The organism is Mucilaginibacter rubeus (genome assembly GCF_014643835.1).
Taxonomy (GTDB): domain Bacteria; phylum Bacteroidota; class Bacteroidia; order Sphingobacteriales; family Sphingobacteriaceae; genus Mucilaginibacter; species Mucilaginibacter rubeus.
Genome location: NZ_BMKD01000001.1, coordinates 1 through 57,671 on the forward strand (window position 1 = coordinate 1; position 57,671 = coordinate 57,671).

Annotated in this window: 56 protein-coding genes (1 of these 56 running past the window's edge); 39 read left to right on the forward strand and 17 right to left on the reverse strand. The window is 43.0% G+C overall.

Annotated features, from left to right (window positions below; all coding sequences use genetic code 11):
• Positions 1-466 precede the first annotated feature (466 nt).
• Positions 467-3,307 (forward strand): TolB family protein, encoded by a 2,841-nt coding sequence (locus IEX80_RS00005; RefSeq protein WP_188831545.1) that lies wholly within the window; start codon positions 467-469, stop codon positions 3,305-3,307.
• 2 nt (positions 3,308-3,309) lie between these two features.
• On the opposite strand, the gene IEX80_RS00010 is transcribed toward IEX80_RS00005, so the two are convergent.
• From IEX80_RS00010 to IEX80_RS00025, 4 genes are all read right to left on the reverse strand, one after another.
• Positions 3,310-4,107, reverse strand: coding sequence for a hypothetical protein (locus IEX80_RS00010; RefSeq protein WP_090524341.1), 798 nt, complete (start codon positions 4,105-4,107; stop codon positions 3,310-3,312).
• Between the two features lie 71 nt (positions 4,108-4,178).
• The gene (locus tag IEX80_RS00015) at positions 4,179-4,925 is read right to left on the reverse strand and encodes a copper homeostasis protein CutC (protein WP_090524343.1); all 747 of its coding nucleotides are present in this window, start codon (positions 4,923-4,925) and stop codon (positions 4,179-4,181) included.
• Positions 4,926-5,073: 148 nt separating this feature from the next.
• Entirely contained in the window at positions 5,074-6,084 is a 1,011-nt protein-coding gene (locus IEX80_RS00020) for a glycosylasparaginase (protein WP_090524345.1), read from the reverse strand.
• 151 nt (positions 6,085-6,235) lie between these two features.
• The gene (locus tag IEX80_RS00025) at positions 6,236-6,676 is read right to left on the reverse strand and encodes a putative signal transducing protein (protein ID WP_090524347.1); all 441 of its coding nucleotides are present in this window, start codon (positions 6,674-6,676) and stop codon (positions 6,236-6,238) included.
• Between the two features lie 53 nt (positions 6,677-6,729).
• Here IEX80_RS00025 and IEX80_RS00030 point away from each other — a divergent pair, with 53 nt between their 5' ends.
• From IEX80_RS00030 to IEX80_RS27890, 5 genes are all read left to right on the forward strand, one after another.
• The gene (locus IEX80_RS00030) at positions 6,730-7,677 is read left to right on the forward strand and encodes a helix-turn-helix transcriptional regulator (RefSeq protein ID WP_188831546.1); all 948 of its coding nucleotides are present in this window, start codon (positions 6,730-6,732) and stop codon (positions 7,675-7,677) included.
• Positions 7,678-7,798: 121 nt separating this feature from the next.
• The gene (locus IEX80_RS00035) at positions 7,799-8,254 is read left to right on the forward strand and encodes an EVE domain-containing protein (RefSeq protein WP_090524351.1); all 456 of its coding nucleotides are present in this window, start codon (positions 7,799-7,801) and stop codon (positions 8,252-8,254) included.
• A complete protein-coding gene (locus tag IEX80_RS00040; RefSeq protein ID WP_188831547.1) occupies positions 8,242-8,664 on the forward strand; it encodes an SRPBCC family protein in 423 nt (140 codons plus the stop codon). The genes IEX80_RS00035 and IEX80_RS00040 overlap by 13 nt, the downstream gene beginning before the upstream one ends.
• Before the next feature lie 94 nt (positions 8,665-8,758).
• Positions 8,759-9,016 (forward strand): GyrI-like domain-containing protein, encoded by a 258-nt coding sequence (locus IEX80_RS27885; RefSeq protein ID WP_188831548.1) that lies wholly within the window; start codon positions 8,759-8,761, stop codon positions 9,014-9,016.
• An 11-nt stretch (positions 9,017-9,027) separates the two neighbouring features.
• On the forward strand, positions 9,028-9,216 hold the full coding sequence (locus tag IEX80_RS27890; protein ID WP_188831549.1) for a GyrI-like domain-containing protein: 189 nt from the start codon (positions 9,028-9,030) through the stop codon (positions 9,214-9,216).
• 166 nt (positions 9,217-9,382) lie between these two features.
• Here IEX80_RS27890 and IEX80_RS00055 read toward each other — a convergent pair whose 3' ends face one another.
• Together IEX80_RS00055 and IEX80_RS00060 are read right to left on the reverse strand one after the other, a co-directional pair.
• Positions 9,383-10,717 carry a dihydroorotase gene (locus IEX80_RS00055; protein ID WP_188831550.1) on the reverse strand — a complete coding sequence of 445 codons (1,335 nt, stop codon included), beginning with the start codon at positions 10,715-10,717 and terminating at the stop codon, positions 9,383-9,385.
• A gap of 60 nt (positions 10,718-10,777) precedes the next feature.
• Positions 10,778-11,224, reverse strand: a complete 447-nt coding sequence (locus IEX80_RS00060) for a winged helix-turn-helix transcriptional regulator (protein ID WP_188831551.1) — start codon at positions 11,222-11,224, stop codon at positions 10,778-10,780.
• A gap of 80 nt (positions 11,225-11,304) precedes the next feature.
• Here IEX80_RS00060 and IEX80_RS00065 point away from each other — a divergent pair, with 80 nt between their 5' ends.
• From IEX80_RS00065 to IEX80_RS00105, 9 genes are all read left to right on the forward strand, one after another.
• A complete protein-coding gene (locus IEX80_RS00065; protein WP_090524361.1) occupies positions 11,305-12,189 on the forward strand; it encodes an NmrA family NAD(P)-binding protein in 885 nt (294 codons plus the stop codon).
• Between the two features lie 246 nt (positions 12,190-12,435).
• Positions 12,436-13,788, forward strand: a complete 1,353-nt coding sequence (locus IEX80_RS00070) for a DEAD/DEAH box helicase (RefSeq protein ID WP_188831552.1) — start codon at positions 12,436-12,438, stop codon at positions 13,786-13,788.
• A gap of 9 nt (positions 13,789-13,797) precedes the next feature.
• On the forward strand, positions 13,798-14,064 hold the full coding sequence (locus tag IEX80_RS00075; protein WP_090524369.1) for a hypothetical protein: 267 nt from the start codon (positions 13,798-13,800) through the stop codon (positions 14,062-14,064).
• An 8-nt stretch (positions 14,065-14,072) separates the two neighbouring features.
• Positions 14,073-14,405, forward strand: coding sequence for a gliding motility protein GldC (gldC, locus tag IEX80_RS00080; RefSeq protein ID WP_090524371.1), 333 nt, complete (start codon positions 14,073-14,075; stop codon positions 14,403-14,405).
• 9 nt (positions 14,406-14,414) lie between these two features.
• Positions 14,415-14,849 (forward strand): hypothetical protein, encoded by a 435-nt coding sequence (locus IEX80_RS00085; RefSeq protein WP_176623693.1) that lies wholly within the window; start codon positions 14,415-14,417, stop codon positions 14,847-14,849.
• Between the two features lie 88 nt (positions 14,850-14,937).
• Positions 14,938-18,396: a response regulator gene (locus IEX80_RS00090; protein ID WP_188831553.1), complete on the forward strand. Its 3,459-nt coding sequence runs from the start codon at positions 14,938-14,940 to the stop codon at positions 18,394-18,396.
• A gap of 2 nt (positions 18,397-18,398) precedes the next feature.
• Positions 18,399-19,229 (forward strand): CheR family methyltransferase, encoded by an 831-nt coding sequence (locus IEX80_RS00095; RefSeq protein ID WP_175489898.1) that lies wholly within the window; start codon positions 18,399-18,401, stop codon positions 19,227-19,229.
• Positions 19,219-19,806 (forward strand): chemotaxis protein CheB, encoded by a 588-nt coding sequence (locus IEX80_RS00100; protein ID WP_188831554.1) that lies wholly within the window; start codon positions 19,219-19,221, stop codon positions 19,804-19,806. The genes IEX80_RS00095 and IEX80_RS00100 overlap by 11 nt, the downstream gene beginning before the upstream one ends.
• A gap of 28 nt (positions 19,807-19,834) precedes the next feature.
• On the forward strand, positions 19,835-21,763 hold the full coding sequence (locus IEX80_RS00105; RefSeq protein WP_188831555.1) for a hybrid sensor histidine kinase/response regulator: 1,929 nt from the start codon (positions 19,835-19,837) through the stop codon (positions 21,761-21,763).
• Here IEX80_RS00105 and IEX80_RS00110 read toward each other — a convergent pair.
• Positions 21,760-22,245, reverse strand: a complete 486-nt coding sequence (locus tag IEX80_RS00110) for a methylated-DNA--[protein]-cysteine S-methyltransferase (RefSeq protein ID WP_090524381.1) — start codon at positions 22,243-22,245, stop codon at positions 21,760-21,762. The two genes, IEX80_RS00105 and IEX80_RS00110, sit on opposite strands and share 4 nt — an antisense overlap.
• A gap of 92 nt (positions 22,246-22,337) precedes the next feature.
• Here IEX80_RS00110 and IEX80_RS00115 point away from each other — a divergent pair, with 92 nt between their 5' ends.
• The 13 genes from IEX80_RS00115 to IEX80_RS00175 all read left to right on the forward strand — a co-directional run bounded on the left by IEX80_RS00115 (position 22,338) and on the right by IEX80_RS00175 (position 36,264).
• On the forward strand, positions 22,338-23,021 hold the full coding sequence (locus IEX80_RS00115) for a heme exporter protein CcmB (RefSeq protein ID WP_188831556.1): 684 nt from the start codon (positions 22,338-22,340) through the stop codon (positions 23,019-23,021).
• Between the two features lie 199 nt (positions 23,022-23,220).
• Positions 23,221-24,462 (forward strand): hypothetical protein, encoded by a 1,242-nt coding sequence (locus IEX80_RS00120; protein ID WP_090524384.1) that lies wholly within the window; start codon positions 23,221-23,223, stop codon positions 24,460-24,462.
• A gap of 11 nt (positions 24,463-24,473) precedes the next feature.
• On the forward strand, positions 24,474-24,899 hold the full coding sequence (locus tag IEX80_RS00125) for a QcrA and Rieske domain-containing protein (RefSeq protein ID WP_090524386.1): 426 nt from the start codon (positions 24,474-24,476) through the stop codon (positions 24,897-24,899).
• 9 nt (positions 24,900-24,908) lie between these two features.
• Positions 24,909-25,979 (forward strand): imelysin family protein, encoded by a 1,071-nt coding sequence (locus tag IEX80_RS00130; RefSeq protein ID WP_188831557.1) that lies wholly within the window; start codon positions 24,909-24,911, stop codon positions 25,977-25,979.
• 8 nt (positions 25,980-25,987) lie between these two features.
• A complete protein-coding gene (locus IEX80_RS00135; protein WP_188831558.1) occupies positions 25,988-27,361 on the forward strand; it encodes a di-heme oxidoreductase family protein in 1,374 nt (457 codons plus the stop codon).
• Between the two features lie 375 nt (positions 27,362-27,736).
• Complete coding sequence (locus tag IEX80_RS00140) at positions 27,737-28,921, forward strand: carboxypeptidase-like regulatory domain-containing protein (protein WP_176623706.1); 1,185 nt, start codon at positions 27,737-27,739, stop codon at positions 28,919-28,921.
• Between the two features lie 79 nt (positions 28,922-29,000).
• Positions 29,001-29,711: a leucine-rich repeat domain-containing protein gene (locus IEX80_RS00145; protein ID WP_176623708.1), complete on the forward strand. Its 711-nt coding sequence runs from the start codon at positions 29,001-29,003 to the stop codon at positions 29,709-29,711.
• An 82-nt stretch (positions 29,712-29,793) separates the two neighbouring features.
• Positions 29,794-30,468 carry a cytochrome c biogenesis protein CcsA gene (gene ccsA / locus IEX80_RS00150; RefSeq protein WP_175489901.1) on the forward strand — a complete coding sequence of 225 codons (675 nt, stop codon included), beginning with the start codon at positions 29,794-29,796 and terminating at the stop codon, positions 30,466-30,468.
• Position 30,469: 1 nt separating this feature from the next.
• Positions 30,470-30,679, forward strand: a complete 210-nt coding sequence (locus IEX80_RS00155; RefSeq protein WP_090524403.1) for a CcmD family protein — start codon at positions 30,470-30,472, stop codon at positions 30,677-30,679.
• Positions 30,680-30,831: 152 nt separating this feature from the next.
• Positions 30,832-32,268 (forward strand): Glu/Leu/Phe/Val family dehydrogenase, encoded by a 1,437-nt coding sequence (locus tag IEX80_RS00160; RefSeq protein ID WP_188831559.1) that lies wholly within the window; start codon positions 30,832-30,834, stop codon positions 32,266-32,268.
• Between the two features lie 392 nt (positions 32,269-32,660).
• On the forward strand, positions 32,661-33,071 hold the full coding sequence (locus tag IEX80_RS00165) for a cytochrome c maturation protein CcmE domain-containing protein (protein ID WP_090524409.1): 411 nt from the start codon (positions 32,661-32,663) through the stop codon (positions 33,069-33,071).
• Between the two features lie 9 nt (positions 33,072-33,080).
• On the forward strand, positions 33,081-35,543 hold the full coding sequence (gene ccsA, locus IEX80_RS00170; RefSeq protein ID WP_188831560.1) for a cytochrome c biogenesis protein CcsA: 2,463 nt from the start codon (positions 33,081-33,083) through the stop codon (positions 35,541-35,543).
• Between the two features lie 10 nt (positions 35,544-35,553).
• A complete protein-coding gene (locus IEX80_RS00175) occupies positions 35,554-36,264 on the forward strand; it encodes a phytanoyl-CoA dioxygenase family protein (protein WP_188831561.1) in 711 nt (236 codons plus the stop codon).
• Here the strand turns inward: IEX80_RS00175 and IEX80_RS00180 are convergent.
• Entirely contained in the window at positions 36,261-37,004 is a 744-nt protein-coding gene (locus tag IEX80_RS00180) for a hypothetical protein (RefSeq protein WP_188831562.1), read from the reverse strand. The two genes, IEX80_RS00175 and IEX80_RS00180, sit on opposite strands and share 4 nt — an antisense overlap.
• Before the next feature lie 30 nt (positions 37,005-37,034).
• Entirely contained in the window at positions 37,035-37,955 is a 921-nt protein-coding gene (locus IEX80_RS00185) for an alpha/beta fold hydrolase (RefSeq protein WP_188831563.1), read from the reverse strand.
• 82 nt (positions 37,956-38,037) lie between these two features.
• Here IEX80_RS00185 and IEX80_RS00190 point away from each other — a divergent pair, with 82 nt between their 5' ends.
• The 6 genes from IEX80_RS00190 to IEX80_RS00215 all read left to right on the forward strand — a co-directional run bounded on the left by IEX80_RS00190 (position 38,038) and on the right by IEX80_RS00215 (position 41,798).
• A complete protein-coding gene (locus IEX80_RS00190) occupies positions 38,038-38,820 on the forward strand; it encodes a Rossmann-like and DUF2520 domain-containing protein (RefSeq protein ID WP_188831564.1) in 783 nt (260 codons plus the stop codon).
• Positions 38,821-38,839: 19 nt separating this feature from the next.
• On the forward strand, positions 38,840-39,172 hold the full coding sequence (locus IEX80_RS00195; RefSeq protein WP_090524420.1) for a 2Fe-2S iron-sulfur cluster-binding protein: 333 nt from the start codon (positions 38,840-38,842) through the stop codon (positions 39,170-39,172).
• Between the two features lie 90 nt (positions 39,173-39,262).
• Positions 39,263-39,505, forward strand: coding sequence for a Fe-S cluster assembly protein IscX (gene iscX / locus IEX80_RS00200; protein WP_090524422.1), 243 nt, complete (start codon positions 39,263-39,265; stop codon positions 39,503-39,505).
• Between the two features lie 149 nt (positions 39,506-39,654).
• Complete coding sequence (locus IEX80_RS00205) at positions 39,655-40,176, forward strand: KdsC family phosphatase (protein WP_090524424.1); 522 nt, start codon at positions 39,655-39,657, stop codon at positions 40,174-40,176.
• A 171-nt stretch (positions 40,177-40,347) separates the two neighbouring features.
• Positions 40,348-40,920: a Maf family protein gene (locus IEX80_RS00210; protein ID WP_176623720.1), complete on the forward strand. Its 573-nt coding sequence runs from the start codon at positions 40,348-40,350 to the stop codon at positions 40,918-40,920.
• A 212-nt stretch (positions 40,921-41,132) separates the two neighbouring features.
• Positions 41,133-41,798, forward strand: a complete 666-nt coding sequence (locus IEX80_RS00215) for a DUF4136 domain-containing protein (protein ID WP_090524427.1) — start codon at positions 41,133-41,135, stop codon at positions 41,796-41,798.
• Positions 41,799-41,846: 48 nt separating this feature from the next.
• Here IEX80_RS00215 and IEX80_RS00220 read toward each other — a convergent pair whose 3' ends face one another.
• The 3 genes from IEX80_RS00220 to IEX80_RS00230 form a co-directional block, all read right to left on the reverse strand.
• Positions 41,847-42,047, reverse strand: coding sequence for an Fjoh_0651 family PID-CTERM protein (locus tag IEX80_RS00220; RefSeq protein WP_090524429.1), 201 nt, complete (start codon positions 42,045-42,047; stop codon positions 41,847-41,849).
• Between the two features lie 16 nt (positions 42,048-42,063).
• Positions 42,064-46,761: a T9SS type A sorting domain-containing protein gene (locus IEX80_RS00225; RefSeq protein WP_188831565.1), complete on the reverse strand. Its 4,698-nt coding sequence runs from the start codon at positions 46,759-46,761 to the stop codon at positions 42,064-42,066.
• 630 nt (positions 46,762-47,391) lie between these two features.
• Positions 47,392-49,377 carry a M1 family metallopeptidase gene (locus IEX80_RS00230; RefSeq protein ID WP_188831566.1) on the reverse strand — a complete coding sequence of 662 codons (1,986 nt, stop codon included), beginning with the start codon at positions 49,375-49,377 and terminating at the stop codon, positions 47,392-47,394.
• Positions 49,378-49,537: 160 nt separating this feature from the next.
• On the opposite strand from IEX80_RS00230, the gene IEX80_RS00235 reads away from it, so the two are divergent.
• From IEX80_RS00235 to IEX80_RS00255, 5 genes are read left to right on the forward strand one after another with little or no spacing between them, the layout of a single operon-like run.
• Positions 49,538-50,245: a carboxypeptidase-like regulatory domain-containing protein gene (locus tag IEX80_RS00235; RefSeq protein ID WP_188831567.1), complete on the forward strand. Its 708-nt coding sequence runs from the start codon at positions 49,538-49,540 to the stop codon at positions 50,243-50,245.
• 22 nt (positions 50,246-50,267) lie between these two features.
• Positions 50,268-51,020, forward strand: coding sequence for a prolipoprotein diacylglyceryl transferase (locus tag IEX80_RS00240; protein ID WP_188831568.1), 753 nt, complete (start codon positions 50,268-50,270; stop codon positions 51,018-51,020).
• On the forward strand, positions 51,013-52,410 hold the full coding sequence (locus IEX80_RS00245) for a radical SAM protein (protein ID WP_188831569.1): 1,398 nt from the start codon (positions 51,013-51,015) through the stop codon (positions 52,408-52,410). The genes IEX80_RS00240 and IEX80_RS00245 overlap by 8 nt, the downstream gene beginning before the upstream one ends.
• The gene (locus IEX80_RS00250) at positions 52,407-52,685 is read left to right on the forward strand and encodes a hypothetical protein (protein WP_188831570.1); all 279 of its coding nucleotides are present in this window, start codon (positions 52,407-52,409) and stop codon (positions 52,683-52,685) included. Before IEX80_RS00245 ends, IEX80_RS00250 begins: the two co-directional genes overlap by 4 nt.
• 19 nt (positions 52,686-52,704) lie before the next feature.
• Positions 52,705-52,968: a hypothetical protein gene (locus IEX80_RS00255; protein WP_188831571.1), complete on the forward strand. Its 264-nt coding sequence runs from the start codon at positions 52,705-52,707 to the stop codon at positions 52,966-52,968.
• Here the strand turns inward: IEX80_RS00255 and IEX80_RS00260 are convergent.
• The 5 genes from IEX80_RS00260 to IEX80_RS00280 form a co-directional block, all read right to left on the reverse strand.
• Positions 52,965-53,891: a Ppx/GppA phosphatase family protein gene (locus IEX80_RS00260; RefSeq protein ID WP_188831572.1), complete on the reverse strand. Its 927-nt coding sequence runs from the start codon at positions 53,889-53,891 to the stop codon at positions 52,965-52,967. The genes IEX80_RS00255 and IEX80_RS00260 overlap by 4 nt on opposite strands.
• A gap of 97 nt (positions 53,892-53,988) precedes the next feature.
• Entirely contained in the window at positions 53,989-55,242 is a 1,254-nt protein-coding gene (locus IEX80_RS00265; protein WP_188831573.1) for an ABC transporter permease, read from the reverse strand.
• Positions 55,235-56,155 (reverse strand): ABC transporter ATP-binding protein, encoded by a 921-nt coding sequence (locus IEX80_RS00270; RefSeq protein ID WP_188831574.1) that lies wholly within the window; start codon positions 56,153-56,155, stop codon positions 55,235-55,237. The genes IEX80_RS00265 and IEX80_RS00270 overlap by 8 nt, the downstream gene beginning before the upstream one ends.
• 54 nt (positions 56,156-56,209) lie before the next feature.
• On the reverse strand, positions 56,210-56,866 hold the full coding sequence (locus IEX80_RS00275) for a hypothetical protein (protein WP_188831575.1): 657 nt from the start codon (positions 56,864-56,866) through the stop codon (positions 56,210-56,212).
• A gap of 145 nt (positions 56,867-57,011) precedes the next feature.
• Positions 57,012-57,671, reverse strand: the 3' portion of a protein-coding gene (locus tag IEX80_RS00280) for an exo-alpha-sialidase (RefSeq protein ID WP_188831576.1). Its footprint extends 489 nt past the window's final position; only the last 660 of its 1,149 coding nucleotides appear in the window; its start codon lies beyond the right edge, outside the window; its stop codon occupies positions 57,012-57,014.

Below are 57,671 nucleotides of genomic sequence, written 5' to 3' on the forward strand. Positions count from 1 at the left end.
GTTTATTGAAGATAGCAAACATATTAACTGCTTTCAGCATTGCCTGTAAAAGCAAATGGCCGAATAATCTTTTGCTTTGCAATTTAATTATTCAGCCATTTTAAGCCCTGTTGCGCAACGGCCACATTCATATCGGGCTTTTTTGTAATCCAGTACTGGTTATCTACCGTTATTAAACGGAATAAAATACCGTGTTTTCACGGGTTGCGGGACCGTTTTTAAATGGCGAGATTTAAGCGTTGATTAAATCATGCAAAACAAGAACTGCCATTACCTATCACGGGTTGCTAATATTGCCTTCAATAATAATTGATATAATATTTAAAACCTAAACCTTAACTTTAACCTTGTCTTTACACCCGTCAGTTTGATGGGTGTTTTTTGTTTTATACCAGTTCAAATTCATGAGCGTTCAGTAAGCGGGCATTGTTGTTTAAATTACAATTTGTACTTACTTTCACCCTCAATGAATCATCTGTTTACAGGTTACAAAACGCTTCAAAAATTAATACTTCCGGCGCTGTTACTTTCTGCTACATTATCAAAAGCGCAGGTGTTTGGCGGTAATCCGCCTTCTATAAAGTGGAAACAGGTAAACACACCGCCCGCGCGGGTAATATTCCCGGCCGGATTGGATTCGGCGGGATTAAGGGTTGCCAATATCGTGCAGCAAATGAACGGCCCGATCCGGTCAACAATCGGCTTTAAGCAAAAACAAATCAGTATTGTATTGCAAAACCAAACCACCGTAGCCAACGGCTATGTAGGATTGGCCCCCTTCAGGAGCGAGTTTTTTTTAACCCCAGAGCAAAATAGCTTTGATATAGGCAGCCTGCCATGGCCGCAGCAACTGGCTATTCACGAGTACAGGCATGTGCAGCAGTACAATAATTTTAATGTAGGCCTGTCGCATTTACTCCGCATAATTTTTGGCGAGGGCGGGCAGGCGCTGGGTAATGATTTGGCTGTACCTAACTGGTTTTTTGAGGGCGACGCTGTATTTAACGAAACCCTGGTAAGCGAACAGGGCAGGGGCCGGCTGCCTTATTTTTTTACAGGTTACCGTGCGTTGTGGGCTGCGGATAAGAACTACAGCTATATGAAGCTTCGCAATGGCTCGTACCGCGATTATGTGCCCGATCATTACCCGCTCGGCTATATGATGGTAGCCTACGGTCGCGAAAAATATGGCAGCGAACTATGGAAAAACGTAACACATGACGCCGCGGCCTATCGCGGTGGCTTTTATCCTTTTCAATGGGCTGTTAAAAAATACACCGGCGAAAGTTTCAAAACCTTTTCAAATAACGGGTTTGCTTATTTCAAACAGCAATTTGCCGAAGATAACACCCAACCGGTTGCAGAACGAAGGACACATTTTGACGCCAACCGGCAATACCCGGCTTTTGTGAATGATAGTACGCTCATCTATGCCAAAAATACTTACGATCACTTGCCCGCCTTTGTCATTAAAAACGGTAGTAAAGAAGTGAAAATCAGCACCCGTTCCTATTCATTGGATAGTTATTTTGATTATCACAACGGTAAAATAATTTATACATCCTATCGGCCGGATTTACGCTGGGGCTACCGTAATTATAGTGAATTGATGCTGCTTGATGCAAAAACAGGCCAGGAACACCGGATCACCTCAAAAGCAAAATACTTTTCGCCTGCTTTTAGTGCCGATGGTCAAAGTATTGTTGCTGTACGGGTTGATCCATCAGGTGCAAGCCGGCTACATATTTTGGATACTGCAGGGAAACTGCAACAGGAAATTCCAAATCCCCGGGGGCTGTTTTATACTTACCCTAAGTTTTATGGCGATGGCAAACTGCTGTCGGCAGCGCGCAATAAGGAAGGCAAAATGGGGATAGCCCTTACCGAGATTGCTACCGGTAAAACGGATTATTTAACGCCACTGAGTTATCGCCCGATAGGTTTTATCGCCCTGAAAAAGGATACGCTTTATTTTACCCAAACCGATGGTAAAAACGACCGCCTGTTTGTAATGATGCTTAACGATAAAAGTGTTTATGAGATGCTGCCTACCGGTAACGACAGTGGCATAGGTTATTATCAACCTGCTGTAAGCGACAATAAACTGGCCTGGGTAGGTTTTACAGCTGATGGTTACCGGATTAGCCAGGCTAACAAAAAAGATTTAAAATGGATAGCCGCCGGGGGGGATTATGCACGCTACCTGCCCGACCTGGGGATCACCGCGCTCAAAAAAGATTCGGCTGCCAATTTAGTTGCCGAAATAACTAATAAGCCTTTGCAGGTTACCAACTATTCCAAAGCGCATGGATTGTTTAATTTTCACAGTATCATCCCCAACATCAGCGACCCTAATTATTCATTCGCTATCACAGGCGAGAACGTGTTGAATACTTTTCAGTCCGAGTTGTCTTTTGATTATAATACTAACGAAGGCTACAAGCAGTTTGGTTTCGATGCCATTTATGGGGCCTTATTCCCCTATATTTCGGCCGGGGCCGATTATACACTCGACAGGCGGAGCTTTTATAAAGGCCAATACGTTTACTGGAACGAGACTGCTGTACATAGTGGCTTGCGGGTCCCCCTGAATTTTAGTGAAGGCAAGCGTTTAACCAGTATTACCCTTGGCAGCGACCTGTATTTTAACAGCATCAACTTTCAACAAGCCTACAAAAGCAGTTTTGCAGATAGATCGTACAGTTATCTGAATAACTATATCAGTTTTAGCAATCAAACGCAACAGGCACAGAAAAATATTTATCCCCGGTTTGCGCAAAGCATAGGCGTCAATTATAAATCGGCAGTTTCGGGCTCAGGAGCAACACAACTGTTAACAACCGGGTCGTTTTACTTCCCTGGCTTGTTTGTGAACCACAACTTTGTCATCAGCCTGGCGCGCCAGCAAAAAGGAAAAGATAATGTAATCAGTTTCTCTAATGATTTCCCTTTCTCCAAAGGTTATACCGCCGAAAACCTGGATAATATGAATAAGATTGGCTTAACCTATCATATGCCAATAGCGTATCCTGATGCAGGTTTCGGTAACCTGTTTTACCTGTTACGCTTACGTACTGCATTGTTTTTTGATTATACCCATGCCAGCGCATCAAACTTTTTTACCGATGGCAGCAGCTTTAAACAAAACTTCAGGTCAGTGGGCGGTACCTTGTATTTCGATACCAAGTTCTTTAATCAAAACAGTATCACATTCGGTGTCAGGTATAGCAGGCTGCTGGACGAAGATTTTTTTGGCGGAGTAGGGAGAAACAGGATAGAGCTGGTTTTGCCGGTTACATTTTTTTGACGTTAATAAGCTTTGTTTCTGATGTAACCATCTCTTGGAAACACACCGGCTATATCACCATGACATTCATATAGAAAAGTTTTTCGGTTAATAAGGTAATCGAAAATTCGCTGATCTTTATTTGAGATTTTAAAGCCATATTTTTTTAATCGCATATACCCATAAATACCATAAGCTTGCGTTTCACTACATATATTAACAAGCATTGCACGTAATTTAGTAACCTGTTTGTGCTTTGCAAGGCTATCTATTAACTTTGCTTCGTCGGTTTCATATGCGCCATCACCGCAGTATAATCCGAACATTTCATGCTCGTTTAATTCTTTTTTTAGGTCGTCGATAGTTTTTGCAGAGTCATAAAATGCATTTCTTAATTTTAGATACTGCATAGCCTTTAAAGTATCTATTTTAGGGTGATTTCTGAGTATGTTGGATTTTCTATCGTAATCATTATAGCGTATTGATGTCCCCTGGCCGTATAGAACCGAACTTAAACAAATAGTGTCATCATGCACCAATAAATTTATATGATAGTCATAAGTACCGTTAAGTGTTATATTTATTAAACGGTGAGTATACCCGAAATCAACGTCTCTGTCATATACAAGTTTTACGTCGCTATTAACAGGTTCGCGGGTTTTCTTGATGCTATCAGCACGCTGATAAAGTCGGTTGGCAGATTTTTCCTGGTTCGCCAATGCTTCAAATTTGAGATAGAATGTTCTATCCAGATTTTGGCAGTAACCGTCACAAGTGGTTAGCAAAAGTAAAATGAACAATATCTTTTTTGCGATCTTCATTTAATGTTGCTTAACGGAATTTACAAGATATCAGTTTTATGTCCTGATATCTTGTATCTTGAATCTTTTCTCTAACTATTCGCCAGCCTGATCAATTCCCTAACCCGGTCAACGCCGGTAACATCAATGCTGTATTCATCGCCGGCTTCGTTGCTCATGAGAATATGATCGTTATGAAATTTCATTTTACTGGCAATTTTTATCCTTGCCGATGAGTGTACTTCGGTAGCGCCGGTAAAATGGATCAGGTCGGCTACGTTAACTTCACTTACGCCGCTCCCGGGCATGATACTGATACGGCCTGCCGCCTGCTCAATAAGTCGGTTTAAGTTACTGGCGCCTTCAATAGCCGTGCTTTTACCACCCGAGGTCAGGATCCGCTCGCAGCCCATTTCTATAATTTCTTCAAGGGCTTTATGCTGATCGGCACACATGTCGAAGGCCCGGTGGAACGTTACGCCCAGGCCCCATTGCCGGGCAAGGCGCACCATTTCGGTACAGCGTTCTATATCTATGGTGCCGTCTTCCCGGAGTATGCCTATCACAATGCCATCGCATCCGGCGTCAATGCAATACCTGATATCGGCCATCATGAGCTTGTACTCCATATCATTGTACAAAAAATCGCCGCCGCGCGGGCGGATGAGCACATACAGCTTGATATGGAGCAGGCTGCGGGCCATTAATATCGTACCGTGAGATGGGGTGGTGCCGCCATCCTTCAAATTTTCGCAAAGTTCAACACGCACAGCGCCGCCCTCCTGGGCCGCCAGGGCCGATGTAACCGAATTAGCACAAACTTCGAGCGATACTTGCATGTTTTTTTAAGTCCATAGTCCATGGTCGATAGTCCATAGCCTTTTTTGTTCATAGTCTATAGTCGATAGTTCATAGACTACTACTGTTAAGTTAACTATATTCTGCAATATTAAGCCATGGACTATCGACTATGGTCCATGGCCTAAATTATTTATAATAACTCTTGCCAGGTATTAACAGATCCTGCTGCTGCGCATTGCAAACAGCGTATGAAAAACCGCTTTGTATGGCATATGCGCCATATTCACCCTTTTTATTGATAGCTAAAAAGCCAACCTGGATCTTTTTTGCTATTTCCGGCTTCTTTTTGATAATGCGGTTTACGGCTTCCTTACAGGCATCCTCGGGCGATAAACCCTGGCGCATTAATTCAACCACCAAGAAGCTGCCCACATTGCGGATCACCTCTTCGCCAACACCGGTTGATGTAGCACCGCCAACTTCATTATCTACGTAAAGGCCCGCGCCTATAATAGGACTGTCGCCAACACGGCCATGCAGTTTGAAGGCCATACCGCTGGTAGTGCATCCGCCCGAGATATTGCCTTTGGCGTCAATAGCCAGCATACCAATAGTATCATGGTTATATTTATTGCCAGGTTTGCCGCCGTTTTCGATATTCATAACGGGGCTGTACTGGGCCTTTTTAAGCCACTCCTTCCAGATCTTTTCTGTTTCGGGGGTTAACAGTTTTTCTTTTTTCATACCCTGCTCAACGGCAAACTGGGTAGCACCTTCGCCAACCAGCATTACGTGAGGGGTTTTCTCCATCACCAAGCGGGCCACCGAAATAGGGTGGGCTATATTCTCCATGGCTGCTACCGAGCCGCAGTTGCCAAACTCGTCCATGATACATGAGTCGAGGGTTACATGTCCGTCACGATCCGGCAAGCCGGTGCGGCCTACGGTATGGTTGGTAATATCTTCGGCTTCGGGAATGCGGGCGCCGGCTTCAATGGCGTCGAGCGCACGGCCCCCGGCTGATAATACTTTCCAGGCTCCTTTGTTGGCTATAATGCCAAAATCCCAGGTTGAAATTACGATAGGATAACCGCCTTCGGGCTTTGATATGACAGTTTTTGCGATGGCAGATTTAGAAAGCGCTGCAAATGAAGCACCTGCAGCAGATAATTTAATGAACTTACGGCGGTTGTACATACCGCTAATATATGAAAAACAGTTTTAAGTCGTAAGTTCTAAGTCTTCAGTCTGAAGTCGTAACTCTTGAGTTTTAAGTTAAGACCCTGTCAGGTTATAAAAATGAAGGTTTTTGACCCGCGACTTAAGACTTTCGACTTTGAAAAAAAAGCTATTCGAAATCCCGCTGGCAATTAAAACAATGCCAGGCTTTACGGCTATAAAACGGGAATATCATCAATAAAAATGAGATGATGGCAGTGAGCCAATGAACCCTTTTTTCGGTTGCAGAACCGTAGCGTACATTGGTTGAGCCACAATAAGGGCAAATCACCGCATTAAGCGTTTCGTCGTCAATTTCAATATGGTCCTGGTCGTGCAGGTCACCTTCGGCAGCTAAGATTTCACGGCAACGCTCCAGGTCGCGCTCAAATATTTTTAGTTTAATACCGCCTACAGCCTGGTTGTAAAGCGGGTTTGAACCTATGGTGTTTTCATCGGCAATAAAGCAGGGAATGCCATAACCCTCCAGTTTGGTGCGGATGATATGTGCAAGCATCACATCATAATAAGTTTCAAATGTTATGATCTTTTCTTCGGGTTGAACGGCCATATGTAGATAAATATTAATCAAAGGTAAATTGTTTTTTATTTAATTTGGACGCCATGAACCGCATCGACCGAATATCAGCCATTTTGATCCAACTACAATCGCGCAGGGTAGTAAAGGCCGGTGATATTGCCGATAGGTTCAACATTAGCCTGCGTACAGTTTATCGCGACATAAAAACGCTTGAAGAAGCAGGCATTCCCCTTATAGGCGAAGCCGGGGTTGGCTACTCTATTATGGATGGTTATCGCCTGCCCCCGGTAATGTTTACCCGCGAGGAAGCCACCGCTTTTTTAACCGCCGAAAAATTTGTTGAAAAGCTTACAGATACCTCTACGATGGCGCAGTACCAATCGGCCATGTATAAGGTGAGGGCCATTCTTAAATCATCAGAAAAAGATGCTTTGGAAAATCTTGACGGCAGCATCGAAGTACTGAAAAGCCATAGCCAAAAACGCGCCGGAAGTACTGATCATATTCAAACCATACTGGATTGTATCATTTGTAAGAAGATCATGTGCATTGACTATTTCGCCGCCCACTCGCAGGAAAATACCAAACGCGATGTAGAGCCGGTCGGCGTTTTTTTCCTTGATAGTTTCTGGCACCTGATAGCTTACTGCCGCCTGCGCAGTGATTACCGCGATTTCAGGATCGACCGTATCAAAAAGCTGATGGTAACAGATAAAAGTTATATCAACAGCAAGCACCCTACGCTAAAGGATTATATTGATAAGATGGCCAGCGAAAAGCAGCTTGAACAGGTGGTGATCAAAGTTGACAAGGAGATTCACAGCTACCTTGATCATCAAAAATACTATGGTGGTTTTGTATCTGAGAAAACTGTAGGCAATAAGATTGAAATGACTTTTTTGACCATCTCATTAGAAGGTTTCGCCCGATGGTATATGACCTTTGGCGACCGTGCTGAAATCATTAAACCAGATACACTGCTGCAGCGTGTACGGGAGATCACCGCGACCATAGCCCAAAAAATAAATTAATTTCTTTTCTTTTTTCCTGCTGACATAAGGCTGTCACCAGTGCGTTGTTACTTTGTTTCATAATGGCAGGGGCAGGGCTTTTATTGGTCGTGTTTTTGCGGGTAATTTAAACCATACACTTATGAAACATTGGATAATAGTAGTATCAAAAGATCACATTGGCCGTGGCATTTCCGGGGGATTTATTCAGGCCAATCATGGTAAACTGGCGCCGCTTAAACGTATGGAGGTTGGCGACTGGGTAGCGGTGTATTCGCCTAAACAAAAGATGAACGGCAATGAGCCTTTGCAGGCTTTTACAGCCATTGGTCAGGTGCGTGACGAGGATATTTATCAGAAGCAAATGGCTATCGATTTTATCCCATACCGCCGCAATGTAAATTACTACGAATGTGCCGAAGTACCGATAGCCCCGATGATTGACGAACTCGATTTTATCACCAACAAAAAAGCGTGGGGTTACAACTTCAGGTTTGGGTTTTTTGAAGTTCCCGGCGCAGATTTTAAGAAGATAAAGGAACAAATGATCACTGCAAAACAACCACTATTAAATAAAGCTACGTTATGGAAAAATTAACAGTAAATGTGCAGGTAAAATTTAAAGCCCCGATGGCTAAAGTTTGGCAAGGCCTGACTGACCCTGCTATGGTGAAAAAATATTTTTTTGGTACCGATCTTGAATCGAGCTGGAGGGTAGGGGAGCCCATAAAATTCAGTGGGGAGTGGGATGGTAAAAAGTATGAAGACCATGGAACTATCCTGGACATTGATCCCGGTACATTTGTAAAATATAATTACTGGAGCAGCATGAGCGGTACCGAAGACAGGCCCGAAAACTATGCTAACATTACCTATAGCCTAACCGAGAATAATGGCGAAACCGAGCTTACCATTACCCAGGATAATGTAAAAAATGAGGAAGCCAAAACGCATTCAGAGCAAAATTGGAAAGGGATTTTTGAGGGACTGAAGAAGTTGGTTGAATAATAATAATTATAAACTAATAATTTATATAATCATTATAATTAACTGTATAAAAATTAATTATATATCAATATAACAAATAGTAATAGCTCCAGGTATGGATAAAGTAACAATAAAAGGTTTCTTTTTGGTCGGCATTTCGGTGCGCACCACAAATCAGGGCGGCCAGGCGATGAAGGATATTGCCGGGCTCTGGAACTGGTTTATGAGTGAGCATGTTTTACAGCAGGTGGTGAACCGCGTCAGCGATGATATTTATTGTGTGTACACTGATTATGAAAGCGATAAGGATGGCTTTTATACCGCAGTACTGGGTTGTAAGGTAGCTACTAAAGACAATTCCCTGAAGGGCTGATCTGCATTACTGTGCCTCCCGGAAACTATAACCGTTATATTGCCAAAGGTGCACTGCCGCAATCAGTAGGGGAAACCTGGCACCAGATCTGGACAAGCGACATTGACAGGAGGTACATGGCTGATTTTGATGTATACGGAGACAGATCACGTCATTCGGAGGACGCAGAGGTGGAGGTTTTTGTGGGAGTGAATAACTAACTATCGTCATGCTGAACTTGTTTCAGCACCCCATCAGAAGAGCCGCCTGGAATCTTGCTTGTGAGGTGCCGGAATAAATTCGGCATGACTTTTTAGCTAAAAGAATATAGCGTTTAGACTACAGAAAACTCTGTAATTTCTAAAATTCTATAAATTGTAATTGGTATTACCTACTAAAAGTCAATCGTTTACCGGCTTTACCTTCAATAAGACTTCCATTCGCATATGCCAGGTTTCCCGATATCAAAGTATAAGCTACCTGCGAGCGGAAGGTATTGCCTTCAAATGGGCTCCAGTTACATTTATACAGGATATTACTTTTATTTACGTTCCAGGGTTTGTTTAAATCTACAAGTACAAGGTCGGCCCAGTAACCCTCGCGGATGAAGCCACGTTTTTCTATTTGAAAAAGGGTAGCTACGTTATGCGCCATTTTTTCTGCAATTTGCTCGAGGCTTATTTTGCCGTGATGATATAGCTCAAGCATGGCGGGCAAAGCATGCTGAACCAACGGTCCGCCGGATGGCGCCTGCAGGTAAGGCTGCTCTTTTTCTTCTATAGTATGCGGGGCGTGGTCGGTAGCAATAACGTCAATCCTTCCATCAAGTACAGCACGTAAAATACCATCACGGTCTGCCTCTGTTTTTACTGCCGGGTTCCACTTAATATAGTTGCCTTTTGTGTCATAATCTGCATCGGTAAACCACAGGTGATGGATGCAGGCTTCGGCGGTAATTCGTTTATCTTTTAATGGAATTGTGTTGTCAAAAAGATGTGTCTCACGCTCGGTAGAAATGTGCAAAATATGCAAACGGGTGTTGTGTTTTTTTGCCAGCTCAACCGCCATTGATGACGACAAATAGCAGGCCTCTGCGCTCCTGATTTTTGGATGCATCCGCACCGGAATATTTTCGCCAAGCAGCTGTTTGTAATGAGCAAGATTGCTCTTGATTGTAGCCTCATCTTCGCAGTGAGTTGCAATCAACATTGGTGACTGAGCGAACAGTTTTTCGAGCGTGTGAGGGTCGTCAACCAACATGTTGCCCGTAGATGAACCCATGAACACTTTGATACCGCAAACATTGCTGGTATCTGTGCGCAAAACCTCATCTAAATTGTTGTTGGAGGCACCCATAAAAAACGAATAATTAGCCAGCGAATTGCGCGACGCAATCTGGTATTTATCCTCCAAAAGTTCCTGCGTTAAAGTGTTGGGAACAGTGTTGGGCATCTCCATAAATGAAGTGATACCTCCGGCAACAGCAGCGCGCGATTCGGTATAAATATCGGCCTTATAAGTTAGGCCCGGCTCGCGGAAATGTACCTGGTCGTCGATGCACCCGGGCAACAAATGCAGGCCTTCTGCGTTGATAATTTCATCGGCTTGCGTGTCAATTACTGAATCGATACGGTCTATCAAACCATCTTTAATCAATACATCGGCAATGTATTGCTTATGCTCGTTAACTATAGTGGCAGCTTTTATCAGAATTGTAGACATGGTTTTTGATTTCGGATGTTCGATTTCGAATTTATTTATGATGCTTATAACAGGTCAAACTTACAAAGTTTTTGAAACTTCGTAAGTTTCAATAGCGGTGGCTATTTCTTGCTCTATCGGAAACTGCCCCAAACTTTTATAAATGGCAGTACCATTGGCGTCGCTATCCTTTACGGCCCATGTTGCCATTGCATACATTACCGGCCGCAATTCCATGCCCGAATCACTGAGCCGATAGCTTACGTGGGGCGGTACAACCGGTTTGGATTCCCTGATCAGCAGGCCGTCGGCTTCCAGTTGTTTCAGGTGCTGGATCAACATTTTTTCGGTGATGGTCGGGATGGATTTTTTTAGCTCACTGTAGCGTTTGCTCCCGGTTAAAAGATGGAATAAAATGATCGGTTTCCAGTACCCGCCTATGCGTTCCATAACATAAGTTACCGGGCATTCTTTAAATGCGGCTTGTTTGTTTTCCTGTATGGTCGAGCTTTCTTTTATTGCTGTCATGGTGATACATACTTTAGGGTAAGTACTTGTAAAAAAGTAAGTACAAAAATAACTTTGCTTTCAATAAAAACAAAAACATTATGAAAATTATAGTAACAGGTTCAACAGGCAATATAAGCAAACCTTTAACACAAACTTTAACAGCCGCAGGGCATAACGTAACCGTAATCAGCAGTAACGCCGATAAGATAGCAGAGATAGAATCATTAGGGGCTAAAGCTGCAATTGGCTCGCTAACAGATGCCGATTTTTTGACCGAAACATTTACCGGAGCCGACGCGCTTTACGCCATGGTGCCGCCAAACTTTGGTGCAGAAAGCTTAAGGGCATACCAAAACGAAACAGGTAAAAGCTATGCCGAAGCCATTAAACGGTCGGGTATAAAAAAAGTAGTTGCGTTAAGCAGCATCGGGGCGCATTTGGATAACGGTGTAGGCCCTATAAAAGGCATCCATGATGTTGAGGGGATTTTGAACGGATTAGATGGTGTGGCCGTTAAGTTTATCCGTGCACCGTTCTTCTATATCAATTTTTTCAGTAACATCCCGCTTATCAAGCACCAGGGGATCCTTGGATCAAATTATCCCGCAAATACAAGGCTGATCATGGTACACCCTAAAGATATTGCGGCAGCAGTTGCTGAAGAGTTGCAAAAAGATTTTGCAGGTAAAAGCATACGCTACATTGTAAGCGATGAGTCAACATCCGGCGGGGTTGCAGCGGTTTTAGGTGAGGCAATAGGTAATCCTAACTTGCCATGGATTGAGTTTACTGATGAACAGCTTGCAGAAGGCTTATCTCAGGCAGGTGTTCCACTTGAAATGACCCGCAATTTTGTTGAAATGGGCACTGCGGTAAAAAGCGGAAAGATCTGGGAGGATTATGATAAGCATAAGCCTGTATCGTCCGGTAAGGTGAGTTTGCAGGATTTTGCCAGGGAGTTTGCTGCGGTATATAACGGCTAAATTTTCTCATGTAAAAGTCATTATTGCTGAAAAAGCAGTAGTTGGCCTCATCCAACCCCCACCTCAGGCGAGGGTTGGATGCTTTTTTGAAGGCTCCACTTTTGGGAAATTTAGAGATGTTCCACTGATTTGTACCCCGCAACGATCACTTGTGAACGATACGCTCTTCTTGTTTCCTGGTTCTTACTTTCCTGACTCGCACTTTCCGCATTGTTCCTACTTCAACAAAAAGCCTATCTTTGCGGCATGGCAGTAACCTTTGAAGATTTTAAATTTAACCGGCAAATTTTGAACGCGATAGCCGATGCCGGTTATACCGAAGCTACGCCTATCCAGCAAAAAGCCATTCCACCGATATTGAACGGGCAGGATGTAATGGGCATAGCGCAAACGGGTACCGGTAAAACAGCGGCCTATGTGTTACCTATTATCATGAAGCTGAAATATGCTCAGGGTGAGCATGCACGCGCGCTCATCATTTCGCCTACCCGTGAGCTGGCCATGCAGATAGAAGAGAACGTGAAAATTTTCGCCGCCAATACCGATTTACGTGTGGTGGTGCTTTATGGCGGTATCGGCCCTAAAACACAAATTGAACAGATCAACAAAGGGGTTGATATTATTGTTGCTTCTCCGGGCCGTTTCATGGATATTTACCTTGCCGGGCATATCGTAACCAAAACATTGCAGGTGCTGGTTTTGGATGAAGCTGATAAAATGATGGATATGGGCTTTATGCCCCAGATAAACCGCATATTGGAAGTGGTACCTGTGAAAAGGCAAAACCTGCTTTTTTCGGCTACGATGAGCGAGAAGGTGCACCAATTGTCGGCTAACTTCCTGGAGTTCCCTACGGTTATTGAGGTTACCCCGCAGGCAACGCCCGCGCAAACGGTTAACCAGCATTTATACCATGTGCCTAATATCAAAACCAAAATCAACCTGCTTAAAAGGTTGCTTGATAATGAAGGCGATATTACTAAGCTGATTGTATTTTGTAAAACCCGTGCGGTGGCCGAAGACGTATTTAAATTTCTGACCCGTAAATTTGGCGAAGAAGAAGTGAAAGTGCTGCACGCCAATAAAGGGCAAAATACGAGGATCAACTCTATCAATTCATTTAAAAACGATGATGTGAAGATCCTTGTGGCTACCGATGTGGCATCGCGTGGTATTGATGTGAGCGATGTAAGCCATGTCATTAATTTTGATGTACCGGTGGTGTATGAGGATTATGTACACAGGATTGGCCGCACAGGCAGGGCATTACAATCAGGCGAGGCCATTACTTTTGCTACGCCGTCTGAAGAGTATTATATCCGCAAGATTGAGAAACTCATCAAGCAAACCATTCCCGTTGAGCGTATCCCCGACGATGTGTTTATTGAAGAAACCCTATATGAGGAAAGGCAGGACCAGGCGCGGGAAATAGATATGCAAAAGCGCAAAGAAGATCCCGATTTTAAAGGCGCTTTCCACGAAAAGAAATCCCTTAACCAGCGCAAAAAGTTTGATGCCAATAAGGATAAAGCTAAATACGGTTCAAAAGCAGCAAGGCAGGGTACAGGCCGATCATCCAAAAGCAAAAAAAGACACTAAGCCCCATCAATGAAATTCAGATTTACCCCTTTAAACTTTTTTACCGCGTTTTTGGTGGCGGTAGCAGCCTATGTTTTTATTTATGGAGCTGGTATGGCCGGACGCCCGCTTGAACATTGGGGTGGTACCATAGGTTGGATCTTTTTGCTGTTTGCCTTTGTGGTTTTTGTGATTGATATCATGTTCCGCAACTTTTTTATCGAAACCAAAAAAATATGGATGGTGGAGACCTTCTTCATCGTTCTGGTTATAATTATATTCTTACTTGTTAAATAAATTTTGAAATGAAAACCGCTGAAATAAAGCTTACCGTTACGCTTGATGATAATAATGTTCCTGAGCACATTCTTTGGGAATCGACCGACTCAACCAACAAGGAGGCGTTGCCTGTAAAATCAATGATGCTTGCCCTGTGGGATCAAAGCTATAAAAATACCCTGCGCATTGACCTTTGGACAAAGGATATGCCGGTTGACGAAATGAAGCGCTTTTTTTATGAAACCCTGCAAACCATGGGCGATAGCTTTTTACGCGCTACCGGCGAGAAAAATATTGTTGAAGACCTGCGCGATTATTGCGCCCACTTTGCCGATAAGATGGAGATAACTCAAAAATAACAACCTAATATGCGCCTTAGCTCAATTTTATCATTCGCAGGGTTTGCCCTGTTATTTGTTGCAACCTATTGCCCGTTGCTGCGGGTATTCCATGTAACCAGCTGGAATATTTATAAGCTTAACCAACCTTATGGGCTGGTGCTTTTACTGGTAGCTGTTGTCGGGATCATAGTATCGTTCCTTAACCAGGCTAAAATTATGCGTGTGACTGCCTGGCTTTCGGTGGCTCTTGTAGTATTGCTGCTGGTTGCCGCTATTATGAAGGTTAATTCGGCATTTAGCTTTATTCCGTTTAAAGGTATTAACAGATTTTTAACCAGCCAGCTTAAATTTCAATGGGGGTGGTACGTAATGTTTGCCGGCCCGGTTTTGGCTTTAATTGGTGCATTAAGCGGTAAGCCAAAAACTTTTATGCCAACTACTGCAGATCCTGCTGCAAATTAATACTCCCCGGGTGTTTAAAAAAAGCTGTAACGTTTACTTTACAGCTTTTTTTAAACATATTTGTAATTCAGATTAATACGGATACCTAATGTCAAAGTTTTCCTTCCGCCAGCAGGTTTTAGCTGGCTTTGTAGTATCAATCATTCTTGTTTTTGTGGTGGGCGTTTTGTCTTTTAACAGCCTGCGCCAATTTGAAGAGGATAATGCCTGGGTTGATCATACTCAAAAGGTTATTCATACGTCAACAAGTTTATTGCAGGACCTGGTAGATGCCGAAACAGGCATGCGTGGCTATGGTGCTACCAATAACAAGGCATTCCTTGAACCCTATAACGCCTCTTTGCCTAAAATAGCCGATGGCCTTGCCACTTTGAAGGATTTAGTGAAGGACAATCCTGTACAGGTAAAACGTATTGATTCGATAAATAAACTGGTAAAGGAGCAATTGCTGATACTCAAAACAAACGTTGAAACACGCGGAAGCCAGGGGCTTGACTACATGGTGCAACGGGGCATGTTTTTAAATGGCAAAGAGAATATGGATCAGGTCCGTATGCTTATTGACCATATGACCAACGCTGAAGAGCGATTGCTTACCAACAGGGAGGAAAGCTCGCAGGAAGCATCTACATTTGCTAAGATCGTAATTGCATGCGGATCATTGGTCTTCCTGTTCATTATCCTGATGTTGTTCTTCTATATTCAAAAAACATTTGATCAGCAAAGGAAGACGGAAGAGGAGGTGCGTGTTGCCAATATTGAACTTGGTAAGGTACTTGCCGATAACGAAGCTAAAAACTGGCTGCTTACAGGTACCGGCCAATTGAATGAGAAGATGCAGGGCCAACAGGTTGAAAAGGAACTGTCAAATAATATTCTGTCTGAAGTTTGTACTTACACCAATGCCGCAGCAGGTACATTTTACCTGTATAACGAAGCAAACAACAGGCTTGAGCTTTATGCTTCATACGCCTTCCACAATCCTGATTTTGTTAAGAAGTCGGTACAAATGACCGAGGGCTGGCTTGGCCAGGTAGCCAAAGATGGCAAAGCTGCGGTTGTAAAAGGTAAACTGAACGATAAGCTTGAGCTTTCATCATCGGTATTAAAAACTGAACTGGCCGAATCATTTATCATACCTTTCTTTTTTGATAAAAAGCTAAAAGGCGTAATGGAGGTTGCTTTTAATGAAGGGATCTCGAAAAATAAATCGGAATACATCTTAGCAATCGCTAATGATATAGGTATAGCTATTAATACATCGCAGGCACGTACTATTATGAACGACCTGTACGAGGAAACCCAGCAGCAGGCCGAAGAGCTGGAAGCACAACAGGAAGAGTTGCGGGTTACCAACGAGGAGCTTGTTCAAAAAACTGAAGAGCTGCAGGCCTCAGAAGAAGAGCTCCGGGTACAGCAGGAAGAACTGCGTACCACCAATGCCGAACTGGAAGAAAAAGCCAGTTTGCTTGAAGAAAAAAACCAGGCCATTGAACAGGCCCGCCAGGCTATTAACCTTAAGGTTGAAGAACTGGAAACCACGGGTAAATACAAATCGGAGTTTTTGGCCAACATGAGCCATGAGCTGCGCACACCGCTTAACAGTATCCTGGTACTGGCGCGGATCCTTAAAGATAACAAGCCTGCCAATCTTTCTGAAGACCAGATCAAATATGCCAGCGTTATCTTCAACGCCGGTAATGACCTGCTTACTTTGATCAATGATATCCTCGACCTTTCAAAAATTGAATCGGGCAAGCTGGATATGCAAAATGAAGATATTAAGGTAAGCGATATTGTTGGCGATATGGAAATGCTGTTTGCCGAAGTAGCCAGCAACAAAAAAATTAATTATACAACAAGTATAGACAGGCAACTGCCGCAAACCATATTTACCGATAAGGTACGTATAGAGCAGGTGATCAAAAACCTATTAAGCAACGCGTTTAAGTTTACTTCTGAAAATGGTTCTATCGCCATTATTGTAAAGTCGGGTATTAAAGATAAAACCATCAGCTTTGCTATCAAAGATTCGGGGATCGGGATCCCTGCGGATAAGCAAAAAGTAATATTTGAGGCATTTCAGCAGGCCGATGGTTCAACGAGCCGTAAATATGGCGGTACCGGTTTAGGTTTATCTATAAGCCGCGAACTTGCTTTCCTTTTGGGCGGCAGCATAACCCTGAGCAGTGAGCCGGGCATAGGCAGCGAATTTGTACTTACTGTGCCTTTTGAAGCTAAATTAACACCCGCCGCCTTAATTGAAGAGGCTTTGCCAACTGCCGAAACTTTTAAGCCTGTAACAGAGTTCCTGAGCCCGGTTAAAGCTGCCCCGCGCGACCCCGGTAAAGAGCCTTTGGTTGTAATTGTTGAGGATGATAAAAACTTTGCAAACATATTGCAGGATTATGCCCGCGATCATGGTTATAAATCAATCATGGTGTATGAGGGTACCCGGGCGGTTGAAATTGTGAAGGAAGCCAAACCTGATGCCGTGATCCTGGATATTATGCTGCCTGGTAAAGACGGCTGGCAGATTTTGAAGGAGTTAAAAAATGATGAGGATACGATGCACATTCCGGTCCACCTGATGTCGGCCGGGGATGCTGCCGCAAACCGTGTACGTCGCGAAGGTGCCATCAACTTCATGAAAAAACCTATCAATACCGAAACGCTGGATAAGCTTTTCGCCGATATCATGGTACAAAGCGGCACCAGGTTTAAACAGATCCTGCTGGTTGAAGATCACAAGGCCCAAAGCCAGGCCTTGAAAGACCTTATGCAGGGCCAGGGGATTACCGTCGACCAGGCTTTTGACGGCGAATCGGCATTCAGGTTGTTGCATGAAAACGAGTACCAGTGTGTGATCCTTGACCTTAACCTGCCTGATATTTCAGGGTTGGATTTGCTGGATAAGATCAAAGAGGTTGATCGCTTTGCTTCATTGCCTGTTATCATAAATACAGCAATGGAACTTGATAAAACATCGGTTAACAGACTAATGCACTATGCCAACGCCATGGTGGTTAAAACCAATAAATCATCCGACAGGCTGATTGATGAGGTTAACCTGTTCCTGAACAAGATCAGCGAAACGGCAAATGGACAGCCACAACAGGTGTCACCTGCAGTTCCTGCAAAGCCTAAATCATTAACTAAAGGCAAAGATGCTATTAAGGGCAAAAAAGTGCTCATTGTTGATGACGATATGCGCAACATTTTTGCGCTGAGCAGCGCCCTGCAAAGCTATGACCTCAATGTAGAGATAGCTAATGACGGTGAAGAAGCCATAGCTAAACTTGAGGATATAAAGGATATTGATATAGTGCTTATGGACATCATGATGCCAAAAATGGATGGCTATGAAGCTACCAGGCATATCCGTAAGCAAAACAAATGGGCTAAATTACCCGTAATAGCATTAACTGCAAAAGCAATGAAAGACGACCGCGAAAAATGTATAGCGGCCGGCGCCAATGATTATATCACCAAGCCCGTTGATATGGACAGGCTGATTTCGCTGATGCAGCTTTGGCTTGAAAATTAGTTATGGATACAGAGCAGGGAATTATATCACATGCGCAGGTTCATGAGCTTATTGATATTGTAAGAAAGGTTCATGGCTTTGATTTTTCGGGTTATACCAAAGCTTCATTAAAACGGAGGTTAACCCGTATTATGCTGCTCAACAAGTTTGAGTTTTATGACCTTAAACATGTGCTTATTAATGACGCAGACTTTTTTCAGGGCTTTTTGGAAGAAATTACGGTTAACGTAACCGAAATGTTCCGCGATCCTTCATTCTATCGTGCGGTTAACTCACAGGTTGTTCCGTATCTTTCAACTTATCAGCACGTCAAAATCTGGAGTGCAGGCTGCTCAACGGGCGAAGAGGTTTACTCTATGGCCATATTGCTGAACGAAGCTGGTTTGGGAAAAAAGTCGTTCATATACGGCACGGATATCAATACCGAGGTTTTAAAGGAGGCCCGTAAAGGGATCTACAGTTTGCGTAATATAAAAAGCTATGCGGAAAATTATCAATACACTGATTTAAAAGGTTCAATTACAGATCATTTTACCATTTTGTACGATGCCGCGTCGATACACAATGAGTTAAAACAAAATACACTGTTTTCGGTACATAATTTAATATCTGATACCGTATTTAATGAGTTTCAGATGATAAGTTGCCGGAATGTTTTTATTTATTTTGAAACTTACCTGCAGGAACGGATTCTTGACCTGTTTTATAAAAGCCTTTGCCCTTTGGGTTATTTATGCCTTGGCAGTAAAGAAACCATTCGGTCAGATACGTTTAAGAGTAAGTTTAAGGTGATCAACCAAAAAGAAAACATTTACCAAAAAGTTGGGACCTGATAAAAAGTTACTGGAAAGATGGCATGCCGCCCAGATCGTATTATTGGGCGGATCGGCAGGCTCGTTCAAAATTTTATTCCGGATCATAAAAGATCTTCCCGAAAAACTGGGGAAAACCGTAATTCTTATCATACACAGGAAAAAAAATTTTTTCAGCGAAATAGAAAAACTATTTGCCGAGAACAGTCGTATGTACATGCGCGAAATTGAGGACAAGGATATTCTTAAAACGGATACTATGTATATTGCGCCGGCAAACTATCATACCTTAATTGAACGCGGCGGTTATTTTAGCCTGGATGTTTCGGAACCGGTATGGTATTCAAAACCATCAATTGATGTTACCTTTGAAAGCGCTGCCGAGGTTTATGGTGACAAGTGCATGGCGATATTACTTTCAGGTGCCAACCAGGATGGCGCCAAAGGCTTATTAAAATTAAAGAAAAGCGGCAGCCTTACCATAGCGCAGGAGCCCGGCGACGCGGAAATGGCCGAAATGCCAAAGGCAGCTATAAATTTAGGTGCTGCCGATTATGTTTTAACACAGGATGAGATTTTTAAACTTTTACTTTCATGACAATCACCAACCCCCTAATTAATATTAAATGACCCCTGTTAATATTCTTATAGTTGATGACAGAGAAGAGAACATCATTGCTCTGGAGGCATTGCTTAAGCGCGATGATATCAAAATATTTTCTACTACCTCGCCAAATGAAGCCCTTAAAATTGCCTGGGAAACCAATATTGCCATTGCTTTAGTTGATGTTCAGATGCCCGAAATGGACGGCTTTGAACTGGTGGAAATGCTTAAATCAAACCCACGTACCAAAGATATCCTGGTTATTTTTGTCACAGCCATTTCAAAAGAAGCCAAGTATGCTGTTAAAGGCCTCGGTACCGGCGCTGTAGATTATCTTTACAAACCGCTCGATCCTTATATTACTTCGGCCAAGGTTGATTCATTTGTGCAGCTGGCCCGCACCCAGGCCGAAATAAAACAAAAGAACGATGAGCTGCAGAACTATGCCATAGTTGTCAAAAACTCGGCCGATATTATCACATCGGTCGACGCGCAAAGTCTCCGCATTGACAATATCAACCCCACCGTCGAAAAGATAATGGGTTTCAGGCCTGATGAACTTATTGGTAAAAGTATTGTTGACCTGGCCATCGACGATCATAAGGCGCCGTTTCGCAAAAAACTGGGCGAGATCATTAAAGACAACCTCAGTTATGCCATTTTTGAATTTAAGTTTGAAACCTTTGATAAAAGGGTAATTTGGGTGGAGTGCCGGGCTGCATACCGCAACAAAACCATATTTATTAATATCAGCGATATTTCTCCCCAAAAAAGTTACCAGGAGCAGCTCATCAAATCGAAAGAAAACGCGGAGTACAGCAAAAAGGTGAAAGAAACCTTTTTGGCCAATATGAGCCATGAGCTGCGTACACCGGTTAATGGCATTATAGGTATCACTTCGCTTTTGCGTAAAACAGATCTTACCGATCAGCAAGTGGGGATGCTTGATTTGCTTGATACCTCCTCAAAATCGTTATTGGGTGTGATCAATGATGTGCTTGATATCTCAAAAATTGAGGCCGGTAAGTTCAGTATCATCCGCACCGCCAATAATGTTTATGAGATTGTAAATTCGGTTTTTAACCTGCTTAAGTTTAAAGCCGATGAGAATAACATTGAGTTTTTGCTGGATATTGAAGATGAAGTACCTGAATACCTTATGGTGGATTCATTACGCCTGAACCAGATCTTGATGAACCTGCTGAGCAACGCCCTTAAGTTTACCGAAAGGGGCTATGTAAAACTTAAGATTACCGTACTTCAAAAACACAATGATAAGGTAAAGCTGAAATTCAGTGTTGAGGATACGGGCATCGGGATCCCGGCCGACAGGCTTAACAGGATCTTTGATTCATTTGAACAGGCCGAAGAAGATACCGTAAGCAAATACGGTGGTACCGGGCTTGGTTTAACGATAGTGAAAAAGTTGGCTGAGCTAAAGGGAGGCGAACTTACTGTAAGCAGCCAGGTAGGCAGGGGCAGTACTTTCAACTTTGTATGCTGGTATACCATCAGTATTAAACCCAAAACTAAGGTAACTGCCAAAACTGATAAAATATTGCCGCCGTTTAATAATGTACGGGTGCTGGTAGCTGAAGATAACATGGTTAACCAGTTTATGCTCTCCAAAATATTAAAGGACTGGAATGTAGAGGTGGAAATGGTTGATAATGGCCGTAAGGTTATTGAGAGGCTTACCAATAAAGACTATGACATTGTTTTAATGGATACCCATATGCCCGAAATGAACGGTTACCAGGCAGCCAAAACCATCCGTGTTGATTTTGAGGAGCCTAAACGGAGTATTCCAATCATATCGCTATCGGCGGCAAGTTATGACCATGAGCAGCAGGAAGCACTATCGGCAGGGATGAACGATGTGCTTTCAAAGCCGTTCCTGCCTTATCAGCTGCATGAAAAAATGTCGAGGTTATTGAAGGTGGGAGTTTAAAACTCCAGCCTGGTTTGCCCAACGCCCATTACCTTTGCCTCATGCTCAAGCAGCCATTTTTTGCGCCATATGCCGCCCGCGTAGCCGGTTAAGCTGCCATTTGACCCTATTACCCGGTGGCAGGGCACTACAACCCATAGGTTGTTACGGCCGTTGGCAGATGCTATTGCCCTTATAGCCAAAGGATTGTTCATTTGGTTTGACTGCTGGGCGTAAGTAATGGTTGTTCCATAAGGGATCTGGATCAACTCGTCCCAAACCTGTTGTTGAAACTCGCTGCCTTCCTGCTTTATAGGAAAGGTAAATTGCTTCCTTGTACCAGCAAAGTACTCATTTAACTCATCAATAGCAGCTTGCAGCAACGGGGTAGGAGCAGGTTCAATGTCATATTCCTCATCCCTTATCGATACTGATGCTATAAAGCCATCTTCTTCAGTAATGCGGGCAATGCCAACAGGCGTGCGGAAATAAGCTACAGACATGGTAATTGGTATGTTATATTCAAAATTAAGCTAATTTTTTTAGCTTGTCAAATGCCCTTACTCACTCGCAGGTAATTATTACATTTGCGGTGATGAAACTTGTTAATGAAACCTGGTGCCTGCTAAAAAAGGAAGTTTTGCTGGAGTGGCGGTCTAAATATGCTTTTAATGGCGTTTTGCTGTACGTGGTTTCAACGGTTTTTGTTTGTTATATCTCCCTCAACTTAAACCCAGGCTTTTCTAACAGCAGCGGTTACCCCATAGTTTGGAACGTGTTGTTCTGGATCATTATGCTGTTTGCATCGGTAAATGCCATAGCCAAAAGCTTTATGCAGGAAAGTAAAAGCAGGTTGCTATATTATTACTCCATTGCCAGTCCGCAGGCAATCATCCTGTCAAAAACAATCTATAATATTTTGCTGATGGCTTTGTTAAGCACATTGGCTTTAGTGGTATTTAAAGTGTTTTTCCCTAATACCCTCGGTGACCCGCTGTATTACTTTCTTGCCGTATTGCTGGGGAGCGTCAGTTTTTCTACCGTTTTTACCATGATCTCGGCCATCGCGTCAAAGGCCGGTAATAACGGTACCCTAATGGCTATATTAAGCTTCCCGGTTATTATCCCTGTTATACTGGTGCTTATTAAGTTAAGTAAAAGTGCAATGGACGGGGTAGACCGGAGTTTCTTTTACGGCAATATAGGGGTTTTGTGTGCTATCAATGCGATTGTAATTGCTACTGCCTTACTGCTTTTCCCTTATCTGTGGCGCGATTAATTGCCCCATTATCATCTGACCGGTATTCATTCTGAATTTTTTCCGATCCCGTTTCATGCTGACATTTTTGGACGAGCATGCTTTGCATGGCCGCCAACGGTAAATTTTTGCCCTCTTATCGGCATTTTTTTCTAATGTTATTTTAATTTGGATTAAGTCTAAATGAATATTACTTTGTTGCCAACTTAACCAAACAACAATGCATGCTAAAACCCTTACTTTAGTCATTTTCTCCTTTCTTGTTTCGGACACGGTACTGGCACAGCAGCCCAATACCTCAACTGCCGAAGATTCACTTAATAACAATACCGTTAAGAGTTCGCTTTTATCAAATACTACCATTGGTGGTTACGGTAACGCTTTTTACCAGTACAATAACAATCAAAAAACTGCCAAAGTTGATTTGGAGCGCTTTGTGTTGTTTGTTGGCCACAAGTTCAGCGATAAGATCTCTTTCTTTTCCGAAACCGAACTGGAAGACGCTAAAGTAAACGGCGGCGAACCCGGAGGGGAGATCACCATTGAGCAGGCCTACCTGAAATTTAACTTAAATCCTAACCAATACATAGTTGCCGGTTTGTTTTTGCCGAGGATAGGTATCCTTAACGAAAACCACCTGCCAACCACCTTTAACGGTAACGAGCGTAACTATGTAGAAATCCTGGTGATTCCTGCCACATGGCGCGAATTGGGTGTTGGCTTTTATGGTCGCTTAAATAACTTACCTATCAATTATTCGGTTGGGTTGATGAATGGTTTAAGCGCCGGCGGCTTTACCCATGGTACAGGTATTGTTGATGGCAGATTTGAAGGTCGTAATGCAACCGGTACAAACCTTGCAGTTACCGGTGCGCTTCAGTATTACCAAAGCGGGTTTAAGGCCCAATTATCCGGTTATTACGGTGGCACCGTAGGTATCCGTAAAACAGAGGCTGATAGTCTTGGTTTAAACTCTGGCGTTTTTGGTACTCCGGTTGCTATGGGCGAGGGGGATATCCAGTATAACGGGCAAGGCTTTTCGGTAAAAGTATTGGGTACTATACTTTCTATTAAAGATGCCGATAAGATCAACAAGGCATACGCCAGCAACACACCCAAAACAGCTTACGGTGCTTATGCCGAAATAGGTTACGATTTGCTTTATCGCAGCAATTACGGCAAAGCAAACGCACCACAGCTGATTGTTTTTGTGCGCGATGAAAAACTCGACCTGAATGCCAGCATCCCTTCAAACGGAATAACCGATCAAACGCTGAATAAAAACTTTATTGTGGCCGGCCTTACTTACCTGCCGCTCCGTAACGTAGTGGTTAAAGGCGATATCAGGCTGGCACATTCAGGCGTGCAAAACCCGGAGCTGATCATTAACCCAAGTCCGGTTGCGTTGCCATACCAAACCAATAATACTTTGATAAACCTGGGTGTTGGATATTCATTTTAAACTTAAACAACATGGATAGAAGAGAATTTGTAAGGCAGTCATGCTCATTATGCCTTGCTGCTGGTGCCGGTATGCTGGTGGGCTCCTTATCGGGCTGTGCTACCTTGCCTGTTTATAAAGCAGCAGTAGCCAATAACACCGTAACTGTACCCGAAACGTTGTTCGGCACAACCAATTTTCAATTGATCCAGCCCAAAAACCAGTATTACAATATCGGTTTAAAAAAAGAGGCTAACGGCACTTATACCGCTTTGCTGTTAAAATGTACCCATGCCGATAACCAGCTTACTCCTGTTGGTAATAACGGTTACAAGTGCGATTTGCATGGCAGCACTTTTAATAACGAAGGCCAGGTAACTGCGGGTCCTGCTGAGCGTCCGCTTAAGAAATACACAACAGAAGTACTATCGAATCAAATTATAATTCATTTAACTTAATCTTTTACCATGAAAAACACTTTACTTGGCCTGTCATGCATAGCTGCTGTTGCCCTTAGCAGCTGCGGAAAAGACAAAACATCAGTTCAAAACACAACGGTTGATGAGCAGGAAGTAATAAACCAGTTTGTTAATGTTGTAGGTAATCCTAACTATGTTGATATTCAGGCAAAGGCAACTTTGTTAAATACATCAATAACTACGTTTTTAACAACGCCCACTGATGCTAATTTGACTGCTGCCCGTACAGCCTGGAAAAATACCCGTCAACCATGGGAACAGGCTGAAGGCTTTTTGTTTGGTCCGGTTGAGGACGATAATTATGACCCAACTATGGACAGCTGGCCTTTGAACAGGACTGACGTTGACGCTTTAATAGGAAGTTCAGATGTTATAACATTGTCTTATGTAGATGGGCTGGATGGTTTCTCAAAAGGCTTCCATGGCATTGAGTATATTATTTTTGGCCCGGGTGGTACAAGAAAAGCCGCCGATATCACAGCCCGCCAAAAAGATTATCTGAAGTTTACTTCTCAAAGTTTATTAAATACTACTACTGCGCTTATGAATAGCTGGGCAGCTTCGGGTGATAACTATGCAGCCAAAATCACTACAGCCGGAAATGGAAGTACAGCCTTTAAAACGCGCAAAGAACTGTTTACTACCATTGCTACTCAAATGGCCGCCATTTGTGAAGAAGTGGGTACAGGTAAAATGGCCGAGCCCTTCACCGAAAGGGATTCGACTAAAGATGAGTCATCATACTCGCATAATACCACTACCGATTTCATAAATAATATACAAGGCGTACTTAATGTATATACTGCCACTTATAATGGTGCCAAAGGCACAACAAGCTTAAGCGCTTTGGTTGCTTCAAAAAACCTGGCTTTAGATACTAAGATCAAAACACAAATACAAACTGCACTATCAGCGATGGCTTTGATAACCCCAACTTTTGAAAAAGCTATTTATGATAACCGTGACAAAATTTCAAATAGCCAAACTGCCCTGGCAACCCTGCAAGCCACACTTGAAGGCGATTTGGTCACTTTTATACAAACTAATATTAAGGACTAATTTTTAAAGTGAAGAAATTAAGCGTAATAGGCGCGTTGGTGCTTTTGGTGTTGCTGCTGGCAAAATGCCAGAAAGCAGCCCAGTTCCCTGCAGATAAATATGACGAGCGTTTATCAGGAGGCGATGCCACTGTGTTTGATATTACCTCGCACTCGTTTGGCAATATGTTTCCCGGACTTTCGGGCTATGATGCAGAGGTTCACGGCTTAGGTGATGCAGCATTCAGCAAGATCTTTGTTACTGCGCCTGCACCTATTAACCCGGGGTTAGGAACTATTTTCAATAACAATTCCTGCATTTCGTGCCACCATAATGATGGGATCGGCCTGCCAACTGCCGGCGAATCAAATTCGTCGCTGTTAATGCGGATCAGCATTCCCGGTACTGACGAACATGGTGGACCGCTTGCCGCGCCGGGTTACGGTTTACAATTGCAGGATAAAGCCGTTTTTGGAAAAACGCCTGAGTGTAAGGTTAATATTACATACAACGATGTGACATATAACTTTCCTGATGGCGAAGCGTATGCCTTACGTACGCCTACTTATACACTAAGTAATTTGTATACGGCTCTGTCGGCCGGATATATGTTGTCACCGCGCCTGGCACCGCCAATGTATGGTTTAGGATTGCTGGAAGCAATACCTGAAAGTACCATTGTTGCCATGGCCGATCCTAACGATGCCAACGGCGATGGCATAAAGGGGCATGCAAACTATGTTTGGGATGTGGCAACGCAATCGCGCAAATTAGGCCGTTTTGGATGGAAAGCCAATACTGCATCTATACTTACCCAGGTAGCAGCTGCTTATAACCAGGATATTGGTATCACTAATAAGATATTCCCGGTTGAAAACTCTTTTGGCCAGGTGCAGTATGATAACTTGAAGGATGATCCGGAATTGGCAGATAGTACACTAAATGCCGTGAGGTTTTATGTGGCTACGCTTGCAGTGCCGGCGCGTCGTGATGTTACGGATGCTACTAATAAAAGGGGGGAGCTGTTATTTAAACAAGGGAAATGTGAAAGCTGTCATCGCCAAACCCTTACAACCGGGGTAAATGTAGCTTTTAAACCTTTGTCAAACCAGGTTATCCATCCTTATACCGACATGCTGGTGCATGACATGGGCACTGGCCTTGCCGATAACCGCCCCGACTTTTTAGCCGGAGGGCAGGAGTGGCGTACAGCTCCGCTTTGGGGCCTGGGATTGTTTGAAAAGGTCAATTATCCGGGCTATTACCTTCATGATGGCCGTGCACGGAGTATTACCGAAGCCATTATGTGGCATGGCGGTGAAGCGGAATCATCAAAAGTTTTCTTCAGTACGTTATCTAAAGTTGATAGGGACGCGATGCTAAGCTTTTTAAAGAGCTTATAATTTATTTCCTGATGAAATTGAAAGCGATATGGAGTAATTCATGCCGCTTTTTTGTTTGATAAAGCCCTATTTAAATCCATGTCATTGCGAGTGCAGCGTGGCAATCGCATGCTATACAGGGCGGACATGCTTCCGTGCGGTTGCCACGCTGCGCTCGCGAAATGACATGGTTTTTGTTTGTTTTTCCATGCAGCTTTTATCTTCCCAACACCTGTGGTTAAAAACAATCGCAATAAAAGTTCTATAAATTCTCTAATTCAATAAATTCGAGTTCAGACAAACCCACCGCAACAAAAATTATACACCGGCAATTCATTAACCGTTCATAAAAAATGCGTTTTTTAGCAGATTGAAAAAATATCCTAATTTTATTTAATGCGTTTTTATTGGTTTTTGCTTATCGCGTTTATATGTCCGCTCATAGTTTCGGCACAAACCGGTACTATTACAGGTAAGGTAGTGCGGGCTGATACCAAAAGCCCGGTAGCCAATGCCAGCGTGTTTTTAAACAATGCCACTTATGGCACTTCCACTGCCGAGGATGGGACCTTTACTTTGGCTGGTGTTAAGCCAGGCCAATACCAGCTGGTGGTTACCGGAGTAAGTATTGAAGAATATTCCACAACTGTATTAGTTGGTAAAGAGCCTGCAAAGCTAAATATCGAGGTTAATCAAAAAGTGCTGATGCTGCGCGAAGTAGTGATCAGCAGCAGCGCCGACTGGAAAAAGAATTACGAACTGTTCCGCAAGGAATTTGTTGGCGATACCGAAAACGGCAAGGAGTGTAAAGTTACCAACCCACATATTTTAAATATTATCTACCACAGGGGAAAGCAGCAGTTGGAAGCCTCTGGCGATGAGTTTTTGGTGGTAGAGAACCTGGCCTTAGGCTATCGTACCAAATTTTTGCTCAAAAACTTTTTGTATGATGCTATTGAGCATACCATATCCTATTCGGGAAGTGCGCTTTTTGAAAACCTGCCCGGCAGTGCAGCACAAAAGAAACTCTGGAAGCAGAAACGCGAACAAGCCTATTACGGATCGGCCCAGCATTTTTACCGTTCGCTTTATAAAGGAACGTTAAAACAAGAAGGGTTTGAAGCGCATGATTTTACAAGGCAAATTAATCCCGAACGCCCTGAAGAAGCTGTGTTGATGCAAAAGATGAAAAAATACCGGGAAGGCCCGCGCGATTCGGCCATGCGTTATTATAACCTGTCGAAGATGACCAAATGGTACCGGGAAAACCTCGCTAAGCTGCCTTACCAGGAGTTTGAGATTTTGCGTAAAACACCACAGGATGGCATTTATGCACTTACCTTTCCGCATTTTTTATATGTAGTATATACGAAACGCGAAGAGACTACCGAGTTTAAGGACGTTTATCATCCGTTGGATATGCCCAATTATGAAACCAGTATCATGACCAAATATTCGGGCTATATTGCATTTGATATGAATGGCATTGTGGTATCAAGCCCGAGCCCGCTTTATGAGGGCTCATGGTCGAAGGCTAAGCTTGGCGATCTGCTGCCGGTTGATTATGAGCCGGGGGATTGATTAATTTCAGGAAGACTTTGCTTATTTCGAATTATATTTGCCGCCACCATCGCAGATATAATTCTTGTTACCATCCTTTATGAAATATATAAGCTATTTAGTGTTAGCTGTTGTTTTTGTTGCGCAGGGAGTTTCAGCACAACAAATAGTATTTAAAGACCAAAATTTAAAATCGGCTTTACTTAAAAGAGGCTATGATTTTAATAAAAACGGCGAAATAGAAGTATCCGAAATTGACACTGTGGCGAATTTAAACATTGCCAAAAGTGATATTAGGCTGTTAGATGATTTAAAATATTTTAAAAGTTTAGAAAGGGTTTATGCAATGTCTAACCAGATTGCGAACCTGGATGTGTTTTTTGACAATAATACGATTAAGGAAATTTATATCGGAGGCAATGTTCTCGGAAAAAAGTTGACGCTAAAGAATCTCAGAAATTTGACCGTTTTGGCGGCGGCCCATAATGACTTGGAAACAGTCGAATTAAATGGCACTGATAGCATCAGGCAACTTTATTTACAGAGCAATGCGTTTAAAAACATCAAATTGGAAAACCTGACTAATCTCAGCGTATTAGAATTAATAGATAATAAGGCGTTAAAGACTATTGACATCAGACTAAACGTTGCTCTCACTTACATTGGACTGCTTTCAACGGCTGTATCCCAATTAGATATTTCCAATAACAAATTGCTGTCAACGTTTTATGTAAGTAATACTGTGAAAGTAATAAAGAGTGCCGGTCAGGAGAATTTTAAGTCCGCACCAGTTATAAGAGAGATTCACTAAAATGTGTAATACTTTATGTTTGCCTAAACTTAGTGTCGAATCAATGAGCAAATAATTAGTTACATTTGCCTGCATAAATCATATGAAGTTTATTTATCAAACATGGTGGAAGGTTGCGGCTGTTTTGCTGGTGCTGTCTACCTTTTACACCGGCCTGGTTTTCAAAGCGCCGAGACTGCCAATTATTCACGAAACCATCCGTAATTTGTATTTTCACGTACCCATGTGGATGGGCATGCTGACTGTTTTTGTGGTATCGGTTTATTTTAGTATCAAATACCTGCAAACGGGTAAAGAAGAGCACGACCTTGCCGCCGTTGAGAGTGTTAATACCGGCTTGCTGTTTTACACCTTGGGCCTTTTAACCGGTATGCTGTGGGCAAAATTTACCTGGGGCGAATTTTGGAGCGGCGACCCCAAACAAAATAGTGCGGCCATTGCATTTTTGTTGTACTGTGCTTACCTGGTGCTCCGTAACTCTATTGATGAGGAGCAGAAGCGGGCCAAGATTTCGGCCATCTACAATATCTTCGCTTTCCCCATCATGATTGTGCTGATATTTGTTTTGCCCCGCATGACAGATTCATTACACCCCGGCAGCGGCGGTAACCCTGCATTTGGTAAATACGACCTTGATAACGGTATGAAGATAGCCTTTTACCCGGCTATGGCAGGCTGGAGTTTTATTGCCCTTTGGATAGCAACTATCCGTTACCGCATCCGTTTAATTGAGAATAAGAAGAACGCTATAAATTAAGATGAAGAAATTAACGCTTTTATTGCTACTGCTTACGTTTTGTACCGCTGTTTTTGCACAACCAGGGCAGCAGGTTGAAATGGCCGATGCCCTGCGCCAATCGGGAAAAATTTACGTGGTTGTAGCAACTATTTCCATAATTTTTGTTGGACTGGCTATTTACCTGTTTACTATAGACCGCAGATTAAAAAAAGTCGAAAACGAAAAGTAGTTCAAATAATATGTTTAAACAATTTAAACATATCATTCGTAACGGTGTTGACTGGTGTATAGGGCACACTAACTAAGAAATATTTGCAATATTGATAAAAATTGTACCAAATTTGCTCACTTTTTTAAGAGATTAATATTTATACAATAGTTATGGCTACGAATATTTTGATTGCCGACCAGGAAACACACTTCTTCAGCGACGTGTGCAAAAACTTCGATCATGCTGCCCAATTCACCAAACACGATGCAGGCCTGCTTGATCAAATTAAATCATGTAACAGTGTTTACCGCTTCCGTTTCCCCATTCGCAAGGGTAACAGTTTTGAGGTAATTGACGCCTGGCGTGTGGAGCACTCGCACCACCAGTCGCCAACCAAAGGAGGTATCCGCTACAGCGAAATGGTGAATGAGGATGAGGTAATGGCCCTCGCCGCGCTCATGACTTACAAATGCGCCATTGTTAACGTTCCGTTTGGCGGCGCCAAAGGCGGTATCAAAATAAACCCTAAAAACTACACCGTAAGCGAGCTGGAAAACATCACCCGCCGTTATACCGTTGAGTTAATCAAAAAGAACTTTATTGGCCCAAGCATTGACGTGCCGGCACCTGACTATGGATCGGGCGAGCGCGAAATGAGCTGGATTGCCGATACTTATGCTACCATGAACCCCGGTCAGCTGGATGCTATGGGCGCTGTAACCGGTAAGCCTATCGCGCTGCATGGTATCGCGGGCAGGAGGGAAGCTACCGGCCGTGGTGTGGCCATCGCCACCCGCGAGTGCGTAAGCGTTGGCGAGGATATGCAAAGGATTGGCCTGTTGCCGGGTTTATCGGGCAAAAGGGTAATTGTGCAGGGCCTTGGTAATGTAGGTTACTATTCGGCTAAGTTTTTATCCGAAATGGGGGCAATAATAGTCGGCTTATGCGAATTTGAAGGCGCTATTTATAACGAGAACGGTTTAGATATCGAGGCTGTATTCCAGCACCGTAAGGCAACAGGTTCTATTTTAGGATATGCTGCCGCGATACAGGAATTTACCAATACCATGGAAGGCCTTGAGCAGCCATGTGATATCCTGGTACCGGCAGCTCTTGAAAACCAGATCACCGAAGCAAACATCCGCAACATACAAGCTAAGATCATTGTTGAAGGCGCTAACGGCCCAACATCGCCAGAGGCTGAAGCGATATTTTATGCTAATGGCGGGATGATTGTACCTGACATGTTTGCCAACGCCGGTGGTGTAACAGTATCCTATTTCGAATGGTTGAAAAACCTGAGCCACGTAGCATTCGGCAGGATGAACCGCAGGTTTGAAGAAAACTCGAATCTTAACCTGGTAAATATGGTTGAAGGTATCACCGGTGTAGCTTTAACTTCGGTGCAGCGTTCTACCATTATTAAAGGCGCATCAGAACTTGAACTCGTAAATTCGGGACTGGAAGATACCATGATCCGCTCATACCACGAGATCAGGGAAATTTACAAAAGCAACCCTGAGATTGGCACCCTGCGTAATGCAGCCATGGTTGGTGCTATCAATAAAATAGCAGTATCGTACCAAAATTTAGGGATCTGGCCATAATTAAGGATTTAATAGTTTTAATATATAGCGAGGTGGGTTTGAAAAAGCCCACCTCGTTTTTTGTTTTTAATTATGCCGCGATAGGGGTCGCAGCGGATACCGGCCACTGAGCGTAAAGCCTGCAGGCGTATGAGCGTAGAGCCCGGGCCGAAGGCATCGCAAATAAAACACTATAATAAATAACCGTCATTAAGGAACGAAGCAATCCCCGACTTTACAGAGCAGCCATGTAAATGTCCTTGTATAGTTCGCGATTGCTTCGTTCCTCGCAATGACGCTGATTTGCATTCAATCAAGAATGATTCTAAATAATACATATGTCTTGTAATAAACATTATTCGCTGCACGTTTTGTATTTTTGCAAATCGTTATTTTAATAATATAAACCGCGGATGAAAAAAAGTGCAATTTTTGGTCTTGTTGTTATCGCTATAGCCATAGCGGTTATCATTAGTGTTTATTCAAGCTCAAGCACCTATGCTACCTTTGCCGAAGCGCAGCAAACCAGCAGTGAACTGCATGTAATAGGCCATTTCAGCAAGGGAAAGGAAATGGTTTATGACGCTACTAAGGATGCCAATTATTTTTCATTTTATATGAAAGATAATAAAGGCGAAGAGCGTAAAGTTGTTTTTACCGGTACCAAACCGGAAGATTTTGAGCGTTCGGAGCAATTGGTACTTACCGGCCAGATGGTTGGCAGCGAGTTTCATGCCTCAAAGATCCTGATGAAATGTCCATCCAAATACACCCAGGATAAGTTAGAAGTTACAGAAGCGAAGGCTAAACAAGCCAGCATTTAATCATTTTTGATGAATACAGTTTTTAAGGGCGAACACCTTTTACCGGGACAAATCGGCCAGTTTTTTATTGTTCTTTCGTTTGGTGCAGCCCTGCTGTCATTTATAAGTTACTATTTTGCTACTACAGATGATGCCGGTAAGGCCGACAGCGGCTGGCAGCGTTTAGGCCGTTTAGGTTTTTACGTAAATTCTATCTCTATTTTAGGAATGGGCACCTGCCTGTTCTATGTGCTTTATAATCACTATTTCGAGTATCATTACGCCTGGGCCTATACCTCGCGTTCGCTGCCCGTTTATTACCTGGTATCGGGTTTCTGGAACGGACAGGAGGGCGGCTTTTTGCTTTGGGCCTTTTGGCAGGCCGTTTTAGGTAATGTACTTATTGCAAGGGCTAAATCATGGGAGCGCCCGGTAATGACTGTTGTTGCCCTGTCGCAGGTTATTCTGGGAACCATGGTACTGGGTATCGATATCTTTGGCCAACGCATTGGTAGTTCACCATTCTTGTTGTTACGTAATTCAGGTATCGAAGCGCCTATATTCTCGCAGCCAAACTATCTCGACTTTATAAAAGACGGACAAGGGATGAACCCATCGCTGCAAAATTACTGGATGGTTATTCACCCGCCTACCTTGTTCCTGGGCTTTGCTTCAATAGTTGTTCCGTTTGCTTACGCGGTTGCCGGGCTTTGGCAAAAACGTTATAAAGAATGGGTGCAGCCTGCTATATCGTACGCCTTGTTTGGTTCTATGATATTGGGTACGGGAGTGATCATGGGTTCGTTTTGGGCATATGAGTCATTGAACTTCGGTGGTTTCTGGGCCTGGGACCCGGTTGAGAACGGTTCGATATTTCCGTGGTTAACCATGGTTGCGGCATTGCACGTACTTATTGTATTTAAAAATACAGGCCATTCCTATTTTACAGCTACACTGCTGGTATTGCTGAGTTTTGTACTGGTATGGTACACCTCATTCCTTTCAAGAAGCGGTATCCTGGGCGAAAGCTCAGTTCATGCTTTTACCGATTTAGGTATGTTCTGGCAACTGGTTATCGGCATCCTGATATTCCTTGTTTTATCTGTTTGGGTTTTGGTATGGCGATGGAAAGAATTGCCAATCACCAAAAAAGACGAAGAAACTTACTCGCGCGAGTTTTGGATGTTTGTTGGTTCAGTGTTTTTAGGGTTATCATGCTTTCACCTTATTGTAGTGACATCGGTACCTGTATGGAATGCCATGTTTGGTACCAAGATTGCACCTCCTTCTGATGCTGTTAAGCATTATAACGTAATCCAGTCGTCATTTGCGTTTGTGGTGACTTTACTTACCGGTTTTACGCAATTCCTGAAATATAAAAAGACCGATATTACCCGGTTCTTTATTACTACCGGTGTTTACCTTGTGTTTGCCATACTGGTAACAGCGCTTGTTGTTTACTTAACCGGGGTTTATCGCCTTAATTTCGTATTCAATCTGGTAATGTGCGGTTCGGTTTATTCAGTTATTGCCAATGCCAAAGTATTGGTTGATGCCTTTAAAGGTAAGTTCAAGCTGGCCGGCTCGGCAGTGGCGCACTTAGGTTTTGGCTTGTTGATGGTTGGCGCGGTGATAGCTGCAGGTACCAGTAAAGTAGTTTCTGAAAACGCAAGCGGTGTGGTTAATGTGCAGGGTTTTGATGCCAAGGCTGGTAATGCCCGCGAAAATATCATGATCTACAAAAACACCCCGGTAAAAATGGGCGATTATACAGTTACCTATCTTGGCGATTCGGTTTCATCACCATACCATTTTTACAGGGTTGATTATAAAAAGTTTGATGCCAATGGTAAACTGCTTGAAAACTTTGTGCTTAAACCCAAAGTGCAGGCCAGCCGTGATGCCGGAATGTCTTCATCGCCCGATACCAAACATTACCTGTTAAATGACTTGTATACCCATGTCACCGCTATCCCAAGCGAAGGTTTTGCCATGCAGGGCGAGGCCGGTCACGACGAAGGTAACGATGATAAAAACTACGATGAGCCTGTAGCCCATGAAGTTGCCATTGGCGATACCATCCGGTACCGCGACGGCTTCATGCTGGTTAAATCATTAAACAAACAGGCCACGGTACAAAATATCCCGCTTACTGCCAACGATGTGGCTATCGGCGCCAATATCGAAGTTCATGCGCATGATGGCAAGGTATATACTGCCGAACCTGTATTCATGATCAGGGGCGGTAACGTGTTTGATTTTGCCCGCAAGGTAGAGGACGCAGGTTTAAAACTGCGCTTTTCAAGGATCAACCCTGAGAATAAAAAAGTAGAAATCACTGTTTATCAGCAGCCGCAAAACAAACGCCCATGGATTGTGATGCGCGCTATCAGCTTCCCGTATATTAACTTTTTTTGGAGTGGTACTATCATTATGGTGATTGGCTTTTTGCTTTCTATCCAAAGGCGTAATAAAGAACTTAAAACCGTTTAACTGTTGTTAAATGGATATTACCAGGCATCAGTATGAAATAGCCCGGCAGGGGTTTTCTGTTGTTGAGCATATTTATACTGATTCTGAAGTAAAAGTCATCGTCGCCGCTATTGAAAACGCGGATAAAACCAGTCCGCTGTTCAGGCAAACAGATGACCTGTTTGCCATAAGACAGTTTTTAAAGGCTGTGCCCGAAATAAGCCCACTGATTTTTACGGGGAGATTAAAAACCTGCTTACAGCAATTGTTTGGTGACGGTTATTTTGCCGTTAAATCTATCTATTTCGATAAGCCCGAAACATCCAACTGGTTTGTAGCCTGGCACCAGGACCTGACCATTTCTGTTGATAAGAAAATTGAGATAGCAGGTTACGGCCCCTGGACGGTTAAGCATAACCAGTTCGCCGTTCAGCCCCCGCTTCATATTTTGCAGGATAACTTCACCATCCGGATCCATTTGGATGATACCGATGAAGGCAACGGGGCTTTGAAAGTGTTGCCAGGTTCGCATCTCAAAGAGATCTATCGTCCTGAAAATATCGACTGGCAGCAGGAAACCGAAGTAAGCTGCAATGTACAGGCAGGTGGTATCATGATCATGCGGCCCTTACTCATGCATGCCTCAAACCGTACTACCAACAACAAACGGCGTAGGGTAGTGCATATTGAGTTTAGCAGGACTGAATTGGCAGAAGGGATTGATTGGGCTGAAAGAATTTAATTATTCGGAAAGTCATATGTTTTTCCGGTAGTTCCGTAAGAGACACCAATGTCGATAAAAAAATCTCTAAGCATTTGATACTTTTGTGTGCACGGCACCCCTTCATCTATTTTTCTTGATTCAGATTCACTTCTTTGGCAGTGAAAACAAATGTCCAGGTGATCTATAACTTTACCTTTTTTGTCAAGAAAAACAATTGAGTTGCGCGGCTCAAAGCAGTTGGTGAATCCTACTATAAGGTAGTTCTTCATGCCGCTGTAACCATAGTTATAGATAATATCGGTGAAATTTTCTATCTCTTTATTAGTTAATATTTTCGATTGTTTAACATTGTCGTATTTCAAACGGTGATTTTCAATAATGATGCCCGGAATCGTATCCGGAGCTTGTTTAGGGTTTCGTATCGAATTACCTGCAGAGTCTATTATTATGTCCTGATTTGGTTGCCCTCCTCCCACATAAGATATTGCTATTATTTTAGCAGCAACTGAAAAAGGATATTTCTTTAATCGTTGAGCAACAGTAAACCTTTTTGTATAAATGCAATTATCAAATTCAGGTTTATAGCCCTTAATACTTTCACGCGTGTAGGTAACATGTGGTACAATTTTTCGCTTGAAAATATGTTTTACTTTTTGATGAACCGTTGTATCTGTTAAATAATAACCATTGCGACTACAGTTTGCGTAACAGGCAAGGTTTATCAATAACAAAAAGCAGGTAATCAATCTAAATTTCATCTGATAAAACTATAGATAAAATTGATTTTCTTACCCCTTCAAAAACGAAAGGATCTTAGCATTTACGGTGTCGGCCTTTTCAATCATGGGTAAATGTGCTGCGCCATCAACAGGGAAAAAGTCGGTCTTTAATACGCTGCGGATAGAATCGCTGAAACGTGGCAATACTGTTTTATCGGCTTTACCCCATATCAGTAATACGCTTTTGCCTGCACTGTTGAGGCAGGTATTGCTCTCACGACCATTTTGATTGTAATTGTACAGCGTTGAAACCAGCGCGTTTCTAAACCCTTTATACTCCATTTGGGGGAGGTAACGGTTTATCCACCCGGGGTGGTTTTTGGGATAAAGAAAATCGGTTGTTTGTCCTTTTGCTCTTTCGTCGGAGTTCACGGCTTCGTTATAAAGCGTGAAATATTGCGGAGCTACCGGCTTTTTTTGTTCATATACCGGGTCGACAAGGATTAGTTTGTTAACCATACCGGGGTGACTGCAGGTAAAATTGGTTATCACCGCGCCGCCAAATGATACGCCTGCTAAATTTATTTTCCCGTTTAATTTAAGTTGATTAATGAGATCGAGCAGTTGCGTATTGTAAAGCTCCTGGTTATAGGGCACATCGGGCCTGTCTGAATAGCCGCGGCCATACATATCATAGCGTAATACCCGGTATCCTTTTTTTATCAAAAAATCGTACGTTGGGTCCCAGATATAATAGGGTACGCTAAAACCGTGAACAAGTATAACAACCTGGGCGCTGTCAGGGCCTTCAAGCTGGTAATGGGTTACGCCCTGACTTAATTTGATAAAGCTGCCAGGGATGTTTATGCGGCTGGCATCGGTTAAGGTTTTGGTTTCTTTATTGTTATATCTATAGAAGCCGTATAGTATTAATGACGCGGCCCCGACAAGAAATATCACAATTATAATGCTTACTTTAAGTATTTTCATGCGGTATTAGATGTTGGTTTCTAAAATACAGAAATATTTATACTACAGTTAGTTAAATAATTATATCTATTGTAAAGAATATATGAACATTACCATAATAGGCTCCGGTAACGTAGCTACGCACATGGCAGCGGCCTTTAAGAATGCCGGACACCGTATTGTACAGGTATACAGCCGCGATATGCAGCATGCCGCGCTTTTAGCCTACCATGTAGCTGCCGAAGCTGTTGATAACCTTGACAATATTAATCCCGATACAGGATTGTTTGTTGTTTCGGTTAAGGACGATGCTATAACGACTGTTGTTAAAGCGTTGTCGGCCCATAAAAAGTTAATAGTACATACATCGGGCTCAACCGATTTGAACAGTTTGCTGGCTTTTACCCCGAAGGCCGGTGTATTTTATCCCCTGCAAACGTTTAGCAAGATAAGAGAGGTTGATTTCCGATCTGTCCCGCTCTGTCTTGAAGGTGCTGATGATGGTATACTTGCTGATTTAAAGCAGCTGGCATTTACCATCAGTAATAATGTATATAGCGTTAACTCCGCCCGGCGCAAAATATTGCACCTTGCCGCGGTATTTGCCTGTAATTTCCCCAATTATTTGTACGGAGTTGCCCAGGACCTGCTTGCGCAAAATCAAATGGAGTTTAACATGCTGCGCCCTCTGATCCTGGAAACTGCCCAAAAAGTGCTTGAGCAGGAACCGCGCAATGTACAAACCGGCCCCGCAGTACGTAATGATGAGGGCACTATGGCTACTCACATGCAGATGCTGAACGAGATGCCTATGTTACAGGAAGTTTATACTTTATTAAGTCAGGGTATTATCAAAAACAATAAAGGGTTTACCGCACCCGAGTAATTTTGTTACTTTTGCTTAAATGAACATTTATAAAATAAAGATCAATTTCGAGGAAAAAGGGCACGAAAGCGTTGAGTTACCTATAGCCGAAGGAGAATCTGTATTAGACGTATGCCTGGAGAATGGCATTGAACTACAGCACAATTGCGGTGGTGTTTGCGGATGCAGCACATGCCATGTTTATGTAAACAAGGGGATGGATAACATCCAGGAGATTTCCGATAAAGAAGAGGATTTTATTGACAGGGCTGTTAATCCGCGCATTAATTCGCGCCTGGGTTGCCAGTGTGTGATTGTTGATGGCGACATTGAAGTTACCCTGCCGGATCAGTCGCAGTTTTTAGGCCACTAATATTTGCATCAATCCGTTTAAACAATAAATAAAACGTATAATTTACAACGTATTAGCGTAACCCCCGGGTAGTACGTAAAATCAACAACAATGAGCGATAATAAATTTGCCTTACCAATTCACTGGAATGATTATGAAGATATTGCCATTGAACTTTATGAAAAGTTTGGTGACGATTTTGACGAATCAAAAATATACCGCATCCGTTTTACCGAACTGCTGGAATGGGTATTGAGCCTGCCTAATTTTGCCGGTACCCGTGCCGAATCAAACGAAGGCCACCTGGAGCAGATCCAGTCGGCCTGGGTATACGAGTGGCGGGATAATCAATAATTCAATTGGCAGTTTTGAGCTGGCGGTTTGCCGTTTTAAATTTGCGATTAGCAGTTTAGCACGAAGCAAACATTCTATAGTCAAAGAATCGGTGAAATCACCTCAACAAATCGGTGTAGTCACGAAACAAAATCGGTGTAATCACAACCATGGAATCATTCCTGAATAAATTAAAAGATATTACTACCCTCATTTTTGATGTGGATGGCGTTTTGACCGACGGGTCTGTTTTTGTAACGGAAGCCGGCGAACAAAGCCGCGCCTTTAATATTAAAGATGGCTACGCGCTGCAGTTAGCTGTTAAATGCGGTTATAATGTTTGCGCGATATCGGGCAGCCGCTCAAAAAGTGCCATGTACAGGTTAAACAGCCTTGGCATCCAGGATGTGTATATGGGCACACATACCAAATCGCAAAGGTTCAAGATCTACCTGGAAGAAAAAAGCATTATTGCCACCAATGTATTATACATGGGTGATGATATTCCCGACCTGGAAGTGATGAAGCTTGCAGGCCTGCCTGTTTGCCCTGCCGATGCTGTTGAAGAGATCAAAGCGGTTAGCGCTTACGTATCGCCCTACGGCGGCGGCAAAGGCTGTGCCCGCGATATCATTGAAAAAGTGCTCAAGGTTCAGGATAAATGGATGAGCAAACAGGCGTATAGCTGGTAGGGTTTGGTCCATAGTACATAGTCGATAGTCCATAGATAATGGTTCATGGAATTAACCCGGCAGATCATGGTTATAAATAGTTTTGTTGCTACTATGATCTATGAACCATTTGCTACGAACTAATCAATGCAGCTACCATGATCTATGAACCATCAACCATGAACTAAAAATATGAACATCATCCCACCCGTAATTCTCGCATCAAAATCGCCAAGACGGCAGGAGCTGCTCCGGCTTATGGATATTGATTTCAGGGTTGTGCTTAAAGAGGTTGATGAGTCATTCCCCGATGGGCTTACCCCAACAGAGGTTGCCCTGCATATAGCCCGTAAAAAAGCAGAAGCATTTGACGAAACGGTAGGGGATGAGGTTGTACTTACTGCCGATACTATAGTGTGTATTGATGGCCTGATACTGGGTAAACCCGAAACCCGCGCACATGCTATCGAAATGCTGCAAATGCTATCGGGCCGTGTACACCAGGTTATTACCGGTGTATGTTTGTTATATAAAGGGCGTTATAACAATTTTTATGATCTTACCGAAGTGCTCTTCCGCAAGCTTTCTGATGCCGAGATCAGTAATTATGTAGATAAGTATCAGCCGCTTGACAAGGCCGGATCATACGGCATCCAGGAGCTGATAGGCCTGATAGGCATCGAACGGATTGAAGGCTCATATACCAATGTTGTTGGTTTACCTACCCAAAAGGTTTATGCACAATTGCTTAACTTAAGCAAATAGATTTCACATACAGGCGCAAGTATTGTGCGGCTGCCTGTGCGGGGATTACTTGTGCCTTTCGCAAACCATTTTATTCGTCGTTACAGTTTCGCTAAACATCGTTACTTTTTGATAAAGCGTGTTTTTTCCGGTACAATTAAATAAATAATTATTTAATTTAAACCTTTGTTTCCTGCATAGTCTAAGGTGTTAAATAAAGGGAGTAATTTGTCATGAAAAAAACTATTAATACAGGGCTGGTGTTACTGCTGGTGGCCACCTTGTCTGCATGCAGCAGTTACAATTATTACACCGCAGCCCGAAACAAAACAGATTTATCCGCTTACCGTACATTTGCCTGGCTACCTCCTGCAACCATGACCAATAAAGCCGGCGCAGTTGTAAAAAAGGAAGTGGCTGATGAAAAGGTTAAGGACGCGGCTATTTCGGCATTGGAAAACAAAGGGTTAAAATTCCAGGAAAACAACCCCGATTTACTGGTAAGTTATACCACAGTTACCGGCCGGGGAATGAAAACTGAGTTTTATCCTTATTACTATGGCGGTTACCCGGGCTTCGGTTTAGGATTTGGCTGGGGTTGGGGCGGTGGCTGGGGCTATCGTCCGTTTTATGGCTACGGCGGCTGGGGTTGGGGATATCCTTATGGTTACGGTTATGGCGGCGGCGGTTATGCCCGCGTACCTTACAAAGAAGGTACCCTGATTATCGACATTATGGATACCAAATCGCGCAAACTGGTATGGCGTGGTTTTGGTGTTGGCGAACTGCACAACCCGCAAAAAACTGTAAAGGAACTGCCCAAAGTAGTTAACGGCATTATTGAACAACTACAGCTTAACCAGGTACAGCAAGACCAGGTGCCAATGAAAAAAGCATAAGAAATTTGCTGATCAATTATTGAACTAATGCAAAAATCCCTTCGGGCGCTAAGCCTGGAGGGATTTTTGTTTGCGGTATAAATGGGTTACAGCAAAAGTAAGGGCAGCTACGGCTAAAACAATAACCCAGGCATCAAGCGGGCAGTTAGCGTCGCCGTCGGCATTATCACATGGATTATCTAACTGGGCAAAACAGCTTAGGGTGGCGGCCGCAAAAACAAGAGCGGTTAAAAAGAACTTTTTTTTCATATGCGCAAATCGCTTGTTATTGTTTTAAAAATTTACCGGTGCCAATCAACTGCTTGGTTTTGTTATCGGTAACCCTTATGATATATGTCCCGGGTACCAAACCGGTTACGTTGTTTTTCCAGTAAAGCTGTGTGATATTTACTGCCTTCAGTATCACGCCACTGCTGTTAGTTAACTGAATATTATAGTTTGCTGAAGCGTTGGTTTGCCCTATGGTTAGGTTTAATGTTTCCGTTACAGGGTTTGGATATATCGTAAGCAGGCTATTGCTTATGTTATTTTTTGTATTGGCATACATTAATGGCAGCTCTTTTGACAGGCTGATATCATTGTTTAAATCAGTTAACTGAACACGGTAATTATTTAAGCCTTTTGCCGGGTTAGGGTCGGTATAAGAGTAAGTTCCCAAACCGTTCGATTTTATCACATCCAGGTTTTCCCAGGTTTTGCCGTTATCGGTGCTTCTCTGCAGTGTAAATGTGGTGTAGTTGGCCTCATTTTCAACAATCCAGGTTGTTTTAGCGCCGCCGGTTGCTTTTACTGCATTAAAATCAAGCAGCCGCAGGCCCAATTTAGGTGATTGGCGCAATATCAGCTGAAAACGTTTTTTACCAAAAGTAGCCGGGGTACTTTTATCAATATTGTAGCTGTAAATGTTGTTGTGTTTAAGATCCAGCGAATCTTTAGTAAAGTTATCCTTAAGCCATATTTCATAAATGGCAGGTACGTTACTAAGCGCTCTTAGTTTTAATTGATATGGCCCGGATGAGGTAGCGTCAGACGTTAGGGGGATGATCTCCTGCTGTTTTTTAGGGAAAGGCCGGTGATGGATAACGGTTTTAACGCTATCGCTTGACAGGGCCGACAAGGCTATCTGTGCACCATTGGTTCCGAGGTCTTCCGCGTCTTTACTATTTTCAAAAGCCGTACTGGCGTCGTTGTTAAACGCAATAACAATATCATCGGTATTAATGGAGTCCTTTATCATTTGCAGCCTTAATATCGGTTCGGCCAATGATGATGAAGTTTGTTGTGATGCTGCTGATTGTGCTTCGGCAGCCTTCAATATGTCCATGTCGGCAGCTGTGGCCGCCAGCTTCTGTAACCCCTTATCAGCAGGGGCACTTAATAAGGCTATCAGATTTGATGCCGTTGGTTGCGTTGTTGACTTCGCCGATTCCCTGAAAGTTAATGATTGCGAAGCTGAGGTAGCCTGTATAAAAAACGCCTGCCCGCTGGCTATCATATTACTTGCATAGCCATCGCTCGAAATACCGGGGTTAATATTGGTAGTCGTATCTGCCGTAGATATAGCAGTGGCCTTTTGCATGTAGCTGGCATACTGCTTTGTTTTTGGATTGTAAACCCATATTTTGCCCGGAGCAGATAGGGTTGCAGCCGAAGATACCTCTGAGGGGAAACCGGCCCCGTAAATTGATGATGTGGCGGAAACGGTTGTTGTTGTGCCCCTGCGGTTAAATTTTTCCCAATTGATGGTGGCCGCGTAAGGATTTCCAACCAGGTTATATCCGTTAACCAGGCTGCCTGTAGTATTGCTGAACAAGAGGCTGGTTGTGCCGCTGTACCAGTTGGTTACTGTAATGTTACCTGTATTTAATGTACCTGTTGCTGTTAAAGTGGTGTTGGTGGGCACATAGCTTGCGGTTGTTGAAGTTGCAAGATCGGCGGCCGTCCTGTCTCCCCTGAAAAAGAAAAGGAAACCGTTGCCGACAGGTATGGTATGTGAGCCGTCGGTATCAAAAATATAATTTGGCGGGGAGTTGATATTGTTGATGCCCCTGAAATTACCGGCTGTAAAAGACACTTGCGAGGAGGCTATGTTTTCCCTGAAGCAGTAAATTGTGGGATTGCCCGATTTATCAAAGCCGCCCGTTGTGCCTGTAGTACCGGTTATCCATGATGAGTTTTTAAGGTAATTTACACTGATTACCTTGGCTGCTGAACCTGTATTAACAGGAGATGAAAGTAACCTGTACCCCCGGTTATATGAATTGCCACCACTTATAAAACGCTGTACGTTTACATTGCCTGTAATTGCTGTTCCGGAAGGTATAGCATCTACAGTGGCCGAACCTGTTGCATCGGAGTTTAATGTTAACACACCGCCGGCGGCAAGGGTAGCTGTACCCCCCATACTAAGTATACCCGAGGATGATACCGCGAATTTACCCGTGCCCGACATGGTTTTTATACCGCTGCCATTAACAGTAACATTATTGAATTTTGTGCCGTTGGTGCTGTTGTCTGTAAGAGATTGAGCGCCTGCTTTACTAAAGAACACGGTCCCGGTACCTGCCGTAAATGTACCTGTATTGGTGTAATCGCCATTGAAAGTTAGTGTGCCCGAACCGCCTGTAATAACAGCGCTGTTAGTAGCGTTACCAGTAATGCTAATATTGCCCGAACCCTGGGTTACGTTTGCTGAATTGGTCCAGGTTCCTGTAATGGTTATAACGGGGTTGTTCGTGTTAAGGTCTATTGCACCACCGCTTGTGATCCAGTTTCCGCTTACGGTTAGCGCGCCTCCGTCGACAGTTTTGGCTGCTGCCCCTGATAAGGTAAGGTTATCATAGTTGGATGGGTTTGTACCTATAAAGCTGTCATTAGTAGCGTATATTGTTTGCGTGCCGGAGGTAGCTGCGTAGTTAACGAGTCCGGTGCCGGTGCCGCCGGTGGTGAAATCGATAGTGCCACCTGTAGCAGCACTTATTGGGGTATTACCTGTTAAAGTTAATGTGGAGGCGCCGGTACCGGTATCCATATCAACTAATGCGGCGTTGGTTACAGTTACTATACCATCATTCCTGTTTACATAGTTTGAATTGGTGGTGGCTATGTTGCTTGCAGTTAATGATCCGGAATTTAGATGAAATGCCGCATTATTTACCGAATAGTTTTGCAGGAACCCCAAGGCGTAATAGCCAATTGCCGACGAGGTAGTATTTAACGATAACGAATTGGTGATATTAAATACAGGGACTGTGGTATTGATGGTAGTGGTATTTGATGTTGGCGAGGTAAATATGTTTGGCGCCGGTGGTGTTGTATTATCGCCCACTATAAATGAGTTGCAGCTTAATGTTGCATTCCCTGTACCTGTAATGGTTGTTGTTACATCACCGCTGCTGCTGTTGTGGTTTTGTGTGATGGCGCCGTTTACTGTAAGCGAATAGGTGTTATTGATGGTTAAGGTAATTGACGGAGACCCGAATAGGGTGCTGGTTAAAGGGCCAAATACCATGGATGCTATGCTGGGTACGCTACTTTGAACAATAGGCTGGTTTTTAAATGAAACAACGCCTATGCGTGCCACATTGGTGGAAGTTGGCACCGTTGCGGGGCTCCAGTTACCGGTATTGTTCCAGTTATTGTCTGAAGCGCCTGTCCAGTCAATTGCATTTGCAAAAGTTATGATATTACCATTTGACGAGGGTCCCGTATAAGTAATGGCCGAGCTGTTTCCATTCCCCGTAAGGGTATTAATGCTGGTGACGGTAATGGTGCCTGTAGGGCTGCCACCATAATTGAGCTGGCTTTTTACCGTACCTGTATAAAAATAATAGCCGGGGACAGAGTAGGATCCATCTGTATTGCCCGAGCTTGAGATAAGGTCGCCCACACTATAATCTTGTATAGCGTTACCGGTGTACGTTACTGAACTTATCAATGCATCAGATGAGGTAGAATAATACGAATCATCTGATCGGTATAAGCTCCCTGAACTATTGAAATAGGCCTCGAACCCTGCACCGGATGTGTTCATTACCAGTTGGTTAATAACAAAGTTGCCCCTTGATATTATTTTGAGGCCATAGAGGATTACACTTTCGCTTTCATAATAAGCAGGTTGCGTTACATTATTAGCTGTTCCGTTTGCCCCTGTGGTGGTAAATTGAAGCACACGGGTATACATATCAAAATTATCCCATTGGAAGCGACCGGCAGTAGTACATGTTGATTCGAGATAGGAATAATAGTATGTGCTGTAGCTGCCGCCCGTTGTGCTTGTGCTTGACGCAACAAGGGTTTTAGCTGTGGTCATGCCTGCTACAAAAACATCTTTAAAAATTGCCCAGCGGCCATCTTTCAAACGTTGCACTTTGATCATGTACGTTTGCTGATCATTGGCCATTGTAGCGTTAAGGAGCTCGTTATAATGGCCTGAAAAAGTGCCATTGTCATACCTGTACCGCAAGCTAAGTGTAGTACCCGTGTGTGTTATGTAAATACCCTGCATATTATTGGTGGTATAGCCATTGGCAATAAGCCAATAACGCCAGGTATTGTTACCAACAGCCATCACGTCAGGATCAGAGGGGCCTGTACTACTGTTGTTTTTATAAATGAAGTTCCACTCAAAATCATTAGCGGTAAGATCTACGCTCCCTGATGTGCCGCTTCCGACAAAATCCCACCTGATGGCGCTTATCGCGTTGGTGGCCGGTACTGCCGATCTCAGGCTTACCGAGCCGTTTAAAGGACTTGTAGTTGATGCATCTATGGTAACCGGGGAACTTGTGCGGGTGGCATTACCAACCCCGGTTGCTCCTAATGATGTTATAGTACCGGCAGAGGAAGTTTCAAAGTTATTGTAATAGTAGGTAAGGTTATCGCTGGTTTCCTGGGCCGCAGCTGCACTGATCAGGCATAGCAGATATCCGGTAAATAAAACGCAGCGTAATTGTGTTTTCAAATTAATAGGGTTTCGGGCAAATAATGTCAATAATGATGCTGATTCAATGAAAACGGAATTAAAGTACAAATTTCAACTCAAATATGGGTTTGTGTTGCCAATGGCATCAGTCCTGATGTCTTTTATTGAAAAAATGGAAAATTTGAAGAAATTAATTATTGATTATTGTTTACACACTTTGGGGAATATTTTCTACTATGCTTTTAATCAATAAGCAGGCTGTTAACTTACAGTAAGGGCTAATTAATCACTGCGCAACGATAAATATTTCAAAATATTCCTGTTAGGAGTGAGGATTTTGGTTTCCGGTAAAAAACTGTTCAGGTTTGATCGGGGGGTATGTGTCTTTAACAATCATCACCATTAACAATTAGTCAACTGAAGTTAATGTGACGATGACTATACGCTACATGGGGTGTTTCAGAGCGGCGTCGGATAAGTGTTCAATTTTAAAAAAAACGGGTGTTCAACTTTTTGTAGTACGGAATTGTAATGTTCTGATTATCAATGCATATTTGTTCAATCTGTATTTTATATAAAATGTAAGTGGTTGATAATCAGTGTTTGTTTGTTTTGAAAAATACACCAGGTGTTCCACATTAAAAAATTGAACACCTGGCGTTATATGCTTTATTTAATCTTTTGGCTGTTATTGCCGCGGTTAAGATCAGGCAGGGCGTTGTCGGGATCAATGGTCACCGATTCAGCTTCCTGTGTAGTAGGCAGTGTATAGGTGATTTGCCCGGATTGCAGCCAGGTTTCAACCGGCAGGTAAAAGCGTTTCTTACTGCCATCTTTAAATTTAACCTCAACAGTAAACGGCATGGGCAACTGCTCTTTGTTTACTGCTTTGATGGTGATACCTTTGGATGCATCTTTACCTGCATATTTTGCGTCGATAAGCGCTATATCAACCAGCCAGTTATTATAAAACCAGCCCTTCCAAAACCAGGAAAGGTCTTCGCCGGCTCCATTCTCCATCGAACGGAAAAAATCATCAGGCTGTGGGTGTTTGTAAGCCCACTGGTTAATGTAGTTTTTAAAGGCATAGTCAAACCTGTCTTTCCCTAAAATTTGCTCGCGGAGCAATACCAGGCCAAAGGCCGGCTTATAGTAGGTAAGCGGATGGCGGTATTTTTCGGGGATGGCATCAGGAGCCGTCATAATACTTGGCGATTGCGGATCAAGCAATGATGGGATAATTTCATCGGCAGGGTTGCCACCGCCGGGAGCATACTCACTATCACGTTTGGGGGCATATTCGCCTTTATTAAAGGCGTCGGAAGCATATATATCGATAAAGGTGTTAAGGCCTTCATCCATCCAGGCATAACGGCGCTCGTTTGATCCTACAATCATCGGGAACCAGTTATGGCCTATCTCGTGGGCTGTTACCCAGTAAAGCACGCTGCCTTTATCGGTAATGCCATCAAACACAATGCCCGGGTATTCCATACCGCCAGCAATACCGGCCTCATTAATGGCTACCGGGTAAGGGTATACAAACCATTTTTCAGAAAAATATTCTATGGACTTTTTGAGATATTCGGTAGCCCGGCCCCAGGCATCGTTACCATAGCTTTCGGCCGGGTAAACGCTCATTGCCAATGATTTTTTACCACCGGGCAGGTTCACCCTCGCTGCATCCCATATGTAAGCTTTTGATGCACCAAAGGCAACGTCACGGGTATTGAGCATTTTGAAATGCCAGGTGAGGGTGCCCTTGTTAACCGGGCGACTGGCCGGATCATTAACTTCGGCCAAATCACGGACCATGATGGTTTTATCACTGTTGCGGGCTTGATCTAAGCGGGCTATTTGTTTAGCGGTCAAAACCTCCTTTGGGTTAAGTAATTCGCCTGAGCCTGCTACGATCATATCCCATGGTACGGTTACCTGGTAATCGATATCGCCGTAATCTAAATAAAACTCACCACTGCCCAAAAATGGCAGGGTGTCCCAGCCGTGGCTGTCGTCATAAACACACATCCGGGGAAACCACTGCGCAATTTCGTAGATCTTGCCATTTTTGGTATCGCAATAATCAGTACGGCCTCCAAAGGCACCGGGAATGGTATAATGATAATTGATGCGCAACTTTATTGCACCTTTTTGCAGCGGATGTGCAAGGCGCACCTGCATGCGGGCGTCAGTAATTACATAAGGTACAGGTTTAACCACATCACCATTATCAACCGATACGGATTCTATCTGATAGCCGCTGGTATGCTGGTCGGCGCTGGGCGCATGGTCTGTGAAAAAGTTAGAGCGGGCATCCTGTTTATAAGTATTTTGATCAAGCTGCAGCCAAAGGTATGGCAATGCATCCGGGCTGTTATTGGTATAGTTAATCACCACAGTACCGCTGATTGTTTTCTTTACGGTATCCAGGGTAACTTTCAGGTTATAGTCTGCCCGGTTTTGCCAGTACTTTGGTCCGGGCGCGCCACTGGCCGAATGGAAATCGTTACCTTTTTCGGTATAAAACATAGGCGAGAAGGCCTCCGCCGGGTTATAGTTTGACGACGTATCGTTTGGATTGAGTTTCCTTTTTTGCGCGAATGCGCCGAGTGCTAAAACCGACAGTAAACCAATGCCGATAAATTTTAATTTCATGGTGTGTATTTAAGCACCCAATATACAAAGGATGGCCGGAAAACAGTTTGTTAAAAAAGTTTTAAATAATTATGGAATTTTATGCCGGGTAGCATCATTATAATAAACTACTTAATCACCCGGATGAATTAATATATTTATCAATTAAAACGTTGGTATAATGTCTATTCAACAAATCAGCATACCTAAGCCCTGCCACGAGCAATGGTCACAGATGGTACCCGCTAACAGCGGTCGTTATTGTTATCACTGCTGCAAAACGGTTATCGATTTTACGGTAATGAGCAATGACGAGATCATTAAACTTCTTGCGGCAAAGGATAATGTTTGCGGCAGATTTGGCCAAATGCAGCTGATTGAAATTAATGCGGGTATTGGCGCAAATAAAAAGCGATCCTTATCATGGATTGGTATCCTGACAGCTGCAATAATAAGCTTAACCCGGCTTGAAAAAGCTGAAGCCAAAACCAGGCACAGCCTTGAGCAGGGAGAGTTTCAACGTAAAAGCAATTTGCTCATACCTGTGCCTACCGGTGTTCAAATATTAGTAAAAGGCCTTGTAACCGAAAAAGGGACTAATGTTCCGATTCCCGGCGCTACAGTCCGTTGTAAAAACGGTGAAAGTGCAAGCACTGATGTTGATGGCGAATTTAAGTTTTTGGAACTTTCGGAGACAGATACCCTTGTTGTTGGCTTTATCGGTTTTAAGACACAGGAAATAAGGCTTGCCGACATAGCTGACAGGTCGCAAATAAAAATAGAATTAGAGCCGGAACCGCTAACTGAACAATTTGTTGTGGTAGGAGGTGTATTTGTGCGCCATTCTTTTATTCATCGCCTGTGGCATAAAATAAAAAACATATTTTAGGGCTTTATTATAAAAGCTAAACTTGCACTTTCCTGTAAATATACCTTTAGGCCGGTCATCCATCCCCGTACATTTTATTTGCGAGACACTCGCGTACTTTTTAGGTTACCGGTATTATGCCTGGTTACGCAAACATTCGGCCGATAAGATCAGTACTGAACACAGGCTCATCATCTTTATAGGTGCGGCGGCAGGCGCATTTATCGGTTCGCACCTGGTAGGGATCTTTGAAAATCCACCTTTGCTGTTTTCGCATTTCAATATCATCTATATTATGGGCAATAAAACCATAGTGGGCGGTATGCTTGGCGGGTTGATAGGAGTTGAGCTTACCAAGAAGCGGTTAGGTGTAACCATGTCATCCGGCGATCTGATGGTTTATCCGCTCATCCTGGCTATGGTTATAGGCCGTACCGGGTGCTTTTTGGCCGGACTGGAGGATGGTACTTATGGCATAGCCTCCAACCTGCCATGGGCTATTGATTTTGGCGATGGTATCCACAGGCATCCTACCAATTTGTATGAAATTGTGTTTTGGTTAATGCTTTGGATCGCGTTGAAACTCATTGAACAAAGCCGCCACTTTGCTGATGGTGCAAGGTTTAAAGTGTTTATGGTAAGCTACCTCGTTTTTAGGTTACTGGTTGAATTTATCAAGCCCGATTATTTTTTCAGTTTTGGCTTATCGGTAATTCAGTTAGTTTCTATCGCCGGTATTTTGTATTATTATAAAGTATTTTTATCTCCTAAAAAGCTGTTTGTAAACCATGCCTGAACGCCCGTATATATACTATGATTTTACGTTAAGCATCTGCTCTACCTGCTTACGCCGGGTTGATGCCAAAATTGTTTTTGAGGATGATAAGGTTTACATGCTTAAAAACTGCCGTCAGCATGGTTTTGAAAAGGTGCTGATCGCCACAGATGTGGAATATTATAAAAACTGCCGCAACTATGCCAAGCGGAGTGAGATGCCGCTTAAGTTCAACGCCAAAACACATTATGGCTGCCCTTATGATTGCGGCCTCTGTCAGGATCATGAGCAGCACTCATGCCTTACCGTCGTTGAAGTAACCGACCGATGTAATTTAAGCTGCCCTACCTGCTACGCCATGTCATCACCCACATATGGCAGGCACCGCACCTTGGCCGAGATTGAACAGATGCTGGATGTAGTAGTGGCAAATGAAGGTCAGCCTGATGTGGTGCAGATTAGCGGGGGAGAGCCAACGGTGCACCCGCAGTTCTTCGAGATCCTGGATATCGCCAAAACAAAGCCCATTAAACATTTAATGGTGAATACTAATGGTATCCGCATAGCTAAGGACGAAAATTTTGTAAAGCGGCTGGCCACTTACATGCCTGATTTTGAGATCTACCTGCAATTTGATTCTTTCAAAAAAGAAGCGCTGGTGCAATTGAGAGGAGAAGATCTGCGTGAGGTAAGGCAAAAGGCCATTGAAAATCTTAACAAGTACAATCTGTCTACAACGTTGGTAGTTACTTTGCAAAAAGGTTTAAATACCGATGAATTAGGGACAATTATTGAATACGCGTTGAAGCAACCCTGCGTTCGCGGCGTAACCTTCCAGCCTACGCAACAGGCCGGCAGGTTAGAGAATTTTAATGAACAAACCGACCGGTACACCCTAACGGAAGTACGTAACGCGATACTTGAACAAACCAGTGTATTCAATAAAAACGATCTGATCCCGGTACCCTGCAACCCGGACGCACTCGTAATGGGCTATGCCCTTAAACTTGAAGGGGAAGTGATTCCGTTAACCCGGATGATAAACCCGGATGACCTGTTAGATAACTCAAAAAATACCATTGTTTATGAAAATGATGAGCGCCTGAAAGGGCATCTGCTCAATATGTTCAGCACCGGTAATTCGGTTGATAAAGCTAAAGAACACCTGCACTCGTTGTTATGCTGCCTGCCTGAAATTGACGCGCCAAGTTTAAGCTATGATAACCTGTTCAGGGTGATCATTATGCAATTTATAGATGCGCAAAATTTTGATGTTCGGGCTATCAAAAAATCATGTGTACACATCGTAAATAAAGATATGCAGATCATCCCTTTTGAAACGATGAACATTTTTTACAGAGATGATAAGCGGGAATATCTGGAACAATTAAGAGGAGAAATTTTGGTATGACAGAGGAAGAACAATTACAACCACCCAATCAGCCTCCTGGCAACAAACCCCAAGGTGGAATCAAGATAGTCGGAATTAACCTGGCAGTATTTGTTGGTTATACCTTGCTTAGTCTGCTGACCGATGGCGATGTAGTAGCTGGGCTGCTAATGGTTGCCCAGGTGATTGTTTGTATTATACTTTCATTGTATTTCCGTAAGTGGAGTTGGTTTTTAGGCGGCTTACTGGTTTTAGTAATTGGTTTTTCAACGTGTGTTGCAATAATAAGGATTTAGTATCTCACAAGTTGATATAATGGAAACGCAGAAGAAAGACCCCGGTAGCAAAAAAATGATAGTTGTAGGTATCAATCTATCGATATTGGTAGCTTATACCATATATTTCAGATGGGTTGCTAATGAGGAGCTTATTATATTAGCTGAAGCGATTTTTATTTTTTTGCACGTAGTACTGTGCCTGATATTGGCAATTTTTGCTTTGAGAAAAGAATTTTTGTTTAGCGCGCTCGTAGTACTGCTGATCGGTTTTTCGTCATGCTGGATTGTTTTCTCTACTTAGGCCAACATCCCCGCCAAAACCCCTTCTTTTAATGAATTAGTACACATGCTCACCTTATGAAGATCCAGCGCATGCATAATGAAGCGGGTAATCAACGAAGCAGCTACGATCATATCAACCCGAACCGGAATAATGCCCGGATTTCCCAGTCTTTCTTTATGGCTTGAAAGGATAAGCTTATTGGTGATGGTTAGCAATTCTCCTTCATCAAAATCATAGTGTTGAATGCTCTTGAGGTCAAATGGTTTTGCTTTTTCGGTTTCTATGAGCCCGGCAAAAGTTTCAAACGAGCCTGATGAGCCAACAAGGGTATCTAATTCAATACCGGAGGTGGCAATGAACAGATCATTCAGCGTATCCTCCAGATACAAATTCATAGCCTCGATAGATGCGGGCGGAATAGGGTCCGTGTGGTGAAACTGGTCCATAAGGCGTGCGGCGCCAACTTCAAAGCTCTGTTTCCACAAGATTTTATCGGTGTTGCCCAAAATAAACTCCACACTGCCGCCTCCAATATCCATGATGAGCGAATTTTTAGCCGATAGGCATCCACTTAACTTTACGCCATTATAAATAAAAACGGCTTCCTGTTCTCCGTCGATAATTTCGATAGCGATGCCTGTTTGGGCCTCCACTTCTTTAATGAAATCTTTTCCGTTTGAGGCACTCCGCAAGGCCGAAGTAGCAATTGCCCTTACACTGGTGACATTGTTGGCAGCAATGAGTCCTTGAAAATGTTGCATGGTATTCACGCCGCGCTGAAAGGCATCAGGCAAAATATAACCCTTATTAATGCCCCCCTCGCCTAATTTAACGGCTTCTGTAATATGTACAATTTCACGGTAGTCATGGATATCGCCTTCGGCAATCAATAAATGGAAGGTGTTTGTACCCAAATCCATTACTGCAACGCGTTTACTCATACGGCTAAAATAAATAATCCCCGAAAATGTTTATCATTCCCGGGGAATTTTATTCAGTAAATCCGAAATCGAACATCCAATATCCGAAATCAAAAAACTATTCTTTATAAAAGAACCACTTAATCAGTTCTTTATAACTTGCTTTTTTGCCATACATCAATACGCCAACACGATAGATCCTTGCCGCGACATAGGTAGTAAATAAGAAGCCTACCACCATCATACACATAGATACGGCTACCTGCCAGGGTGCCGGATCAAAAGGAAGGCGTACCATCATGGCAACTGGGGCTGTAAAAGGAATTATAGACAACCAAACAGCCAGTGGGCTATCAGGAGCCCTAAAAAGTACTGATACCGATAAAATATAAGTGAACAGCAACGGCATGGTAATCGGAAACATGAATTGCTGGGTTTCTGTTTCACTATCTACTGCCGACCCTACTGCCGCAAACAGGGCTGCATATAACATGTACCCACTTAAAAAATAAAATATAAAACAGCCCAAAATATATCCAAATGGGATTGTTGATAAAGTAGCTATTATACCAGCCATTGGGCTTACCGGCGAATTGAAAGCATGCCCGGCTATTTTAGATGAAATTAGCGATAAGATTATCCAGGCACTGAACTGTGTTAAACCAACCAGTCCAACGCCGATAATTTTACCTAACATTAGTTGAAAGGGTTTAACGGATGATATTACTACCTCGATAATGCGGTTGGTTTTTTCCTCAATAACACCGCGCATAACCTGTCCTCCATAAATTAAAAGCGAGAGGTATATAAATATGGCACAGGCTATACTAACGCCTATATTGGCGCCGAGATTGGCATCTTTATCGCCTGCCTTCGTAATTTCGACCGCTGTTACTGAAAAATCTACTTTTTTTAGTGTATGAAGAACGGCAGTGTCAATATGATTTTTCTCCATAATATTAGCTGCCGTGATTTCATTCAATTGTTTTTGAATTTCATCGGTGATCTGTATAGCTGCCTTTTTCTTTGAAAAAACCTGTATAGCGCCAGATTTATGATAATTACCGGGTATATATAATGTTGATACAGTTTCATCGTCTTTAAATTTCGCTTTCGCTGTTTTTATATCTTCGTTTGTTACTGTAAATTTGATGTTTGGCGTATCATGAAATTTGTTTGCATATAATTTGGTATCATCAACAACATTTATTACATGCAATCCGGCAAGTTGCTCGCTGCTTTTTGCTATCCAGACAATAGCTCCACCCATAGCTAAAATCAACAAGGGCACTACAAATATCATAATGATGAATGATTTTTTGCGTACCCGTGTAAGGTACTCGCGTTGTATAATGAGTAATACTTTATTCATGGCCGGTGGAATTTAGGTTTACTTTTTCAATAAAAATTTCGTGCATACTCGGGATAACCTCCTGCAGCATATTTACCCGCGCTTTAGGAATTAAGTATTGAAGCACATCATTGGAATTATGCCCTTCCTTTAGTTTTATCTTGATATTGTGACTGTCGTCATCGGCAATAACCTCGCTCATTATTTCAAAGGGCTGGCTGCCATTAAATGCAATACGTTCGCCGGCATACTCAATAAGGTAGGTTTCGTTACGGTATGAGTTGCGGATATGTTTAACCTTGCCATCCAATATCTTGTGCGATTTATGGATGAGGGCAATGGCGTCGCAAAGCTCTTCTACTGATTCCATTCGGTGTGTTGAAAATAAAATAGTAGCGCCTTTTTTATTCAGTTCCAGTATTTCGTCTTTAATCAGCTCGGCATTTACGGGGTCAAACCCGCTGAAAGGCTCATCTAAAATGATCAGGTCGGGCTCATGCAGTACAGTTGCCACAAACTGCGCTTTTTGCTGCATGCCCTTTGAAAGCTCTTCTATTTTCTTTTTCCACCAGGTTTCCATCCCCAGTTTCTCAAACCAAAATTTAAGGCGTTTTTGTGCTTCGGCGCGGCTTAAGCCTTTTAACCGGGCCAGGTAGATCATCTGCTCACCGATCTCCATTTTTTTATAAAGGCCACGCTCTTCGGGCAGGTAACCGATCCGTTCGATATGCGATTGATTGAGTTTTTCGCCGTTAAAATAAATCTCGCCCGAATCGGGAGCAGTAATTTGATTAACTATACGGATAAGGGATGTTTTACCGGCACCGTTAGGGCCAAGCAGGCCAAAAATCTGCCCGCTTTCAACTTCCAAACTTACATTACTGAGTGCACGGTGACCGGCGTATTGTTTAACAATATTGCGGATGCTTAGCATTTATTACGGTTTATGTATCTGTTTTGCTTGTTAGATGGAGTTAACCAATAAAAGTTACAGCTCCGGTTTATCATATGGCTGGTTGGGGTGGTCCATTTCATAGAACGGTTTTTGCCATTGCCGGTTATCGATAACATTTAAGGCTGTTACTGCTATATAAATTCCAATAGCAGGAATTATCAGATATACAAGTCCGAGATATCGGATATAAAAAATATAACTGGAATTTCCGATGAATGTAAATACTAACGGTACAACTATGTAAAATACCTGGATAAATAGCTCGCCCAGGGCAAAAAGCCGTAATGGCAGCCTAAATTCTGTTGGGCGTAACAAAAAAGTCATGGTCACGAGGCATATTATTATCATGAAATTGATGGCACCGCTAACTTGGTAAAAGATGATTAATGATTGTACATTGACTTGAAAAATGCCGATAGCCGCACTAACTAAGCCCCATACCACACTATAGATCGTGTAAATGATAAATGCGTTCACTATAAAAGGTTTTTCATTGGTATATTTTAAAATACTTATCACAAATATCATCAGCCACGCAAAACAGATGACCGGAATAAATGAGAATAAATGCCTGACACTTTCCGGAATTGTAAATGAAATGGTTTGCATGGCCTGCATTAGCAATAATACCAAAGCACTTATTACTGATGTGGCAATGGTAAGGTAGGCAGTATCTCGAGTTGGTTTCATAAGCAGGGTAGGTTTATATTTAAAGTGAACTGCATAACAATTTAGCCTGACCGGTAATAAGGTATGGCTGTTTATTGAAATTAAAAAACGGTGTAATTGTTTTGGTACAAAATACGTTGTTTGTTTAATTATATAGCCTGCGGATTTATTTCAGTTGCTTCAAGCTAAACCTCAGCATTTCAATAGCTTCCTTTTGCCTCGAAATGATTACATACATATAGCCATTATAAATAATGGTATGCGGATAACCATATTGCCCGCCTTTCCACAAACCTTCCTTTTTAAGATGATAAAGCTCATTGGCTATGATATAGTTTTTGTCGAATGATTTGCCATCGGCAGAAAGGGATAACACCAGCGGGTTACGGTCATAATGGTGCAATGTATCAGGGATACCGACATAATAAAATCGCTTATCCGGCAACCGACCGAAATGAAATTTACTGTCATTATCTGAAAATGGAGCTTCCGCCGGGCGCGACCAATTGCTACCGTTATCCCTGCTTTCAGTTAGCCATAAATGGCCTTTCCAGCCTTTACCTGTTACCCTGAGCAGCATATGCAGAACATTGTCATCTGTTTGAAAAAAAGATCCTTCGCAAAGCGGAGGTAAACCAGATTTTGCGGCAGGCGCGTAAAACATGGCAGGGTTATCCTGCTTATAAAGGGAATCAGGGTAGAAACTGCTTAGCTTCCAACCAGAAAGTCCGTGGGGATCATCTGTATAAGGAAAAGTAAAATTACCGCTGATGATCAGCCTGCCGCTATTGGTAACCTCCGGACCGTGGTTTGGTACAACAGGCAA

What these genes read in the sequence shown, in the direction of transcription:
- IEX80_RS00040 (WP_188831547.1), top strand. Translation starts at nt 8,242, where the DNA reads ATGGAAAAATTAACAGTAAATGTGCAGGTAAAATTTAAAGCCCCGATG.
- IEX80_RS00155 (WP_090524403.1), top strand. Translation starts at nt 30,470, where the DNA reads ATGAAGAAATTAACGCTTTTATTGCTACTGCTTACGTTTTGTACCGCT.
- IEX80_RS00215 (WP_090524427.1), top strand. Translation starts at nt 41,133, where the DNA reads ATGAAAAAAACTATTAATACAGGGCTGGTGTTACTGCTGGTGGCCACC.
- IEX80_RS00180 (WP_188831562.1), bottom strand. Translation starts at nt 37,004, where the DNA reads ATGAAATTTAGATTGATTACCTGCTTTTTGTTATTGATAAACCTTGCC.
- IEX80_RS00075 (WP_090524369.1), top strand. Translation starts at nt 13,798, where the DNA reads ATGAAATTCAGATTTACCCCTTTAAACTTTTTTACCGCGTTTTTGGTG.
- IEX80_RS00125 (WP_090524386.1), top strand. Translation starts at nt 24,474, where the DNA reads ATGGATAGAAGAGAATTTGTAAGGCAGTCATGCTCATTATGCCTTGCT.
- IEX80_RS00270 (WP_188831574.1), bottom strand. Translation starts at nt 56,155, where the DNA reads ATGCTAAGCATCCGCAATATTGTTAAACAATACGCCGGTCACCGTGCA.
- IEX80_RS00035 (WP_090524351.1), top strand. Translation starts at nt 7,799, where the DNA reads ATGAAACATTGGATAATAGTAGTATCAAAAGATCACATTGGCCGTGGC.
- IEX80_RS00010 (WP_090524341.1), bottom strand. Translation starts at nt 4,107, where the DNA reads ATGAAGATCGCAAAAAAGATATTGTTCATTTTACTTTTGCTAACCACT.
- gldC (WP_090524371.1), top strand. Translation starts at nt 14,073, where the DNA reads ATGAAAACCGCTGAAATAAAGCTTACCGTTACGCTTGATGATAATAAT.
- IEX80_RS00085 (WP_176623693.1), top strand. Translation starts at nt 14,415, where the DNA reads ATGCGCCTTAGCTCAATTTTATCATTCGCAGGGTTTGCCCTGTTATTT.
- IEX80_RS00060 (WP_188831551.1), bottom strand. Translation starts at nt 11,224, where the DNA reads ATGACAGCAATAAAAGAAAGCTCGACCATACAGGAAAACAAACAAGCC.
- IEX80_RS00235 (WP_188831567.1), top strand. Translation starts at nt 49,538, where the DNA reads ATGTCTATTCAACAAATCAGCATACCTAAGCCCTGCCACGAGCAATGG.
- IEX80_RS00195 (WP_090524420.1), top strand. Translation starts at nt 38,840, where the DNA reads ATGAACATTTATAAAATAAAGATCAATTTCGAGGAAAAAGGGCACGAA.
- IEX80_RS00030 (WP_188831546.1), top strand. Translation starts at nt 6,730, where the DNA reads ATGAACCGCATCGACCGAATATCAGCCATTTTGATCCAACTACAATCG.
- IEX80_RS00175 (WP_188831561.1), top strand. Translation starts at nt 35,554, where the DNA reads ATGGATATTACCAGGCATCAGTATGAAATAGCCCGGCAGGGGTTTTCT.
- IEX80_RS00165 (WP_090524409.1), top strand. Translation starts at nt 32,661, where the DNA reads ATGAAAAAAAGTGCAATTTTTGGTCTTGTTGTTATCGCTATAGCCATA.
- IEX80_RS00065 (WP_090524361.1), top strand. Translation starts at nt 11,305, where the DNA reads ATGAAAATTATAGTAACAGGTTCAACAGGCAATATAAGCAAACCTTTA.
- IEX80_RS00090 (WP_188831553.1), top strand. Translation starts at nt 14,938, where the DNA reads ATGTCAAAGTTTTCCTTCCGCCAGCAGGTTTTAGCTGGCTTTGTAGTA.
- IEX80_RS00025 (WP_090524347.1), bottom strand. Translation starts at nt 6,676, where the DNA reads ATGGCCGTTCAACCCGAAGAAAAGATCATAACATTTGAAACTTATTAT.
- IEX80_RS00265 (WP_188831573.1), bottom strand. Translation starts at nt 55,242, where the DNA reads ATGAATAAAGTATTACTCATTATACAACGCGAGTACCTTACACGGGTA.
- IEX80_RS00140 (WP_176623706.1), top strand. Translation starts at nt 27,737, where the DNA reads ATGCGTTTTTATTGGTTTTTGCTTATCGCGTTTATATGTCCGCTCATA.
- IEX80_RS00250 (WP_188831570.1), top strand. Translation starts at nt 52,407, where the DNA reads ATGACAGAGGAAGAACAATTACAACCACCCAATCAGCCTCCTGGCAAC.
- IEX80_RS00020 (WP_090524345.1), bottom strand. Translation starts at nt 6,084, where the DNA reads ATGTACAACCGCCGTAAGTTCATTAAATTATCTGCTGCAGGTGCTTCA.
- IEX80_RS00110 (WP_090524381.1), bottom strand. Translation starts at nt 22,245, where the DNA reads ATGTCTGTAGCTTATTTCCGCACGCCTGTTGGCATTGCCCGCATTACT.
- IEX80_RS00130 (WP_188831557.1), top strand. Translation starts at nt 24,909, where the DNA reads ATGAAAAACACTTTACTTGGCCTGTCATGCATAGCTGCTGTTGCCCTT.
- IEX80_RS00005 (WP_188831545.1), top strand. Translation starts at nt 467, where the DNA reads ATGAATCATCTGTTTACAGGTTACAAAACGCTTCAAAAATTAATACTT.
- ccsA (WP_188831560.1), top strand. Translation starts at nt 33,081, where the DNA reads ATGAATACAGTTTTTAAGGGCGAACACCTTTTACCGGGACAAATCGGC.
- IEX80_RS27885 (WP_188831548.1), top strand. Translation starts at nt 8,759, where the DNA reads ATGGATAAAGTAACAATAAAAGGTTTCTTTTTGGTCGGCATTTCGGTG.
- IEX80_RS00245 (WP_188831569.1), top strand. Translation starts at nt 51,013, where the DNA reads ATGCCTGAACGCCCGTATATATACTATGATTTTACGTTAAGCATCTGC.
- IEX80_RS00260 (WP_188831572.1), bottom strand. Translation starts at nt 53,891, where the DNA reads ATGAGTAAACGCGTTGCAGTAATGGATTTGGGTACAAACACCTTCCAT.
- IEX80_RS00015 (WP_090524343.1), bottom strand. Translation starts at nt 4,925, where the DNA reads ATGCAAGTATCGCTCGAAGTTTGTGCTAATTCGGTTACATCGGCCCTG.
- iscX (WP_090524422.1), top strand. Translation starts at nt 39,263, where the DNA reads ATGAGCGATAATAAATTTGCCTTACCAATTCACTGGAATGATTATGAA.
- IEX80_RS00210 (WP_176623720.1), top strand. Translation starts at nt 40,348, where the DNA reads ATGAACATCATCCCACCCGTAATTCTCGCATCAAAATCGCCAAGACGG.
- IEX80_RS00230 (WP_188831566.1), bottom strand. Translation starts at nt 49,377, where the DNA reads ATGAAATTAAAATTTATCGGCATTGGTTTACTGTCGGTTTTAGCACTC.
- IEX80_RS00275 (WP_188831575.1), bottom strand. Translation starts at nt 56,866, where the DNA reads ATGAAACCAACTCGAGATACTGCCTACCTTACCATTGCCACATCAGTA.
- IEX80_RS00095 (WP_175489898.1), top strand. Translation starts at nt 18,399, where the DNA reads ATGGATACAGAGCAGGGAATTATATCACATGCGCAGGTTCATGAGCTT.
- IEX80_RS00190 (WP_188831564.1), top strand. Translation starts at nt 38,038, where the DNA reads ATGAACATTACCATAATAGGCTCCGGTAACGTAGCTACGCACATGGCA.
- IEX80_RS00120 (WP_090524384.1), top strand. Translation starts at nt 23,221, where the DNA reads ATGCATGCTAAAACCCTTACTTTAGTCATTTTCTCCTTTCTTGTTTCG.
- IEX80_RS00205 (WP_090524424.1), top strand. Translation starts at nt 39,655, where the DNA reads ATGGAATCATTCCTGAATAAATTAAAAGATATTACTACCCTCATTTTT.
- IEX80_RS00145 (WP_176623708.1), top strand. Translation starts at nt 29,001, where the DNA reads ATGAAATATATAAGCTATTTAGTGTTAGCTGTTGTTTTTGTTGCGCAG.
- IEX80_RS00220 (WP_090524429.1), bottom strand. Translation starts at nt 42,047, where the DNA reads ATGAAAAAAAAGTTCTTTTTAACCGCTCTTGTTTTTGCGGCCGCCACC.
- IEX80_RS00055 (WP_188831550.1), bottom strand. Translation starts at nt 10,717, where the DNA reads ATGTCTACAATTCTGATAAAAGCTGCCACTATAGTTAACGAGCATAAG.
- IEX80_RS00160 (WP_188831559.1), top strand. Translation starts at nt 30,832, where the DNA reads ATGGCTACGAATATTTTGATTGCCGACCAGGAAACACACTTCTTCAGC.
- IEX80_RS00255 (WP_188831571.1), top strand. Translation starts at nt 52,705, where the DNA reads ATGGAAACGCAGAAGAAAGACCCCGGTAGCAAAAAAATGATAGTTGTA.
- IEX80_RS00185 (WP_188831563.1), bottom strand. Translation starts at nt 37,955, where the DNA reads ATGAAAATACTTAAAGTAAGCATTATAATTGTGATATTTCTTGTCGGG.
- IEX80_RS00105 (WP_188831555.1), top strand. Translation starts at nt 19,835, where the DNA reads ATGACCCCTGTTAATATTCTTATAGTTGATGACAGAGAAGAGAACATC.
- IEX80_RS00070 (WP_188831552.1), top strand. Translation starts at nt 12,436, where the DNA reads ATGGCAGTAACCTTTGAAGATTTTAAATTTAACCGGCAAATTTTGAAC.
- IEX80_RS00115 (WP_188831556.1), top strand. Translation starts at nt 22,338, where the DNA reads ATGAAACTTGTTAATGAAACCTGGTGCCTGCTAAAAAAGGAAGTTTTG.
- ccsA (WP_175489901.1), top strand. Translation starts at nt 29,794, where the DNA reads ATGAAGTTTATTTATCAAACATGGTGGAAGGTTGCGGCTGTTTTGCTG.